Source organism: Delftia sp. UME58, from assembly GCF_014170385.1.
Classification (GTDB): domain Bacteria; phylum Pseudomonadota; class Gammaproteobacteria; order Burkholderiales; family Burkholderiaceae_C; genus Comamonas; species Comamonas acidovorans.
The window spans coordinates 1-49,903 of record NZ_LZZV01000075.1; the positions used below are offsets into that span (position 1 = coordinate 1).

Below are 49,903 nucleotides of genomic sequence, written 5' to 3' on the forward strand. Positions count from 1 at the left end.
GGGGGAGGTGTGGGGGAGGAGGTAGGTGAATCCATGGCTCATGGGCGTCTGCTTTGGATGGGGTCTGCCGAGCCTGCATTTGTATGCGATACGGAGCAGGTCGGTGCAGGTCCGGAATTCCGGTGTTTGCCTGTTTTTTAGTCAATCGCAGGGCTTGTATTTCAAATCAATGACTTAACCGCGAAATCAGGCCGTTGCAGCCGCTTGTCCACATGCTTGTCCAGTACGGATGGGGGTAAATGCGTACATGCGGGCTGCGCGGTGGATAAGCGGGACGCGGCCCGAAAATCCGGGGTCTTCTGCCTGTTTTTTAAGCGGGTCGCATGTTTTTCTTTTGAATCAATGACTTGTGTGGCTTATCCCGACCGCTGTGGAAGTTGTTCACAAGATTGTTCAGGGTGAGACGGGATAAGTCGGGCAGACGACTTGTGGATTTGGTTAAAAAATAGGCAAAAGAAAAAAATCCATTCAAAACAACCGCTTGGGCCACCAGTCCCGGGCCAGCACATGGTTGTCCACAGGCTTGTCACGAAATGATGGGGACAAGGCCGGCAGGCCTGCCGCAGTCGCTTGGGCAACCGGAATGAAGGCGGCGTCCGTCTACATTGCTGGGTGACCGGCGCCTTGCCATCCGGCGGGCGGAGCCGGCATCCAATGCAACAAAGGGAGCATCTCCATGGCGATTGAGTTTGAAGGCCGCGTGGCCATCGTGACGGGGGCCGGCGGCGGCCTGGGGCGCCTGCATGCGCTGGCGCTGGCGGCGCGCGGCGCCAAGGTGCTGGTCAATGACCTGGGCGGCGCGGTCGATGGCAGCGGTGGCTCGGCCACGGCGGCCCAGGCCGTGGTGGACGAGATCCGCGCGGCGGGCGGCCAGGCGCTGGCCAATGGCGCGTCGGTCACCGATTTCGCGGCCGTGCAGGCCATGGTGCAGCAGGCCGTCGATGCCTGGGGCCGCGTGGACATCCTGGTCAACAACGCCGGCATCCTGCGCGACAAGAGCTTCGCCAAGATGGACATGGATGATTTCCGCCTGGTGGTGGAAGTGCACCTGATGGGCGCCGCCCATTGCTGCAAGGCCGTGTGGCCGCACATGCAGGCGCAGAACTACGGGCGCATCGTGATGACCACCTCGTCCACGGGCCTGTACGGCAACTTCGGCCAGGCCAACTACGGCGCGGCCAAGCTGGCCCAGGTCGGCCTCATGCAGACGCTGGCCATCGAAGGCGCCAAGCACGGCATCCACGTGAATGCACTGGCCCCCACGGCGGCCACGCGCATGACCGAAGGCCTGATGCCCGAGGCCGTGCTGGCCGCCCTCAGGCCCGAGGCCGTGGTGCCCGCCATGCTGGTGCTGGCCCACGAAAGTGCGCCCACACGTACCACGCTGTGCGCAGGCGCGGGCGGCTTCGAGGCCGCCTTCATCACGCTGACCGAAGGCGTTTACCTGGGCCAGGGTGACCAGGTGCCGGAACAGCTGGCCGCGCAACTGGCCCAGGTGCTGGACCGCAGCGGTGAGCAGGTGCCCGCCAGCGGCGCCGCCCAGGGCACGCTGGAAGTGGGCAAGGCCATGGCAGCTGCCCGTTGATGAAGCGGGGCGGTCGCGCAGCGTCCGGCGGCGGCCCCGCCGCTTGCCGGCCTGCCCTTGCCCGGCGTCAAGACGGGGCCGGGCAGGAGGGCGAAACTCTGACATATTCCTTTCGCTCGCGGCGATGCCATGCGGGGCAACAGGCCAAAACGCGTGGTTAAGCGGACAGGCACCATCGCGTTTCCTGCCGTTTCTCTATCATTCGGCGTCCGGGTCGGGTCCGCCGGGAATCCTGGTGGTTTCCGTGTGGGCCGGTGCCCATCAACGAATCGGTAAACAAGAATGAAAACATCGCAGGCATCCATGGCGGTTCCCGATCCCCAGCGGCTCAAGGGCATACGCCGTGGCATAGAAAAGGAGGGCCTGCGCGTGCTGCCTTCCGGCAGCCTGGCGCTGACGCCGCATCCCCTGGCACTGGGCTCGGCGCTCACGCATCCGCACATCACCACCGACTACAGCGAATCGCAGATCGAGCTGATCACGGGCGCGCGCCTGGGCGTGCAGGAATGCCTGGACGAGCTGGTGCAGATCCACCAGTTCGTGCTGCGCAGCCTGCGCGATGCGGGCGGCGAGATGCTGTGGTCGTCCAGCATGCCCTGCCAGCTGCCCACGGACGAGACGATTCCGCTGGCGCGCTATGGCTCCTCGCATTCGGGTCGATCCAAGAGCGTGTACCGCATGGGCCTGGGCCATCGCTATGGCCGGCGCATGCAGACCATCTCGGGCATCCACTACAACTGGTCGCTGCCCGGCGTGGCCAGCGAGCAGTACTTCTCGCTGATCCGCAATTTCCGGCGCCACGCCTTCGTGCTGCTGTATCTGTACGGCGCATCGCCCGCGCTGTGTGCCTGTTTCGTCGAGGGGCGCGAGCATGGCCTGCAGCCGCTGGGCGATACGGGCCAGGCGCTGTACCTGCCCCATGCCACCTCGCTGCGCATGGGCCGCCTGGGCTACCAGAGCGATGCGCAGGCCAGCATCAACGTCAGCTACAACGGCCTGGAAGGCTATGCGAATTCGCTGCACGAGGCGCTGACCCGTCCCTATCCCGCCTACGAGATGCTGGGCGTGCGCAATCCGGGCGGCGACTACAACCAGCTGGGCACGGGCCTGCTGCAGATCGAGAACGAGTTCTACGGCACCATCCGTCCCAAGCGCACCGTCAGCCGTGGCGAGCGCCCGCTGCATGCCCTGCGCGAGCGCGGCGTGGAGTATGTGGAAGTGCGCCTGATGGACCTCGATCCCTTCGAGGACGTGGGCATTGCCGCCCCCACCATGCGCATGCTGGACGTGTTCCTGTTGCACTGCCTGAATGCCGACAGCCCGCCCGATACGCCGGCCGAGATCGCCGAACTCAAGCACAACCAGCACCTGACCGCCGAGCGCGGCCGCGAGCCCGGCCTGCAGCTGGTGCGCGCGGGCCGCGAGGTGCCGCTGCGCGATTGGGCCCATGAAGTGCTGGACCAGTGCCGCCCCTATGCCCAGGCGCTGGACAGCACGCACGGCACGCAGGATTACAGCGCCGCGCTGGCCCAGGCGCTGGAGCGCCTGGAGCATCCGGAGCGCACGCCGTCGGCCCATGTGCTGGGCGAGCTGACGGGCGAGTACGGCAACAGCTTCTCGCGCTTCACGCTGGCCCGGTCCGAGCAGGCCCGCGATTCGCTGCTGGCCCTGCCCTGGAGCGAGGCGCAGCAGCAGCGCTTCGAGCAATGGTCGGCGCAGTCCGTGCAGGACCAGCGCGACATCGAGGCCGCAGACACGCTGTCCTTCGAGGAATGGCGCCTGCGCTACATGGCGCCCGAGAACCTGCGCTGACCGTGCCTCAGCCAGGTCCGCCGCTCAGGGCCTGGCCTGCATCCTCGCACCAGAACAGCACGGCGTCGTAGAAGCCTTCCCAGACGCAGCCGTTGCAGCCGCGGCCGCAGCAGCTGGTGGGCTGGGGTGGCGCCGGGCGCAGTGCAATGCCCGCAGCCCGGGCACGCTGCTGCCACTGCCCGATCTGCGACAGCGCCTGCTCCAGCGGGCCCTGCACCATGCTCAGCGCCGCGCCTTGCTGCGGCGCACCGCAAACAGCACGATGAAGGCCGTGCCCAGCAGCAGGGCGAACCAGCCGACCAGGTACGACTGGGCCATCATCTGCACGATGCCCCCGGGTGCCATGAACTGCGGCGCCAGCAGGATCACCAGCCCGATCACGGCGCAGGTCACTCCCTTGATCAACAGTTCGATGTCGGCCTTGCGCGAGGCGGAGCGGGAAGTGGGGGTATCGGGCAAGGACATAGGCAGTGAGGCGGGGCGTAAAAGCGGGGGACAATTGCGGCTTGCGCAAGAAAGAATGAAGCCTGCGGTTTGCGCTGGTGCGCAGCGCGATGCTCCATCCTGTCTGCGCAAGCCATGAATTATCCTTGCGCCCCTGCCAGTTCCCCCGTTTCCCAGAAAGTAATCCCATGGCCATACAGTGGTTCCCCGGTCACATGAATCTCACGCGCAAGGTGATCACCGAGCGCGTCAAGGAAATCGATGTGGTCATCGAAGTGCTGGATGCGCGCCTGCCGGGGTCGAGCAGCAACCCGCTGCTGCAGGAGCTGACGGGCCACAAGCCGCGCCTGCAGGTGCTCAACAAGCAGGACCTGGCCGATGCCGCGCGCACGCCGCTTTGGCTGGACTGGTACAACGCCCAGAGCGACACGCGCGCCATTGCGCTGGACGCCTCCGAGCCCGCGCCCACGCGCCGGTTGATCGAGGCCTGCAAGCTGCTGGCCCCGAACCGTGGCGGCATGGCCAAGCCCATGCGCGTGCTGATCTGCGGTATTCCCAACGTGGGCAAGTCCACGTTGATCAACTCCATGAGTGGCAAGCGGCAGGCCAAGACGGGGGACGAGGCCGGCATCACCAAGCTGGAGCAGCGCATCGTGCTGGCCGACGACTTCTACCTCTGGGACACGCCCGGCATGCTGTGGCCGCGCATCATCGTCGAGCAAAGCGGCTACAACCTGGCCGCCAGCGGCGCCGTGGGCCGCAACGCCTATGACGAGGAACTGGTGGCGCTGGAGCTGCTGGGCTATCTGCAGAAGACGTACGCGGACCTGCTGGAGGCGCGTTACAAGCTGGGCCTGGACAACGAACGCATTGCCGCCCTGCATGACGACGAACTGCTGGACGCCATCGGCCGGCGCCGCGGCGCCATGATGAGCGGCGGACGTGTCAATCTGCAAAAAGCTGCCGAGCTGGTGCTCACGGATTTCCGCGCAGCGATCCTGGGCCGCATCACGCTGGAGACACCCGACGAATACGCGCAGTGGCTGGCCGTGGGCCAGGCACGCGATGCCGAGCGCCAGGCCCGCAAGGACGCCAACAAGGCGCGCAAGCGCCCCCCGCGCGAGCGCAAAAGCGCGCCTTGAACCACCGCCGGCCAGCGCCGGCATCCCCCGTTTGGTGCAAGAGGACGTCCGACCGGGGCGGTGGCACAAGCACCACAGCCGTTGGCGCCACTGGCCGCTAGCATGTTGATTGTTCTTTCTCAGTCGGGGCTTTTTCATGCGGCGTCATCGAGTCGAGGCGGAAATCCATTTGTCCCTGCGCCGGGTCGTTCTGGTCGGCAGCCTATGGATCACCAGCCTCACCGTGCTCCTGGCCATGGCGCTTCTGACGCAGGACCCCATTCCCTGGCCCAGCGTGCGGCTGAACCTGGTGGCCGCCGGCGTGAGCTTCGGCGCCGTGCTGCTGGGCTGGCGCCGGCACTGGAGGCTGGCCTCCAATCTTCTGGTCTGGGGCACCTGGGTGGCAGCCGTGACCGTGGTGGCCGCCACGGGCGGCGTGCAAAGCAGCTCGGTGCTGGCCTTTCCGGCCTTGCTCGTCATGTGCGCCTGGGTGCTGGGCGTGCGCACCACGCTGGCCATGCTGGTGCTGTCCGTACTGGCCATGGCCGCGTTCTGGGTGGCGGGCCGCGAGGGGGTCGACTGGATAGGCCAGCGCGAGACCTCGCCCGTGTTCTCCATGCTGTACTTCGTGGGCATGCTGGGGCTGACGGGCACGGTCACGCTGATGGCAAGGCGCAGCCTGATCCGCCGTGCCCAGGAACTGCAGGACACGCTGGGCTCGCTGGAGCAGCACCAGGACGATCTGCGCAAGTTCTACCGCGCCGTGGAGCAGAACCCCGAAAGCATCGTCATCACCGACGTGCACCAGAACATCGTCTACGTGAACGAGGCCTTTTTGCAGCGCACCGGCTTTGCGCGCAACGAGGTTCTGGGCCAGCCCACGCACCGCTACTCCACCATGGGCCTGGACGCGCCTGCATGGGAAGAGGCCTTGCACCAACTGGGCCGGGGCGCGCTGTGGCGCGGGCAGATGACCAACCGCACGCGCCAGGGCGAGGACCTGCCCGAGGCCGTGCTGGTGGCGCCCATACGCGCCTCGGATGGCAGCATCGTCAACTATGTGGAACTCAAGCAGGACCTGTCCGAGCGCATGCGCGCGGAACGCCAGATCCATGCCCTGGCGCATTTCGATGCGCTCACCGGCCTGCCCAACCGCCTGTCGCTGACCCAGCGCCTGCGCGCGCTGGCGCGTGAGTTCCGCGACGGCGGCAAGGGTGGGGAGCCGCGCCACGGCCTGCTGCTGCTGGACATGGACCGATTCACCGCCTTCAACGATGTGCGCGGCACGGTGCGTGGCGATGCGCTGCTGGGCGCGCTGGCGCTGCGCCTGGCCGATGCCCTGCCCGACGGCGTGCTGCTGGCCCGCATGGGCGCCGACGAATTCGCCGTGCTGCTGGAGAAGGCCGGCCAGGAGGCGGCAGAGGTGGACCAGCACATGCGCGCCCTGGCCCAGGTGCTGCAGGACGCGCTGGAGCGGCCGCTGTGGCTGGAGGAAACCGGCGAGGAAGTGCAGGCCAGCTGCAGCATTGGCGCGGCCAGCTTCGCCGCCTCGCGTACCGACAGCGGTGGCCATGATGTGCTTCGCCGCGCGGGCGTGGCCCTGCACCAGGCCAAGCAGGCCGGCCTGGGCCAGGTCGTCATCTTCCAGCCCGACATGGCCGAGGCCGTGGGCAAGCGCTTTCGCATCGAAAAGGACTTGCGCCGCGCCATTCCTGCCGGCGAGCTGCAGCCTTATCTGCAGTCCCAGGTGGACCATGCGGGACGCTGCGTGGGCGCCGAGGTGCTGGTGCGCTGGAACCATCCGCGCCTGGGCATGGTCGAGCCCGGTGATTTCATTCCCGTGGCCGAGGAATCGGACCTGATCGTGCAACTGGGCGACTGGATGCTGGAGCAGGCCTGCCGCATGCTGGTGCGGCCCGAGTTCGTGCAGCAGGGCTGGCGGCTGTCGGTCAACGTCAGCTGGCGGCAGTTCCGCCAGCCCGACGTGGTGGACAAGCTCAAGCGCATCCTGGCCGCAACCGGGGCCGACCCGCGCCGCCTCACGCTGGAGGTCACCGAAAGCGTGGTCATGCGCGATGTGGACGAGGCGCGCGAGCGCATGGCCGAGCTGCAGCTGCTGGGCGTGGAGATGGGGCTGGACGACTTCGGCACCGGCTATTCATCGCTGGCCTATCTGCAGCGGCTGCCGTTCCGTGAACTGAAGATCGACAAGTCCTTTGTGCAGGACTGCCATACCTCGCCGGGCAATGCCGCCATGGTCGAGGCGATCCTGCTGCTGGCCAGACGCCTGCGCCTGCGCGTGGTGGCCGAAGGAGTGGAGACCGAAGAGCAGGCCGGCACGCTGCGGGCCTGGAACCAGGACGTGCTGTTCCAGGGCTATCACTACGGCCGGCCGCTGCCAGCCGTCGAATGGGTGGACCTGCAGCTGGGCGCTCCGGCCGGCGTGTGAGAGCGGGCGCAAGGGCCTGCGTGTGACGGCGTTCAGGCCCCGGACTGTTCCAGCCAGCGGCGCGCCAGCAGGTCCCAGAAGCGCGCGCCGCGCCCCAGGTTGTCGTCATTGAAGTCGTAGCCGGGGTTGTGCAGGCCCACGCCGGGCTCGCCCGTGGCGGGGCCGTTGCCTATCCAGCCATAGGCGCCGGGCACGGCCTCCAGCATGAAGCCGAAGTCCTCGGCCGTCATGGCCGGCAGGATGTCGGCGTGGGTGCGGTCCTCGCCCACCGCCTCGCGCATCACGTCGGCCATGAAGCGGGCCTCGTGCGCGTGGTTGGTGGTGTTGGGGTAGCCGGGCTTGAGGATGAATTCCGCGCGGCACAGATGGGCCGCTGCCACATGCTCGCTGATGCGCTGCATGCCTTCGATGAACATCTGCTGCGTCTCGGCCCTGAGGGCGCGCACCGTGCCGAAGATGCTGGCCTCGTCGGGAATGATGTTCTCCACCGTGCCGCTGGTGATCTTGCCCACGGTGAGCACGGCGCTGTCCAGCGGATCGGTGCTGCGCGACACCAGGCTCTGCAGCTGGCCGACGATGGCGCAGGCCACGGGAATCGGGTCCAGCGTGGTGTGGGGCATGGCCGCGTGGCCGCCCTTGCCGTGCACGCGGATCTCGAAGCGCAGCGTGGAGGCCATGATGGGCCCCACGCGCACCGCCATCTCGCCGGCAGGCAAGGCAGGCCAGTTGTGCAGCGCGAACACGGCCTCGCAGGGGAAGCGGTCGAACAGGCCGTCCTCCATCATGGCCTTGGCGCCTGCGCCGCCTTCCTCGGCGGGCTGGAAGATCAGGTGCACCGATCCATCGAAATCCGGCTGCTGCGCCAGCAGCGTGGCCGCGCCCAGCAGCATGGTCGTGTGGCCGTCATGGCCGCAGGCATGCATGCAGCCCGGGTTCTGGCTGGCGTGGCCGAAGGCGTTGAGCTCCGTCACCGGCAGCGCATCCATGTCGGCCCGTATGCCGATGCTGCGGCCCGGGTTGGCGGCGCTGCGCCCCCGGCCGTGGATGCTTGCCACCACGCCGGTCCTGCCCAGCCCGCGGTGCACCTGCAGTCCCAGCGCCATCAGGTAGGCCGCCACCTTGTCGCCGGTGCGGTGCTCCTCGTAGCGCAACTCGGGGTTGGCATGCAGGTCGTGGCGGAACTTCAGCAGGGAGCCGAGATGGGGGGTGATGTCGGGTGTGGATCGCATACAGGGGCCGCGGCGGCCTGCACGCCCGGCGGGTCCGCAGGCGGTCGCAGCAATTCAATGACAAGGCGGACATGATAGGTCCTGGGATTTGCCTGCGGCGCCTGCTGCGTTGATAGGCCTTGTACTGCCCAGGCTTTGCGCTACGTTCCTTGCGAGCAGCCCGCACAGTGCCCGGCTGCCCAAGGGGGCCCGGGCGCTGGAGCAAGTGCAGGGGAATGGCGCCAGGCCCGACAATCGCCCCCATCATGAAAAACACCATCCTGCCCCTGCAATTGTTCGTGCGCCCCGAGCATGACGATCCCCAGCCCCTGATCCTCTACCATGGCCGCCGCTGCCCCGACGGCTACGGCGCGGCGCTGGCGGCCTGGCTGTTCTACGGCGGGCAGGCCGAATTCCGGGGCCTGGACCATGGCGAGATCCAGAAGGCCGACGATCTGGGCGAGCTGGCTGGCCGCGCCGTCTACGTGCTGGACTTTGCCTTCGAGCCCGAGCTCATGGCCGAGATCGAATCGCGCGTGGCCAAGCTCGTGGTGCTGGACCACCACAAGAGCGCCGCCGAAAAGCTGAGCGGCTACCAGTGCCGCTGCGGCGTCGTGCACTTCGACATGAACAAGTCCGGCGCGCGCCTGGCCTGGGAGTTCTTCCAGGCCGACAAGCCCGTGCCCGGCCTGATCCGCTTCATCGAGGACCGCGACATCTGGAAGTGGGAATTCGCCGAGAGCGCGGGCTTTCTCGCGGCGCTGGACATGGAGCCGCGCAGCTTCGAGCGCTGGGCCGAGATCGCGGCCTTCACGCCAGAGCAGGAAGCCGCCTTCATGGCGCGCGGCGGCGCCATGGACGAAAAATTCCAGAAGCTGTGCGCCGACATTTCCGAGGCGGCCCAGCCCCTGGTCTTCAACGGCATGCAAGGGCTGATGGTCAACTGCCCGGGCATGTTCCACAGCCAGGTCGGCGACCTGCTGGCGCGCCAGAGCGGCAGCTTCGCGCTGATGTGGCATGCCAGCACCAAGGGCGTGAAGATCGGCCTGCGCTCGCGCTCGGAGTTCAACTGCATTCCGCTGGCCGAGAGCTTCGGCGGCGGTGGCCATGCCCAGGCCTGCGGCTTCAAGATGGGCAACGAGCGCCTGGTGGAGCTGCTGTCTGGCGTGCTCAAGGCCGATGCCTCGGCCGACTACGCCTATGTGGCAGCGCCGCTGATGGAGCAGCCCGACGCGGGCGCGCCTGCCGGATCTGTCTGATCCAGCGGCCCCGGCCGGGCTGTTGCCGGCAGGCCCGCACAGGCCTGCCAGCCGGGCAGGGCGCACAGCGCGCGCCAGTGCTGCACATCGGTCACATGGCCCAGTTGCTGCCAGTCGGCCTCGAAGCGCAGCGGCTCGCCCGTCATCGGGTGCGCCAGCTCCAGCGCATGGGCGTGCAGCCACAGCCGCTGCAGGCCCAGCCGCTCGGCCCACCAGCGGTTCAGCGGCCCCTTGCCATGCGTGGCGTCGCCAATGATGGGATGGGCCACATGCTTGAGATGGCGGCGTATCTGGTGGCGCCGGCCCGTGGCGGGCAGGGCCTGGACCAGTGAAATCCGTGTGGCCGCGTGGCGCGGGTCAAAGGCCTCGGGCCATTCCAGGCGCGCCAGGCAGCGCAGCGAAGTCTGTGCGGGCTGGGCTGGCGCGTCCTCGGGCGCATCGTCGGGCCTGAGCGCGTGGTCCACCTCCACCGCATCCGGCAGCCAGCCCCGCACCAGCGCCAAGTAACGCTTGTGCACTTGCTGCCCGGCAAAGGCCTGGCCCAGCCGCTGGGCGGCCTGTGAATGCAAGGCCATGACCAGCACGCCGCAGGTGCCCTTGTCCAGGCGGTGCGCGGGGTATACATGGCAGCCCAGCTGGTCGCGCAGGGTCTGCAGCACAAAGCGCGTCTCGTGCGCGTCCAGTCCCGTGCGGTGCACCAGCCATCCTGCGGGCTTGTACACCGCCACCAGGTGCTCGTCGCGCCAGAGGATGCGCAGCGGTGCATCGTCGGGCGCGGAGACATCGGATGGGGAGAGGGAGGGCGGGAGCGGGAACATGAGGGCGTGAGTGTAGGCGCTCTGCCGCGCAAGAGCATCCAGCCGGGCACTACCTGCGCGCAGGGCAACGCAGTGCTGCCTCCCGTTGTATGACTGGCGGCTTCGGGGCGATGCAAGATCGCGCCAGGTTCTGCGCCGCCGCGTGAACCGGAGTTTCTGAACCCCTCTCAAACGCACCACACCGCATGGACCATCGCAGCACCGCTCCCATCCGCATCGCCATCGTCGGCCACGGCAATCTGGGCCATGGCGTGGAGGCGGCCATTGCCCGCAACCCCGACATGGCGCTGGCCGGCATCTACACCCGCCGTGATCCGGCTCGGCTGTGTCCGCTGCAGCCCGGCACGCCCGTGCACGGCATGGACAGCCTGCTGGCTCATCGCGCCGGCATCGACGTGCTGGTGCTGTGCGGCGGCTCCAAGGACGACCTGCCGCAGCAGTCGCCCGCGCTGGCCGCGCATTTCAGCCTGGTGGACAGCTTCGACACCCATGCGCGCATTCCCGGGCATTTCGACCGGGTGGATGCGGCCGCCCGCGCGGCCGGCACCACGGCGCTGATCTCGGCGGGATGGGACCCGGGCATGTTCTCCCTGCAGCGCCTCATGGGCGAGGCCCTGCTGCCCGATGGCGCCACCTACACCTTCTGGGGCAAGGGCCTGAGCCAGGGGCACTCGGACGCCATTCGGCGCATTCCCGGCGTGGCCGGGGGCGTGCAGTACACCATTCCCGTGGACGAGGCCGTGCAACGCGTGCGCAGCGGCGTGCGGCCCGAACTGTCCGCGCGCGAGCGCCACCGGCGCGAGTGCTTTGTGGTGCTGGAGCAGGGGGCCGATGCCGATGGCTTGCGCCAGGCCATCGTCGGCATGCCGCATTACTTTGACGAATACGACACCACGGTGCATTTCATCAGCGCCGAGGAACTGGCCCGTGACCATGCGGCCATGCCGCATGGCGGATTCGTCATCCGCAGCGGCCGCAGCTCGCAGGGGCTGCACCACTCCATCGAATACCGCCTGCAGCTGGACAGCAATCCGGAATTCACGGCCAGCGTGCTCGTGGCCTGTGCACGCGCCGTGCACAGGCTGCAGCAGTCGGGGCAGACGGGCTGCAAGACCGTGTTTGACGTGGCGCCCGGCCTGCTGTCTCCCAGGAGCGCGGCCGAGTTGCGCGCCGAACTTCTCTAGCCTAGCCCTGGCCCACGCGTGCAGCGTCTTCCAGCCGGTCCACGTCGCGCAGCGGCTTGAACAAGGTCATCCAGCTGCCGACCACGCCCAGCGTGCACAGGCTGCCCACCACGGCAGCCGGCACGGCGCCCAGCCAGGCGGCACTGGTGCCGGCGCGGAATTCGCCCAGTTCGTTGGACGAGCCGATGAACAGCATGTTCACCGCGTTCACGCGCCCGCGCATGGAGTCGGGCGTGGAAAACTGCACCAGGGCCGAGCGGATGTAGACACTCACCATGTCGGCTGCGCCGGCCAGCATCAGGGCGGCCATGGACAGCCAGAACCAGTGCGACAGCGCAAACACCAGGTTGGCCACGCCGAAGATGGCCACGGCGGCGAACATCACGCGGCCCACATGGCGCTGGATGGGACGGGCCGACAGCCACAGGCCCATGGCCACCTCGCCCACGGCCATGGACGAGCGCAGCAGGCCCAGACCTTCCGGGCCTACCTTGAGCACCTCGTGCGCATACACGGGCAGCAGGGCCACCACGCCGCCCAGCAGCACGGCGAAAAGGTCCAGCGAAATCGTGCCCAGGATGATGGGGCGCGTGCGGATGAAATGGATGCCTTCGCCAAAGCGCTGCCACAGCGAGCCGCCCGCCGGCGCCATGGCCCCGGCAAAGCGCACGGGCACCGTGCCCAGCAGCAGCACGGCCAGCACCAGGGACACGCTGCAGACCGCATAGGTCAGCACGGCGCCGCCCCAGGCGTAGAGCAGGCCGCCCAGCACGGGCGCGGCAATGGCGGCCGTGCGCATCAGCATGCTGTTGGTGGCCAGCGCCTGGGCCAGTTGCTCGCGCGGCACGATCTGCGGCAGCAGGCTTTGAAGGGCCGGCCCCGTGAAGGCGCGGCTGCAGCCGAACAGCACCAGCACGGCATAGATCCAGTGCACATCGTGCACGGCCGCGCCCTCGTGCCAGGACAGCCACAGCAGCAGCAGGGAGCACAGGGCCGCCACGGACCAGCTGCCCGACAGCAGGCGCTTGCGGCTCATGCGGTCGCTGAGGTCGCCGGCCGGAATCAGCAGCGCCAGCATGGGCAGGAACTGGGCCAGTCCCACGTAGGCCAGGGACATGGGGTCGCGCGTCAGGTCATACACCTGCCAGGCCACGACCACCGCCTGCATCTGCTGGGCGAACATGGACAGCATGCGCGCCATGACGAAGGGGACGAAGGCGCTGCTGCGCAGGCCGGCAGCGAGTCTGTCGGCCGATGAGGGGGGAAGCGGGGAGGAGGGCAAGATCGGATATCCGTGGAGGAGCACGCGCAGTATCTGCGAAATGCCGGCGCCTTGCTGGCCATGCCGCCTGCTCCGCGCTGCCGACGAAGGCATGCGGCCTGCTCCCACAAACACCTGCGGCGCGGCGCGAGAATATGCCATCACGGGTCAGGCCAGAACCCCGCATCAGAGGAGCAACACACCATGTCCATGTTGTCCATGCAATACGCCGGCACCTTGATCGGGCGCGAAGCGGTCATCGACTTCCCCGACAGCAAGGCTGATGTGCGGTACACGCCGCAAGGCCAGATGGTCTGGCATGTGGTCGATTCCCTGGGCCATGTATCCGATGGCTGCGAACGGCTCAGCTACCTGCAGGTCAGCGACAGCCTGCACTTCCTCAACTGGATCGAGAAAACGGGCTTCACCGTCAGCCAGGTCATCGACACGGCCCAGGGCACGGTGCAGGCCTTCTGGTCGTTTGCCGACCCGGCCAGCGAGGGCGGCCACCGCTCCTCCATGTTCGTCGAAGGCCGTTTCCGCTTCCGCTGAGGCGCAGGCCTGCGCGGCGCAGCCCGGCCGCGTGAAACATTGCGGCATCTGCGCAATCTGCCTGTTTTTTCAGCGCCTGCGGCAAACCCATGGCTGGCGCGGCAATGCAGGGTTGTCCCGAAGCTTGTCCACAGGCAGGCCCACAGTCGCTGGGCATAACCGTCACGCCACGGTCATCTTCTTCATGCAGCGGGAAAAATCCATGAATGTGGGTGTGCACTATCGTTGTATTCGAGTATCGGCGAATGCATCGGATTCCGGCTCATTGTCTGGGGCGAGGCCGGCCGCGCGCAGATCCCGGTTTGCCGCCGTGAAACATCCCTCCCGCGCAACCCGGGCTGCAAGGCCCCCGGCTATGCTGGTTGCATGACCTTGCTGTTTCTTGCATTGCATCTGTTGCTCATTGCAGGCTTTGGCCTGCGCATCCTGCTGCGCGACGATGTGCGGCCCGACGTGCGCATGGGCTGGCTCACCGTCATCGTGCTGCTCCCCTATGCGAGCTGCGCGCTGTACTACCTGTTTGGCGAGGTGACGCTGCGCCGCCGAGGCCGGGCCCGGTACCGCAAGGTGCAGGACTTTGCGCCCGGCGCCCCGGTCACGGGCAGCGGCGTGCCGGTGGCGGGCATCGCGCCGCAATGGCAGGCGGCCTTCGGCTACGCGGCGTCCATCAACCGCTTTGCCGTGCAGCCGGGCCACGCGGCGCAGCTCATGGCCGATGGTGCCCAGGCCCGCGCCCGCATGCTGGCCGACATGGAGGCCGCCCGGCAAGAAATCAACGTGCTCTACTACATCTGGCTGGCCGATGACACGGGAACGGCCGTGGGCCAGGCGCTGGTGCGCGCGGCGCGGCGTGGCGTGGTCTGCCGCGCCATGGTGGACGGGCTGGGCTCGCGCGCGCTGCTGCGCTCCGACCTCTGGCAGCAGATGGCGCAGGCCGGCGTGCAACTGGCCGTGGCCCTGCCGGCCAGCCATCCGTTCAGGGTGATGTTCACCAGCCGGCTGGACCTGCGCAACCACCGCAAGATCACCGTGATCGATGGCGTCATCACCTATTGCGGCAGCCAGAACTGCGCGGACGAGGCCTTCGCCGTGAAGGCCCGCTACGCGCCCTGGGTCGATATCATGCTGCGCCTGCAAGGCCCGGTGGTGGCGCAGATGCAGCAGGTCTTTGCCAGCGACTGGGCGCAGGCGCGCAGCGCGGACCATGGACTGTCCATGCCCCTGGCCGCCGAACCCGAAACAGGGCCGGCCGACATGCCCGCCGAAGGCTTTGCCGCCGTCGTCATTGCCGAAGGCCCGGCCGAGCGGCCGCGCTCCACCTCGCAGCTGGTGTCCACCCTGCTGGCCAGCGCGCGGCACGAAGTGGTGATCTCCACGCCCTATTTCATCCCCGACGCCACGGTGCTGGAGGCCCTGTGCGCCGCCGCCTGGCGCGGCGTTCAGGTCACGCTCATCCTGCCGGCACGCAACGATTCCTGGATCGTGGGCGCGGCCAGCCGCAGCACCTACCGCTACCTGCTGCGGGCCGGCGTCATCGTCCATGAATTCCGCCCCGGCCTGCTGCATGCCAAGACCCTGTGCGTGGACGGGCAGGTGGCCCTTGTGGGCTCCACCAACCTGGACCTGCGCAGCTTCGACCTCAACTTCGAGAACAACGTGCTGCTGCAGGACGAGGCCGTGACCCGCGCCATCCGCCAGCGCCAGGGCGACTACATCCGCCAGTCCGACCGCATCACCGCCGCCCAGGTCCACGCCTGGCCCTGGGGGCGCCGCATCTGGAACAACCTGCTGGCGATGCTGAGCCCGGTGCTGTGAGCCTGCAAGGAAAAAGGCCTGCGCAATGCAGGCCTTGATCTGGACTTGCCGAGACGCTGCAGCGGGTCAGCGGCCCACGCGCTCGCTCTCGACCACCATGTCCAGCACATACGCGTAGGCCGAGGCATCGGCGGGCACGTTCTGGCGCTTGTGGCGCTGGATGCGCAGCACGTTGCGGATGCCGGGCTCGTGCTTGTAGCCCTCGATCTCGCTGTAGAAGTTCTCCCACTCGCCGGTGGAGGTCTTCACGCCGTTGTCGCCGTAGCGGATCTCGCGCACGCGCAGGCACTGGAAGTCCTTGATCAGCGGGTGATTGCAGGCCGTGCGCTGGGGGGCCACCTCCAGGAAGATGCGCTCGCCGGCGCTGCCGTACTGGGTCTGGGCCGTGGGCGAGCCGTCGAACTGCCAGCGCGTGCCGTCGATGAAGGTGAGCGTCAGGCGCGCAGGCTGCTTGCCTTCGCCCAGTTGCACGGACCATTGCTTGGCCGTGGGCAGGATGCGGGCCACCTTTTGCTCCAGCGCCATCAGTTGGTCGTCATCGCAGGCCATCAGCGTGCTGGCGGCGCGTTGCGTGGCGATGCGGTTGCCTTCGGTGCGGTAACCCGTGGTCACCACGTTGCACAGATTCTTGACGGCCAGGCGCTGGTCGGCAAATTCCAGTTGCAGGGGCCGCTTGCGCGAGGAGGCGGTCAGGAACCAGCTCTGGTCTTCGGTGCCCTGGGGCGTGAAGGCCTGGCGAAGATTCCAGTGGTAGGCGGTCAGCGATCGGGCATCACCGGGCGGGCCGGCAGGGGCCGACGCCTGGGTCTTGGCACCTTCTTCGGCATTGCCGCCCTTGTCGATATGGCTGCAGGCGCCGAGCCCCATGGTAACGATCACGGGCAGGCACCAGGTCCAGCTTGGCTTCATGTTTGTATTCCTTGGTTGATTGGGTCAGACGCTGACACAGGCGCGGCGGGCTTTGACGGCCTGTTGGCGCGGCGCAGGCCCGCACCGGCCTTGGGCGAATCCGGGCACGATAACGCAGATGTGCCGCGCCGCCTGTCAGAACGGGGCGCTATTCACATTCGTTTGCATCAATTTGATGCAGGAAGAAAACCGATTGCAGCAAAGTTGGCGGCCGATGCATGGCGCTCGGGTGAGAATAGGCGGCCAGCCGCCATGCCATCCGCAGGCTGCGGCGCCGGAGCAAGGAGCAGGTTCGTGTATCGACGTTGGAGTGCAGCAAACAGGGTGCGTGGCATGCGCTACGCGGGAGCTTTGGCCATCATTGCAATGCTTGCGGGCTGCGGCTCGACCATTCCCCAGCATGTGCCCGTGCAGGAGAGCTTCGGCTCCACCGAGACCTTCTCGCGAATGTTCGATGCCTCGCCGGCCCAGACCTGCGAGGCCGCGCGCCGCGCACTGCTGAGCCAGGGCTACATCGCCATGGCGCGCACGGCCGAACTCATTGAAGGCAGCAAGAGCTTCCAGCCCGACCCCGAACTGAACCTGCAGATGAACATCCGCGTGGTCTGCGTGCCGGAGACCGCCGACGGCCAGGTCAGCATCGGCTTTGTCACGGCGCTGCAGGACCGCTATACCTTGAAGAAGAGCGCCAACTCGGCCAGCCTGGGCGTGGGTGCGCTGGGGTCGGTGTCGCTGCCGTTCTCCTCGGGCAGCGACTCCATGGTCAAGGTGGGCAGCGAGACGATTGCCAAGAGCGGCTTCTACGACAGCTTCTTCGAACTGGTGTCGCGCTACCTGGCGCAGGACCGCGAATCCGTCGCCGTGCCCACGCCCGTGGCGCCGCACAACACCATTCCCTCGGCCGACCACTGAAGCCGGCGGGCGCCGGCCCCGTTCAGGCCACCAGGAACAGCGCCGGGTCCACCATGGTGCGGTTGAGCATCACGCCCCAGTGCAGGTGCGGGCCGGTGACACGGCCCGTGGCGCCGACCTTGCAGAAGGCGTCTCCCGTGTCCAGCTGATCGCCCAGCTTGCACTGCACGCTGCTCAGATGGCAGTACATGCTCAGCAGGCCGCCGCCGTGGTCCAGCCACACGGTGCCGCCGTTGAAGAAATAGTCGCCCACATCCACCACCTTGCCCGGCAGCGGCGCGACGACGTTGGTGCCCGTGGCTGCCGCGATGTCCATGCCGCTGTGCGGATTGCGCGGCTGGCCGTTGAACACGCGGCGCAGGCCGAAGCTGCTGCTGCGGCGGCCCGGTACGGGCTGGCGCATGCGCAGGTCGCCAGGGCGTGCAGGCGGCTCGGTGAACAGCGCCATGATGGTCTGCTGGTGGGCGCGTTCACGCTGGTAGCGGGCATCGTCCTCGGGTGACAGGTCCACGGTCTTGGGCGAGACCTTCAGGCGCTGCTCGGTGTATTTCTTGTCGCGCACTTCGTAGGGCAGGGTGCGCGGTGCGCCTTCGCCCTTCACCGTCACGCCATGCGTGCCGGGCGCCACCGACAGCGCAATGCCGACCACGGCCGTCCATTCGATCATGTCGCCCACCACCAGCACGGGCACGTCGCCGGCCAGCACCTGGGGCCGCTGGGCCGATGGTCCCAGCGACAGGCGGGCCACGCCACCGGGCACGCGGCTGTCATGGGGCCAGGGGGATTCGATGGATGGGGCTGCGGCCTTGGCGGCCCAGGCGGGAACGATCAGGCCCGCGCCCGAGGCGCACAGGGATTGCACAAACAGTCGGCGGGAGCGGGAATTCGTCGTCGGTATCTGCATGAGGGAAGCGGGGAGCTGTGGTCGAGCGCCCCATTGTCCGCCATGCCAGCGCGCCAGCTTGCCATCGCCTCAACGCCATGACGCCATGGCATTCAAATGCGCTCGCGGGCCGCTCAACGGTCCCGGCGCTCGTCGCGCCCGCCGCGCCGCTCCTGTGGGCGGGCCGCGTTGGCCATGCGCTGCTGCTGCTGGCGTTGCTCCTGCTGCGCGCGGGCCTGCTGCTGCTGGGCACGCGCCTGTGCCTGGGCCTGCTGTGCTTGCTGGGCCTGCATGCGTTGCTGCTGGGCAGCCTCGAACTGCTGCTGTCTTTGCTGCTGCGCCTGCCGCTCCTGCATCTGGGCCTGTCTTTGCGCCTGCTGCTGGGCCTGCATCCTGGCCTGCATCTGCTCCTGTGCGCGTGCCTGCTGCTGTTGTTGCTGCTGCTGCTGCTGCATTTGCTGCTGGCGCGCCTGGTCCTGGGAGCGCTGCTGCAAGGCCTGGCGATCGCGCTCGGCCTGCTGGCGTGCCTGCGCTTGCGCCTGAACCTGGGCCTGGGCCTGGTCACGCGCCTGATCCCGCATCTGCGCATGGGCCTGCATCTGGGCCTGGCGCTGCTGTTGCTGGCGCGCCTGTTCCTCGCCGCGAAGGCGGGCGGCCTGCGTCTCCATTTGCTGCTGTTGCTGCTGGCGCTGGCGCGTTGCATCGGCCATGGAGCGGTCACGGTCCTGCCTGTCCTGGCCGATCTGCCGGTCCTGTGGCCTCATGCCCTGCTGCGTGGCTGCGGAAGACCAGGAAGGCACGCGGGAGTCGCGGCCCCTGTCACCCTGCATGGCTGCCGCAGGCAGTGCTGGGGCGGGTCGCTGCACGGCACCCGATGCGGATGAGGGGGTCGATTGCGCAGACTGAGGGGACTGTGGCCACTTGCCGAACTGGCCCGGCTGCGAGGCCGGCACCGGGTTCATCCGGGGCTGCAATGAGGCCTGGGGCCGGTCATCAGGCCTGAGGCCCGGGCGTCCGCGATCGGCGCCATCGTGCCGGGCAAATCCCTGGGTGCCGCCGGGCGGCACCATGCCTTGGGCGGACGGGGGCGGGCCGCCCTGCGGCGGCCTCAGGCCCAGGCGTTGGGGCATGCCGGAGTGCGCTGCTGCGGCGGCGCCGGCCATGCCTGCGGCACCGGCCAGGGCCGCGGCTGCCATGCCGCCTGAACGTGGGTCACCAGAGCGTGGGTCGCCAGAGCGCGGGTCGCCCGAGCGAGGATCACCGCCTTGCTGCGGGAAGTCAGGGCGGCGCGGCTCGAAGTGCGGGTTGTTCGCGATGTGGGTGACGTTGCCAACGTTGTTGATGTGCGTGTTGTGGATGTTCTGCACCACCGTGGTCGAGCGCGAGACGTAGGTGTTGTTGTTGTAGATCACGGCCGGGCGGCGCGAGGGCGGTGGCGGCGGTTCGTTGCGGTGCCAGCGGTAGCCGGGCTCGCCCCAGCGCATGCCCCAGGAGTTCCAGCCCCAGGGGCGGCGGTCCACGGACTCGGCCAGGATCACGCCTGCGCCGAAGCCGATCAGCCCCGCCACCACGGGCGCGGCCGAACTGCCCACGTATACGGGTTGCGGCGCCACGATGGGGCGGTATCCGCCGTACATGGGCACGGGCTCGCCATAGACCACACCCGGGTCGTACTGCGGCACATAGACGGTGTCAGGCTGGGCAGGTGCGATCTCGATGAATTGCGGCGGCGTGTCGATCACCGGCACGGGCAGCATGGATGACAGCGGCTCGCCCACGGCCTGCGGTGCGGGCTGGGGCACGGGGGGCGGGGCATCGGCCGTGGCCACGGCCACCTTGAGCCGGCTGGAGTCCTTGAGCGTGCCGGCCTTGTAGGCGCGCTGGCGCATCACCTGGATGGCGTTCATCACATCGGCCGGATCGTTGTAGTAGGCCTTGCCCAGGGCCGTGGTCCAGGGAATGTTGGATGACAGCTGCGCCAGCACATTGGGAAACTGCGCCAGCGACTTGACCGAAGGGTCCCAGTCCTGGCTGTTGACGGCGTTTTGCAGTTCCTCGGGCTTGAGGCCGGGGTTCTGCCCCATCCACACCTCGGCGGCGCCGACCTGGTCGGGATAGGTGGAGGCGGCCAGCACCTGGGCCACGAGCTTGTCGGGGTACAGCGCAATGGGCGCCACCATCTGATAGAGCGTCTCGGCCGAAGGCGGCACATAGGCCACGGGCGTGGCGACGGGCTGGGCGCTTTCGGTGGCAGGCGGCAGCGGCGCGCTGGCGGCCTGCGGGGGCTTGTCCTGGGATTCGTTGCAGGCGCTGAGCGCCAGGGCGGCGGCCAGGCCCAGCACGCTCAGGCGCAGGGCGCCAGCGTGGGAAGTTGAGCGGGCCGTGGTGCGTGCTGTGGGCACGGCGGATTGCAGCATTGCGTTCTCCTGGGCAGGAACGCCTTGCGCGCCGCAGCGGCAAGGCACATGTCATTTGAACGCCAAAGTGCGCGCTGCGTTGACACCGGCGTGTCAGCCGATGCCCCCAGTCCGCGCAACTTCTGTGACGCGGTGTTTACCCAGGCTGAATCAGGCCGCGCTCCAGCCGCGCTCAGGCCACGATCAAGCCGCGATCAGGCGGGCCTGGTAGCTCTCGGCACCCCTGGACCAGGCCAGCAGGCGGTCGATGTTGGGGTGCTTGCCGGGGAAGGCGATGGCGTCCTGCGTGTGCTCGGCATACCACTCCAGGCCCAGCTCGGCGGCGGCCGGCGTGATGCTGCCGCCGTACAGCGCGGCCAGCGCGTGGTACACGGCCAGCGAGCCGGTCTGGCCGGGCTTGTTCTCGATGGTGGCCACGACCTGGCCTTGGGCGTCGGCCAACTGCAGCGCGGCGAGGTGGGTGACGGTGGGCAGTTGCTGAAGGCGTGCGGAGAAGTTCATGCTGAAAGGCAAATCAAAGGGAAAAGAGTGAAAGGGACGGGTCAACCGGCGCCGGGCGTTCTGGTGTTTCAGCGGCTGAGTGGTTCCGTGGTCAGGCCTTGAAGGCAATCCAGGCGCACCAGAACAGGCTGGAGAAAAAGCGCTTGGGCTGCACGAAACCGGCCTGGGCCAGCATCTGCTCCACCACCTCCTCCGAGGCCGGTGGACCCGCGCCCTGCAGGATCTTGCCGAGTTTCGCATGGACGGCGGCCTCGTCCACGCCCGCCATGCGCCAGCGCATGGCCCAGGCTTCAAGGAACAGCGGCTCGCTGTCATAGCGGTGGCGGTTGCAGGCCAGGATGAAGGGCGCCCCCGGCGCCAGCCGCGCCGACAGGGCCTGCAGCAGCCGCAGCTTGTCCGCATCGTCAGGAATGTGGTGCAGCACGCCGATCAGCGTGGCCGCGTCGAACACCGTGCCGGCGGGCAGATCCTCCGCCGCACAGGGTGCTGCCCGCACCCGGTCCGCCAGGCCGGCGGCCGCGATGCGGTCCATGGTCTGGTCCAGCATGGGGGCCGAGGGGTCGGCAGCCGTGAACGTCCACTGCGGCCTGAGCCGCGCCGTGGTCAGGATCTCCTGGCCCGTGCCGCCGGCGCCGCCAATCAGCACCGACTTCGGGCCGGCATCCAGGCTGGCGGCCAGCAGGCAGGCGGCCAGCTCGTGGCAGGCGTCGTAGCCGGCCAGGGCGATGCGGCTTTGCGTCTCGTACTCGGCCGCGCGCGAGGTGTCGAACTTGGCGGCGGAAGCCGCCTGTGGCAAGACTTGGTTCATGGCCTGGCATTGTGCTGAGGCCATGGTCCCTGCAAAAGCGCCGATGTGCGATGGCCCACCCCTGCAAAGCAGGATGGTGGGCCATCTTCCGGGAGGAGCGGTGCAGGTGCCCGTCAGCGGGCCATGCGCCTACTTGCCCCAGGAGTCCTTGAGACCCGTTGCGCGGTTGAACACGGGCTTGCCCGGTGCATGGTCCTTGCGGTCTGCCACGAAGTAGCCGAAGCGTTCGAACTGGAACTTGTCGTCAGGCTGCGCGTTGGCCAGAGAAGGCTCCACATAGGCAGTCACCACCTTGAGGCTGTCCGGGTTGAGCAGCGCCAGGAAGTCCTTGCCGCCCGCATCGGGCTGCGGGTCGGTGAACAGGCGGTCGTACAGGCGCACCTCGGCCTGCACGCCGTCGGCCACGCCCACCCAGGTGATGGCGGCCTTGACCTTGACGCTGTCCGCACCCGGCGTGCCGCTCTTGGTGTCGGGCACCACGGTGGCCAGCACCTTGGTGACGTTGCCCTCGGCATCCTTCTCGCAGCCCGTGCACTCGATCACGTAGCCGCCCTTCAGGCGCACCTTGTTGCCCGGGAACAGGCGCTTGTAGCCCTTGGGAGGCACTTCGGCGAAGTCCTCGCGCTCGATCCACACCTCGCGGCCCAGCGTGAAGCGGCGCACCGGCACCTGCTGGCCTTCGGCGGCGTGGGGCAGGGCGGGCAGCTCGCAGGCTTCCAGGTGCTCGGCACTGCCGAAGACCTCGGCCCAGTTGGTCAGCTCCAGCTTGAGCGGGTCCAGGGCCACCATGCCGCGATGGGCCTGGTTCTCCAGGTCCTCGCGCAGGCAGCCTTCCAGCGTGGAGTAGTCGATCCAGGCGTAGTCCTTGGTCACGCCGATGCGCTCGCAAAAGGCCTGGATGCTCTGGGGCGTGTAGCCGCGGCGGCGCAGGCCGACGATGGTGGGCATGCGCGGATCGTCCCAGCCGCTGACGATGCCGTTGTCCACCAGGTGCTTGAGCTTGCGCTTGCTGGTGATCACATAGGTCAGGTGCAGGCGCGAGAACTCGTACTGGCGCGGCTGCGGCGCGGCGATCAGGCCGCCTTCGCGCAGATGGTCCAGCAGCCAGTCGTAGAACGGGCGCTGGTCCTCGAACTCCAGCGTGCAGATGCTGTGGGTGATGTGCTCCAGCGCGTCCTCGATGGGATGGGCGAAGGTGTACATCGGGTAGATGCACCACTGGTTGCCGGTGTTGTGGTGCTCGGCATGGCGCACGCGGTAGATGGCCGGGTCGCGCAGGTTGATGTTGGGCGATGCCATGTCGATCTTTGCGCGCAGCACGGCAGCGCCATCGGGCAGCTTGCCGTCGCGCATTTCGCGAAAGCGCGCCAGGTTCTCGGCCACCGTGCGGCTGCGGAACGGGCTGTCCACGCCGGGGCGCGAGAAATCGCCACGGTTGGCCTTCATGTCGTCGGCGCTTTGCTCGTCCACATAGGCCAGACCCTGCTCGATCAGGTACTCGGCTGCGCGGTACATGAAGTCGAAGTAGTTGCTGGCGAAGTACAGGTTCTCGTGACCGTCGGCTTCCTTCCAGCCGAAGCCCAGCCAATGGACGGCATCGATGATGCCGTCCACGTACTCCTGGTCTTCCTTCTCGGGGTTGGTGTCGTCGAAACGCAGGTGGCAGGCACCCTCGTAGTCGCGCGCCAGGCCGAAGTTCAGGCAGATGGCCTTGGCGTGCCCCACATGCAGGTAGCCGTTGGGCTCGGGCGGGAAGCGTGTGCGGATCTTCGCCACGTCCACCTGGCCCTGGTTGTGGTGGTCGCCATCACCGGGGCTTCCACCCCAGCGGCGCTGGGCGTGGGTACCGTTGGCCAGGTCGGCCTCGATGATTTGGCGCAGAAAGTTACTCGGTTTGACCGGATCTTTGGAGATGGGGGAGGCGTCAGCAGAGCTCATCGCAGCATTGTAGGCGCCCGCCTGCCGACCCGCTCCGGACGGCTTTCGGACAGCCGCGCCAGACAAGGCTTGAGGCATTTGGAAACAAACTTGTAGGAAAGCCTGCCATCCGTTGACCCCTCTCGCGCGTTGAGAATGCAGGGCGTATGCCGTCCCCCTGTGCCAAAGTGCGGGAAGGCGGCACCAGCGGCAATGCCTGCCACGCCTGTCCAACTTCGAGGAGAGACACCATGACAACGACAGCTTCCCCGTGGGTTGCAAAAGCAGCAGCAGCCGGCCTGGCCCTGGCCGCCCTCATGGCTTCGGGCGCCGCCCAGGCCCGGGGCGATGTGCAATGGTCCATCAGCCTGAATTCGCCGGGCATGTATGGCCCGCCCGTCTATGTCGCGCCTGCCCCCGTCTATGTGGCACCGCCCCAGCCCATCTACTACGCGCCCCCGCCGCCGGTCTACTACGCGCCGCGCGCCGTCTACCGCGCGCCGCCCGTCGTGGTCGTGCCCGGCTATGGATACGGATACGGCTATCGCGGCGGCTACCGTGGCGAATACCGCCATGGTCATGGTCATGGCCACGGGCATGGTCACTGGCGCCGTTGAACTGAACTGAGCTGAATCGACTCGTGCCGCCCTTAGGGGCGGCTTTTTACGTGGTGCCTGCGCTGTGGCCGGGCCGGGGATGGCCCGCATAATCCAGCCCGTTGGAAACCTGGAGTGTCCCCGCCGTGAAAACCGTCTATGTCCTCAATGGCCCGAACCTGAACCTGCTGGGCCTGCGTGAACCCGCCATCTATGGATCCCAGACCCTGGCCGATGTGCGTGCGCTGTGCGAAGCCGCCTGCGCGCGCTACGGGCTGGGGCTGGAGTTCCGCCAGAGCAACCACGAAGGCGAACTGGTGGACTGGATACACGAAGCCGGCCGCATGCACGCCGAAGGCCGCCTGGCCGGCCTGATCTTCAACGCCGCCGCCTACACCCACACCAGCGTGGCCCTGCTGGATGCCGTCAAGGGCACGGGCGTGCCGCTGGTGGAGCTGCACATCAGCAATGTGCATGCGCGCGAGAGCTTCCGCCACCACTCCTACCTGTCGGCCGCCGCGCGCGCCGTGATGTGCGGCTTTGGCGTGGCCGGCTATGGCCTGGCCATTGACGCTGTCGCCCAGTGGTGAACACGCCTGCCGCCATAGAGCGCCTGCGCGCCCGGGCGCGGCGCCTGACCACGCCGCTTTCCGCGGCGCAGCCCGAAGACGGCCGCATGGTCTGGCATGTCTGGGGCGAGCCCCGTACGGGCGCGCTGCCCATCGTCATGCTGCACGGCGGCAGCGGCAGCTGGACCCACTGGCTGCGCTGCATGGACGCGCTGCTGGCCCAGGGGCGCCAGCTGTGGATACCTGACCTGCCAGGCTTTGGCGATTCCGATGGGGTGCCGGGCGGCCAGGATGCCGACACCCTGGTCGAGCCGCTGCGCCAGGGCCTGCGGCAGCTGCTGGCCGATGGCCGCGCGACCGCCGCCCCGCTGTGTGATCTGGTCGGATTCTCTTTTGGCGGCATGACGGCCGGCATGCTGGCCGCCGCCGATGGCACGCTGGCCCGGCGCCTGGTGCTGGCCGGGGCGCCCGGCATGGGCGTGGGCAAGGGCCTGGCCGTGCGGCTCAAGGGCTGGCGCCACCTGGCCACGCCCGAGGCGCAGGCCGTGGCCCACCGCTACAACCTGCAGGCGCTGATGCTGCATGACGCCGGCCTCATCGACGAAGACACCCTGGCCCTGCATGTGCTGAACGTGGAGCGTGACCGCCTTGCGCGCCGCCGCCTCTCGCACACCGACGTGCTGGCGCGTGCCCTGCAGGCCGTGGACGGCCCCGTATGGGCCATCTATGGCGAGCACGACGCGCTCTACCCGGGCCCGATGATGCAGGAGCTGGCGCAGGCTTTTGCACGCCATGCGCGCGACTTCCGGGGCCTGGCCCTGGTGGCTGGCGCGGGCCACTGGGTCATGCATGAGCGGCCCGATGCCTTTGTGGCGGCATTGACCGCCGCGCTGGATGCCTGAGCGCATGCGGCCCATCGAGCTGCACGAGGTGCAGTGGACCGCCATGCGCGCTCAGGGCGCGGGCGGCCAGAACGTGAACAAGGTCTCCAGCGCCGTGCACCTGCGCTTTGACGTGCGTGCCTCGCGCCTGCCCGAGGCCGTGCAGCAGCGCCTGCTGGCCCTGCGCGACGGCCGCATCACCAACGAGGGCGTAGTCGTCATCAAGGCACAGCAACACCGCACGCAGGAGCAGAACCTGCGCGCCGCGCTGCAGCGGCTCAACGTGCTGGTGGCCGCGGCCTATCCCGAGCCCATCCTGCGCCGTGCCACCCGGCCCACGCTGGGATCACAGCGGCGCCGCCTGGAAAGCAAGAGCCGGCACGGCGCCACCAAGGCCCTGCGCGGGCGCCCGCGCGACGATTGATCCGGATTGACCCGGCCAGCGCAACAATGTGTGCTGCCGCTGGCGGCTTGGCGCGGCGCCCGGGCGTCCCTACATTAGGGGAATGCAAGACTCCCACGCTCCCCACTCTTCCCGGGTTTCCTCCGCTGCCGATGCCCGGCTGCCCGTGCTCTATGTCTCCCACGGCTCGCCCATGTTCGCGCTGGAGCCGGGTGAAACCGGCCCCGTGCTCGCGCAATGGGGCAGGGCGCTGCGCCAGGCCCACGGCCCGCTGCGCGGCGTGGTCGTCATGTCGCCGCACTGGATGTCGCGCGGCGTGGAAGTCATGACCGGGGCCAGGCCCTCCACCTGGCACGACTTTGGCGGCTTTCCGCCCGCGCTCTACGAACTGCAGTACCCGGCCACCGGCGCCCCGCAACTGGCACGGGAAGTCATGGAGCGCCTGCAGGCCGCAGGCATTGCCGCCAGTGCCAACGCGCAGCGGCCCTTCGACCATGGCGCCTGGGTGCCGCTGATGCACTTGCTGCCCGATGCCGACCTGCCCGTGGTCCAGCTGTCCCTTCCCGCCTCGGCCGGGCCGGCCGAAACCCATGCGCTGGGCGCGGCCCTGGCGGGGCTGCGCGATGAGGGCGTGCTCATCGTCGGCTCCGGCAGCATGACGCACAATCTGGGCGAATTCCGGGGCGGCACGGGCGAGGCCACGGTGCGGGTGGACGACGCCGTGCAGGCCCTGCGCAGCCAGGATGGCCTGCAGGACGACCATGCCGTCGGCGGCTCCAGCGCCTCTTCGCCCTACGTGCAGGACTTCAGCCGCTGGATCGAATCGCGCCTGCAGGCGCAGGACCTGCCCGCGCTGCTGGACTATCGCTCACGCGCTCCCTCGGCCCGGCGCGCCCACCCCAGCGAAGAGCACTTCATGCCGCTGTACTTCGCCCTGGGTGCGGCTGGCGCCACGGCGCGGCCCCGGTATCTGAGCCGCGAAGTCATGTACTCCATCCTGGCCATGGATGCGATGGCCTTCGAGGACGCGCAGGCGGCATAACCTCCTGCCGCCACGGACTTGGCGAGGCGCCACAATGGCGCGTTGCCCGGGACCACCCCGGTCCCGGAAATCGCTTAAAAAGCCAAGGAGTCCGTGATGATCGACCTGCCCCTGGTGGCGCTGGAGCGCCCCGCACAACCCGCACCCGGGCAACAGCCCTGGCTGCTGGTGCTCATGCATGGCGTTGGCAGCAATGAGCAGGACCTGTTCGGCCTCGCATCGTTCGTGCCGCCGCAGTTCCACGTGCTCAGCCTGCGCGCTCCGTTTTCCATGGGGCCCGGCGCCCATGCCTGGTTCCAGTTCACGGTGGATGCCAACGGCACGCGCCACATCCACGCATCGCAGGAAGAGCATAGCCGCGCCCTGGTGGCCCAGACCGTGCAGCAGGCTGGCGCGCGGCTGGACATCCCTGCCCAGCGAACCGTGGCGGGCGGCTTCAGCCAGGGCGGCATCATGGCGCTCAGCCTGCTGCTGACCCAGCCCGCGCTGCTGCGCGCCGCCATGTGCTGGCACAGCCGCCTGCTGCCAGAGGCCTTGCCGCACCAGGCCCCTGACGCGGCCTTTGACGGCAAATCGCTCTGGGTCAGCCATGGCACCTACGACAACGTCATTCCGCTGACCAGCGCCCACGCCATTCGCAGCCACGTGCAGCGCCTGCCGCTGCAACTGAGCTATCACGAATACCCGAGCATGCATGAGATCCGCCCCGACGAGCTGCAGGCCGCCATGGCCTGGCTCCAGGATCTGGGCACGCAGGGCTGAGCCGGCTGCACTACCCCCTTCTTGTGCGCAGGCTGGCCGCGTAAGCCGGGTAACGCCTTGTTGCCTGGTGGGCTCGATGGCCTGTGCAGGCAGCCGGGCGGCTTATAAACGCAAGACAGGGGCCGGTGTCAGGAAAGCCGGGGAACCCTGGTTGCGCTTTCCTGTCGCACGTCCTGCGGCAGCTGTGCTGCCAGCCCCCTGCCCAAGCCAAAGGACCCATCCATGCCAGAACGCGACCTCCAAGACTTCCGCCCCCGCGCCAGATCCTCCGGCCCATCGGCTTTCGGCATCGCCGCAGCGGTGCTGGCGGCTGCCGCCCTGGGGGGCGCGGCCTGGTGGTACTGGTGGCGTCCCGCCGCCGTGCCCGAGGCGCCGTCGGAAGTGGCGCAGGCGCCCGCCCAGTCCACCCAGCCCTCCGAACCTGAACCCGTCCCCGCGCCCGAGCTGACCGAGCCCCAGAACCCTGTCGATACGCTGGAGCCCCCCGCGCCTGGCCTGCCTGCGCTGCAGGACTCCGACGCCCATGTCACCCAGGCCCTGAATGGCCTGCTGGGCCGTGACAAGGCAGGCAGCTTTCTGCAGATGGACGGCTTTGTGCGCCGCGCCGTGGCCACCGTGGACAACCTGACCCGCTCACAGGCCCCTGCACGGCTTTGGCCCGTGCACCCGGCGCCTCAGCGTTTCACGGTGGAGGGCGCGGCAGAGGCGGGTGAGGCGCAGGCCATCGTCCCCGCCAACGCCGCACGCTACAAGGCGTTCGTGACCTTTGCCGAGTCCATTCCCATGGACGGGGCCGTCAAGCTCTATGCCCGGCTGTACCCCCTGTTCCAGACCGCCTATGAAGACCTGGGCTATCCCAGCCGCTATTTCAACGATCGCCTCATTGCCGTCATAGACCACCTGCGCGCCGCGCCCGAGCCCGCGGGCCCGGTGCAGGTACGGCTGACCAAGGTGGAGGGCGAGGTGCCCTCCGTCCAGCCCTGGGTGCGCTACGAATACGCCGACCCCGAGCTGCAGGCCCTGTCCAGCGGCCAGAAGATGCTGGTGCGCATGGGCCTGGACAACGAGCGCCGCCTCAAGGCCGTGCTGGGCGAGCTGCGCCGCCGCATCGCCACCGGCGAGATGGCCAGGCCTGCGGGCTGAGGCGGGCCCGGAATCATCCCGCCGCAGGCAGTGGCAGGGCGGTCTTGTAGCGCACCTGCTTGAGCGTGAAGCTGGAGCGGATCTTCTCTATGCCGGGAATGGGCGTGAGCTGCTCCACGATGAAGCGCTCCAGTGCGCCTATGTCGGCCAGCGCCACGCGGATGAGGTAGTCTGCGTCGCCGCTCATCAGGTAGCACTCCATGACTTCGTCGTGTTCGGCAATGCGGCGCTCGAAGTCGGCCAGCGATTCCTTGGCCTGCGACCTGAGGCTGATGTTGATGAACACGTTCAGCCCCAGCCCCAGCGCCGACGCATTGGCCAGCGCCACATAGCGCGCGATCACGCCGGCCTTCTCCAGCGCCTTGACGCGCGCCAGGCAGGGCGAGGGCGACAGGTGCACGCGCCGCGCCAGCTCCACGTTGGACAGCGAGCCGTCCGTTTGTAGCTCGGCCAGAATGCGCAAGTCGATGGTGTCCAGTTTCATGTGCCGGATTTTATGTAGATACCGGCATGAAATGCTGGAATATGGCGTTTTCCTTATCCATGAACGGCTGCTCATGCCGGCCTGCCAGTCCTAAAGTGGCGGTCATGAACGCACCCACGCCGCTGGCCGCGCTGGCCGATATCGATACCGATCCCCAGGAAACCACCGAATGGCGGGAGGCCTTCGCGGCCCTGGTCGCCGCCGAAGGCCCGCAGCGCGCGCGCTTCGTGCTCGAAGAGCTGGCGCGCATGGCGCGCGAGCAGCGCCTGGGCTGGCAGCCCGACCTGAACACGCCCTATGTGAACAGCGTGGCGGCGCAGCAGCAGCCGGTGTTTCCGGGCGACCTGGCCATCGAGGAGCGGCTGGCGTCCATCATGCGCTGGAACGCGCTGGCCATGGTGGTGCGCGCCAACCAGGCCTATGGCGAGCTGGGCGGCCATATCGCCAGCTATGCCAGCGCGGCCGACCTGTTCGAGACCGGGTTCAACCATTTCTTCCATGCGCGGGAGGGACTTGCGCCGGGCCAGCACCGGGGCGACCTGGTGTTTTTCCAGCCGCACAGCGCGCCCGGCGTGTATGCGCGAGCCTTTCTGGAAGGGCGGCTGACCGAGCAGGACCTGCAGCACTACCGCCAGGAGATCAGCGCGCCGGCTGCAGGCGCGCAGGGCCTGTCCAGCTATCCCCATCCCTGGCTGATGCCCGATTTCTGGCAGTTCCCGACGGGCTCCATGGGCATTGGCCCCATCAGCAGCATCTACCACGCGCGCTTCATGCGCTATCTCACGCACCGCCGCCTGCTGGACTGCCAGCAGCGCAAGGTCTGGGGCGTGTTCGGCGACGGCGAGATGGACGAGCCCGAAAGCATGAGCGCCCTCACGCTGGCCGCGCGCGAGGGGCTGGACAACCTGGTCTGGGTGGTCAACTGCAATCTGCAGCGGCTGGACGGCCCGGTGCGCGGCAACGGCCGCATCGTCGATGAACTGGAGCGGCTGTTCGCGGGCGCGGGCTGGAACGTGGTCAAGCTGCTGTGGGGCAGCGACTGGGACGGGTTGTTCGCGCGTGACCTCACCGGCACCCTGGCACGCACGCTGGGCGGCACGGTGGACGGGCAGATGCAGACCTTCGCTGCCAAGGACGGACGCTACAACCGCGAGCATTTCTTTGGACAGAACCCCGAGCTTGCCGCCCTGGCCCAGGGTCTGACGGACGAGCAGATCGACCGCTTGAAGCGCGGCGGCCATGACCTGGTGAAGATCCATGCGGCCTATGCAGCGGCTGCCGCCCATCGCGGCCAGCCCACGGTGATCCTTGCCCATACCAAGAAGGGCTACGGCATGGGATCGGCCGGGCAGGGCAAGATGACCACGCACAGCCAGAAGAAGCTGGACGAGTCCGACCTGATCGAGTTCCGCAACCGCTTCAACCTGCCGCTCAGTGACGAGCAGGCCAAGGGCCTGGCCTTCCATAAACCTGCCGATGACAGCGCCGAGATGCAGTACCTGCGCGATCGCCGCACGGCCCTGGGCGGCGCACTGCCGCGCCGTGAAACGGTGTGCGACCGCGTGCCCGTTCCAGCGCTGGACCAGTACGCGCAGTTCGCGCTGGCGCCTGCCGGCAAGGAGATGAGCACCACCATGGCCTTCGTGCGCATGCTGGGCGGCCTGCTCAAGGACGAGCAGCTGGGTCCGCGCATCGTGCCCATCGTGGCCGACGAGGCGCGCACCTTCGGCATGGCCAACCTGTTCAAGCAGGTGGGCATCTACAGCAGCCTGGGGCAGCGCTACGCGCCCGAGGACATCGGCTCGGTGCTGTCCTACCGCGAGGCGCTGGACGGCCAGATCCTGGAGGAGGGCATCAGCGAGGCCGGCGCCATCGCCAGCTGGACGGCCGCGGCCACCAGCTACAGCGTGCACGGCCTGGCCATGCTGCCGTTCTACATCTACTACTCCATGTTCGGCTTCCAGCGCGTGGGCGACGCCATCTGGGCGGCGGCCGACCAGCGGGCGCGCGGCTTTTTGCTGGGCGCCACCTCGGGCCGCACCACGCTGGGCGGAGAAGGCCTGCAGCACCAGGACGGCTCCAGCCATCTGGTGGCGGCCACCATTCCCAACTGCAAGGCCTGGGACCCCGCGCATGCGGGCGAACTGGCCGTGATCCTGGACGCCGGCATGCGCGAGATGCTGGTCGAGCAGCGCGACGTTTTCTACTACATCACCCTGATGAACGAGAACTACGCCCAGCCCGACCTGCCACCGGGCGCGGCCGAAGGCGTGCTGCGCGGCGGCTATGTGTTCGGCCGCTTTGGCGATGCGGGCCGTGCCACGCAGCATGTCACCTTGCTGGGATCGGGTGCCATCCTCACCGAAGTGCTCAAGGCCGCCGAGCAATTGGCCAGCGAGGGCATGGCCGCTACCGTGGTCAGCGTGACCAGCTGGAGCGAACTGGCGCGCGATGGCGTGGCCTGCGAGCAGCGCATGCTGGCGGGCGAGGCACCTGGCCAGCCCTGGATCGCCCAACTGCTGGACGGCACGCAGGGCCCGGTGATTGCCGCCACCGACTATGTGCGCGCCGTGCCCGAGACCGTGCGCGCCTTCCTGCCCGCAGGCAGGCGATTCCTCACCCTGGGCACGGACGGCTTTGGCCGAAGTGACACGCGTGCCGCGTTGCGCGGCCACTTTGGCGTGGATGCGCACAGCGTGGCGCAGGCGGCGCGCCGCTGCAGCCAGGCGGCCTGAGCCCGGCGGGCGAGCCGCCACCCGATACACTGACGGATACACCGACGGTGAAATCAGCGGCCCCTTGCGGGCCGCTTTTTCGTGCGCACCCGAGAAGGCTGCGCGCGCTTTTTCCCTGCATTGATTAAGCCCGCGTTAAATGCGCTATTGGCTTATCGTTTTCGTCGGCTTGCATGGAAAAAATAAGTGGATACCACTAGAATTCGTATATATAAGAAGATATTGCGCAAAGAGATGATCATTTGCTGCAATGGCTGCAGGCGTTGGGTTGAATATCTCGTCAATATCCGTTTTTGCCTCTTTCAATAATAATTCATTTCAGTGGATCGAAGACGATGAAACTCTCGCTCAAGCAAGGCCTGCTATGCGTGGCCGCGCTGTCGGCCGCCGCCTGGCAACTGGCCATTTCGGCGTCGGCGCCCGCAGTGGACCATGCGCAAATGCCGCAAATCATTGATGACCTGCCCGCCGATTACGCAGCGGACCTGACGGCGGAGCAAAGAACCCTGGTCGATCGTGGCCGATATATCGCACGCCTGGGTGATTGCGTTGCCTGCCACACCGGCAATAAATCCCAGCCCATGGGTGGTGGGCTGGCGCTGGAGACGCCATTCGGCAAGATCTATTCCACAAATATCTCGCCCGACGCCGATACGGGCATGGGCAAATACAGCTTCGAGCAGTTCGATCGCGCCATGCGCAAGGGCGTGGCAGCCGATGGCCGCAACCTGTATCCGGCCATGCCCTATCCCTCCTACGCCAAGATGACGGCCGAGGACATGCAGGCCCTGTACGCCTATCTGCTGCAGGGCGTGGCGCCCGTGAAGGCGGCCAACAAGGAGTCCGACCTGGGCTTTCCCTTCAACCAGCGCTGGGGCCTGGCGCTGTGGAACTGGGTGTTTCTGGATGACACGCCCTTCCAGCCCCAACCGCAGCAAACTGCCCAGTGGAACCGGGGTGCCTACCTGGTGCAGGGCCTGGGCCACTGCGGCGCCTGCCATACGCCGCGCGGCGTGGGCTTCCAGGAAAAGACCATGACCGGCGAGGGCAGCAAGGGCGAGTATTTCCTGGCCGGCGAGACCGTGGAGAACTGGCGCGCGCTGAGCCTGCGCAATCTGTGGACACCCGAGGAAACCGCCCAGTTGCTCAAGACCGGGCGCAACAGCCACGGCACGGTCTCCGGCAACATGGTCGACGTGGTGCAGCACAGCACGCAGTACATGAGCGATGCGGACCTGCTGGCCATTGGCGCCTATCTGAAGTCGCTGCCCGCAGGCAAGAACGATCTGCCCATGCAGGTGGCCCAGGGGCCGGGGCCGGTCATCGCCCCGCATCCGGCGCCGCAGGCCTCCGGGCATGCGCCGTCCGCCACGTCGGCAGTGTCTTCCGACGTGCCTGCCGACCTCTACGCCAGCCGGGGCGGCCTGGGCTATCTGCAGTTCTGCGCCGACTGCCACCGTGCCGATGGCGGTGGCGTGAAGGACGTGTTCCCGCCGCTTGCCGGCAATTTCTCGCTGCAGTCGCAGGACCCGTCCACGCTGATCCATCTGATGCTGGCGGGCTGGAAGTCGCCCGTCACGCAAAGCCATGCGCGGCCGCTGACCATGCCGGCCTTCGCCCAGCTCAAGGACGCGGAGATCGCCGACATCCTCAACTTCGCCCGCAAGAGCTGGGGCCGTGCCGATGCGCGCGAGATCCATGCCAAGGAGGTGCAATCCATGCGCAAGCAGCTCGATGCCAAGGGCGAAAGCGCACGCCCCTTCGAGACGCCGCGCCTGGCCGCCATGCTGGACGAATCCAATGCCAGGCAACTGGTCTACGGCGCCCGCCTGAACATTGAGACGCGTGACCTGTTGCCCAAGAATGTGGGCAATGCGCTGAACTGCGCCAGCTGCCACCTGAACGCGGGCACGGTGGCCGATGGTTCGCCCTACATCGGTGTCTCGGCCTTCTTCCCCGGCTATGCGCCGCGCGCGGGCCGCGTCATCACGCTGGAGGATCGCATCAATGGCTGCTTCCTGCGCTCCATGAACGGCAAGCCGCTGCCGCTGGAGTCCGACGAGATCAAGGCCATGGTGGCCTACTTCGACTGGATGCGCCGCGAAACCAAGCCCGAGGACAAGGTCGAAGGCCGGGGCGTGGGCAAGATCAGCCAGTCCATCGTGCCCAACGTGGACAACGGCAAGAAGGTCTATGCGGCCCAGTGCGCGGTCTGCCATGGCGGCGAGGGCGAGGGCGTGAAGAATGCCAAGGGACAGTGGGTCTATCCGCCGCTGTGGGGTGACGAGTCCTTCAACATCGGCGCAGGCATGGCGCGCACCTACACGGCAGCGGCCTTCGTCAAGCGCAACATGCCCATCGCCTTCCATGGCAACTTCCCGCTGGGCCAGGGCGGCCTCAGCGACCAGGAGGCCGTGGACGTGGCCGAGTACTTCAGCCATCAGCCGCGCCCGGATTTTGCCAACAAGCACAAGGACTGGCCCAAGGACAAGAAGCCGGCCGATGCGCGGTATTGAAGCGCAGCAGGCGTAGTCGCCAGAAAGAAATTCCCGCCATGCGGCGGGAATCCGGGGACGGGGCAGGGAGTAATTCCTGCCCCGTCCTTTTTTTGGGGGAGCGCTTGCTCAGTCGTCCACGCCAATCATCACGGACGAGGCCTTGATCACGCCATAGGCCTTGGCGCCTTCCTTCAGGCCCAGCGCATCGGCCGAATTGCTGGTGATGCTCGAGGTGATCTGGATGCCGGGGGCGATCTCCAGCGTCACTTCCGTGCTGACCGGACCCCGGACGATGGAAACGACCGTGCCCGAAAGCACATTGCGCGCGCTGATCTTCATGCTGGACTCCTGAGGTGTGGGAAGAACGGATGGTAGCGTGCGCCGCCCGGCCCCGTCAGCCATGCCGCAGGCAAAAGTGTGATGCCCTGTCGGGTTCGGGTGGAGCCAGCTCCCGCGCGACCGTGGCCGCAAAGCTCGCCAGGCTGGCGGTGCGCAATGCCATGAAGGGCACGCCGTGCCGCTCGCTGAGGCGCTTGAGGTTGACCACGGAATCATGGTCCACGCAGTCCACGGGAAAGACCACCAGATCGACACGGGGCAACTGCGCGGCCAGCAGGCCCTTGCGCGTCTCCAGTCCGCCATCGTGGTGCACGAACTCGCCGCCGTGGCGCTGTACATGGTCGCGTATGGCGGGCGTGGAGCTGGGGCGCCCGCCCACGTAGAGCAGCTTGCGGCCCTGCAGCGCCTGCTGCTGCGTGGCATCGGGGGCCTGGGGCTGGCTGGCCGCGCGCTGCAGTTCCTTCTCGGCGGCGGCCAGTTCCTCGGCCAGACACTGCACGCGCTGCTGCAATTGTTCGGCCATCTGCTGCAGGCGGCCGGCCTCGGCCCAGGCCTGTTCGGCAGCGCGTTCTGCACGCTCGCGCCGTTCGGTATGCATGCCGACCAGGGCGCCGGCATCGGTGGGGCGGGCCTCGCCTTCAGGGGCTGCCCCTGTCCTGAGCTGTGACAGGCGAGCCTCGAAGTCCAGGGATTGCTGGCGCAACTGGCCGGCCAGCGCATCACGTTCGAGCTGGGTTTGGTGGTGGCGCTGGCGTTCGCGTTCCAGCTTGTCCTGCAGTTGCAGGTTTTCCTTTTCCAGAGCCACGAAGCGCTTGAGTTCATGCCGGTTGGCCGATCCCATCAGGTGCGACAGCATGTGCACCTCACCGAAGGCCATCTGGCGCAGCGCAAAGCTCGCGCACTTGTGCGTGAGCAGTGCCCAGTAGGCGCCCGGAATCTCGCCCTGCTGCCAGGCCTGCTTCCAGGCCGCTTCGAGCGCGGCCTCGTCCTGGGCGGCGGCAAAGCCCTTGATCACGGCGGCATGGCGCTGTTCCAGCGCCTTGTGGATGGCCTTGGACAGATCGCCGTTCTCATGCGCAAGGCCCACGGCCTGGTGGTGCAGTTCCAGGTCGGTCCTGCCCTTGATATCCATGTGCCTGCCCATCAGCTTGCGCAGCTCGGCCGGGCTCAGGCAGGTGCCGATCACCGAACAGTGCAGATGCGTGTCCAGCTGGTACAGCCGCGTGCGCGTCTGGGCGGGCGCCGCGCCTGCAGCGTCGTCCTTGCCATGGTCATGCCCGCAGCAGGTGCCGTCCCCGGCCTGCAAGGCGCCGGCCGACACGGCGGCGCCCAGGGCGGCCATGCCGCCTGCGCTGAGTTTGAAGGGGGGCGTCAACATCGGAAGGCCTCTCATGGGTGGGCTGGTGCAGTTCGCAATATATGATGAAACATAGCGTGGCGCGCACAGGGGCTGCAAAGTCGACCGGCTGCGCTTGGTCTTCAAGGCGCCCCGGGCTGCATGTCAGCGTTCGCAGTGCCCACCGTTCAGGACTTTTCCCTTTCATGCACATCTACATCTTCGACATAGACGGAACCCTCACGGACAGCGTTGCCGCGCACCAGAGCTGCTTCAGCGCAGCCTTTCGCACCATCGGCATGCTGGAGGTGGACGAGAACTGGGGCGGCTACCGCCACCACACGGATTCAGGCATCTTCCGCGAAGCGTTTGCGCGCGCCCACGGCCGGGATGCAACCAGCGGGGATGAGGCCCGCTTTGTCGGCGCCCTGATGCAGGAATGGAGGCGGATTCCGGGCCAGGTGCAGGAGATTGCGGGCGCCGCAGACTTCATGGCCAGGCTGTCCGAGGCTGGTCAGATACGGTTTGCGTTTGCCACGGGCTCCTACCGGCATCTGGCGCGGGCCAAGCTGGCGGCGGCGGGTATTGCCTGCTCCGAGCGGCTGCTGGTGACGGCCAGCGAATTCAGCACGCGCGAGGAGATCGTCAGCGCAGCCATCGCGGCCGCCAGCGACGGCTGTGATGCAGCGCAGATCACATCGGTCGTGTCCTTCGGCGACGGGCTGTGGGACCTGCGCACCGCGACAAACCTGCGACTGCAGTTTGTGGGCGTTGCCGCAGGCACCAAGGCCGAGCAGTTGAAGAGCGCAGGCGCCGAGACGGTCGTCGCGGACTTTCGGCAACTGGGCCATTTGCTTTCCGTGCCGGAAACGGTCAGGGCGCCGGTGGTCTGAGGGGATGCGCGCTTAGCCCGCGCGCTGCAGCAGCACCGGCACCGAGGAGGCCATCAGCGCCACGCCCGACAGGCACAGCAGGCCGAGCACGACCTGCCGGAACCGTGCCTCGCTGATGCCGATATACAGCCTGGAGCCCAGCAGCGATGGAATGAGCATGGCCGGCGCCACGATGGCGAACAGCGGCAGCATGCTGCGCGTGACCATGCCGGTGCCCAGGTAGGTGGCCATGGTCACGGCCAGCATGGACAGGTTGAAGTTCTGGATGACGGAGCGCTGCTCATCCTTGGGGTAGCCGCGCAGCGTGCACCACAGCGTGGGCAGCGTGCCCGTGAAGCCGCCCAGTCCGCCCATCACGCCGCCCGCCAGGCCCACGGCGCCGTCTGCCAGCCGCCCGCCGCGCGCCAACCGGGGCAGGCGGGCCGACAGCAGCATCACCGGGCACCACAGCACGAGCATGCCACCCAGCAGGGCCTTGAACCATGCCATGTCCAGGTGCGGCAGCAGCAGGACGCCCAGCGGAATGCCGGCAAGACCGCCCAGGATGAACGGCAGCAGCTGTGCCAGCGCAAAGCCGCGCCGCACGGTGATGGCCGACAGCACCTGGCCCAGCAGGGAGCCGAAGACGGTGAGCACGGCCGCATCGCGCGGCTCCAGCACCCAGGCCCAGAACGACATGGCCACCATGCCGAAGGCAAAGCCCGACAGGCCCTGCACGAATCCTGCCGCCGCCGCGCCCAGCGCGATGATGAAGAACATGCCATCCATGGTCTGCCTTGCCCTTTCCTTTTTGGTGTGGAAGACGCAGGAATTCTGGCGTGGATACATAAGCAGAAATTCATTTGTTTTTATTGTTCAATATGGTTTTTCTTATGACGCACCGTGCCCGACGCCATGCCCGAAGCCCAGCCCGAAACCGTGATCGCATCGACCGCAGCCCAGCTGTCGCACCGCATGGCCACGCGCCTGAAGATGAAGCATCTGCTGCTGCTGCGCGCCATCAGCGAGCAGGGCACGCTGACCCGCGTGGCCGAGCGCATGGCCACCAGCCAGCCCGCCGTGACCCAGGCGTTGGCCGAACTGGAATCGTTGTTCGGCGCGCCGCTGTTCGTGCGCTCGGGACGCGGCATGGAACCTACGGAACTGGGCACGCTGGTGCTGGCGCGGGCCCGGGGCATGCTGGCGGATCTGGACCATTGGGCAAAGGACATCGAGGCCGTGGGCCAGCAGCGTGCGGCGCATCTGCAGGTCGGTGTGATCCCCTTCCTGCCCGCACGCATGCTGGCCGATGCCATTGGCAGGACGCGGCCGCAGGGCCGGCGCATCACGGTCACGCTGCACGAGGACACCAGCGACCGCCTGCTGCACAAGCTGCGCGTGCATGAGCTGGATTGCGTGATTGGCCGCGCCTCGGCCGTGCTGGACATGACCGGCATACGCCACAGCGTGCTTTATGAGCAGGAGCCGCGCCTGATCGCCCACCGCAGTCTGGCCACGCGGCTGGGGCGCCGGCCTTTGCAATGGGCCGAACTCACGGGGCTTGACTGGGTACTGGGTCAGCGCCGTACACCCATGCGCGAGCAGATCACCGACTTTTTCCTGCGCGCGGGCGTGGAGCCGCCGCCGCCGTTTGTGGAAACGCTCTCGGCCAAGGTGATCGGCGAGCTGGTGGCGGCCAATGAGCGGGCCGTGTCCATCGTGCCGGCCGACATTGCCGAGGAACTGGTGCGCATCGCAGGCGTGGGCATCGTGCGCCACCGCTTTGGCTGGACCTTGCCGCCCATCACCCTGTTCGAGCGCAAGGCGGGCGGGCAGTACGAGGAGCAGCGCCTGTTCGCCCAGGCGCTGAAGGAAGTCTGTGCCGGCTAGCGCTGGCTGGAGGCCGGCTTGAACAACGCTGCCAGCAGCGGCTCCAGCGTGGGAAATTCCTGGGCAAAGCGTGCGCGGTCCACGAAGAAGGCCTCGCAGGCCACGGCGAAGAATTCGGCGGGTGCCGTGGCGCCATAGCCATCCAGCCAGGGCCATTCGCCGCCAAAGCGTTCGGCAATGGTCACCTGCTCGCGGAATGCGTCATAGGCCGGAGCCCAGGCGGCCTGCCATATCTCGCGCGTCTGGCGCGCGGAGCTGCTGCCCATGAAGCCCGGCGGCAGGGGCGGGCAACCGTCGGCACCGCCGTTGCGCATGTCGATCTTGTGGGCGAATTCATGGATCACCACATTGGCGGGCTGGCCGCCGTGGCCGTGGTGGCTGGCGTGGGAGCCGCGCCCTGCGCCAATGGCCTGCCAGCTCAGCATGACGGGGCCGCCATGCATGGCCTCGCCCATGATCACTTCGTCGTAGTCGTGGATGACACCGGCCTCGTCCAAGCTCTGGCGCCGCGCCACGGCATCGCCCGGGTGCACCACGATGCCGACAAAGTCGTCATACCAGGACAGCGCGCCCTGCGGCTCGCCCCAGTGCAGCAGGGGCAGGCAGGCCTGGGCGGCAATTTCAAGCGCCATGGCATCGCTGACTTCCAGGCCGTGCGCGCCGTGGAAGCGCTTGCGCTGCAGGAAGACGGCGGCCAGTGCGCGCAGCTTGGATTGCTCCTCCAGCGTCAGCGAGGAAAGAAAGGGGTAGGCGGCCAGCGTGGACAGCCACAGCGGCGCGGGAATCTCGGGCACCGGCGAGATGGCGGAGCGTGCGCGGCGGCCCAGCCGCCGGACCCAGTGGCCCAGTTGTCGCCAGAGGCTCATCGCCGGGGCGCCTGTTCAAGTACTTCGGACAGCGGCAGGCGCCGCAGGCCCTGGCCGTGCTCCCAGCGCAGCACTTCGGCGCGCGGCACGGGGGCTGCCAAATCCCAGTCGCTGAGCACCACACGCCGCATGCCATCGCCCAGTTCATGTTCGGCCGGGCGGTGCGTGTGGCCGTGGACCAGGGTGGCGGCGCGTGCGGCCCGCAGCCAGCTGCGCGTGGCCTCGGCATCGAGATCGGCATAGGTGGGCATGGCGGCGGTGTGGCTGGCGGATGGGGCCGCTCCATCCGGTCCGGCCGATTCACGTTTGCGCGATTCGCTTTCTTGCCGGATGCCGCGTGCCTGCTCGCGGCGCAGCGGCAGCGGCTGGGCCAGAAAGGCCGCCTGCCACGCGGCGGAGCGCGCCATGACGCGAAAGCGCTGGTAGTCCGCATCGTCCAGGCACAGTGCGTCGCCATGGCTGAGCAGGATGCGCTGGTTGCCGCACTCGAGCACCGTGGGGTCGGCCAGCGTGGTCGTGCCGCACAGCGCATCGAACTGCGCTCCGGTCAGGAAGTCGCGGTTGCCCTGCATGAAGAACAGCGGCCTGCGCGCGGCTGCCTCGCGCAGGGTGGCGGCGCATTCGGCCTCGAAACTGCCGGGCTCCAGCAAGGCGTCGTCGCCCACCCAGACTTCGAACAGGTCGCCGAGCAGAAAGACGGCATCGGCCTGCGTGGCGTGCAGGTAATGGCGAAAGGCCTGCACGGTGGCGGGCTCGCAGGCCTGCAGGTGCAGGTCGGAGATGAAGTCCAGCGTGCGCCAGGCCGCGGGCAGTGTCCATTCGGCCGCGATGGGCGGCACGCAAGGAGAGCGAGGTGCGGCGGTCTGGGCCATGGGAGGGTGCGCCCGTCAAGGGCGCTGCATGAAGGCTGTGGAAGGCTCTGAAGGGACTGTTGTCCATGGACACGGCCGGGTACGGCCGGGGCCATGTGCATGGACAACAGGGCGGCTGCACGCCAAGGGGGCAGCCGCCTTGTTGGAAGGGCTGGAAGGGCGCCTGATTACAGGGCCACGGCCTTTTCGATGATCACGTCATCCTTGGGCACGTCCTGGTGGCCGCCGTTGCGGCCGGTCTTCACGCCACGCAGCTTGTCCACGATCTCGGTGCCCTTGACCACCTTGCCGAACACGGCATAGCCCCAGCCCTGGGCGCTGGGCGAGGTGTGGTTCAGGAAGCCGTTGTCGGCCACGTTGATGAAGAACTGGGCGGTGGCCGAGTGCGGGTCGCCGGTACGGGCCATGGCCAGGGTGTACTTGTCGTTCTTCAGGCCGTTCTTGGCCTCGTTCTCGATGGGAGCGTCCGTCTCCTTTTGCTTCATGCCGGGCTCGAAGCCGCCGCCCTGGATCATGAAGCCATCGATGATGCGATGGAAGATGGTGTTGTTGTAGTGGCCCTTGTTCACATAGGCCAGGAAGTTCTCCGCGCTCTTGGGGGCCTTGGCGGCGTCGAGTTCGATGGTGATGACGCCGTGGTCGGCGATGTGGAGTTCGACTTGGGGATTGCTCATGGCGGTTCCTTGTTGGGTGAAGGGGAAGGGCGTGCCACGCTGGGCGCGGCGCGCGGTTTACTTGACCTCGGTGGCCGAGAGGATGGTCACCGGCTTGGTGGGTACATTCTGGTGCATGCCCTGGTTGCCCGTGGCCACCGTGCGGATTTTGTCCACCACCTCCATGCCCTGGACCACGCGGCCGAAGACGGCGTAGCCGTGTCCGTCAGGCTTGGGCGCATTGAGCATGTCGTTGTTCACCACGTTGATGAAGAACTGCGAGGTGGCCGAGTTGGGGTTGCCCGTGCGCGCCATGGCGATGGTTCCCCGGTCATTCTTGAGGCCGTTGTCCGCTTCCAGCGGAATGGGCGCGCGCGTGGGCTTTTCCTTGAGGCTGGCATCCATGCCGCCGCCCTGGATCATGAAGCCGTCCATCACGCGGTGGAACACCGTGCCGTCATAGTGCTTGTCGCGCACGTACTGCATGAAGTTGGCCACGGTCTTGGGGGCCTTGGCTTCGTTCAGCTCCAGCACGATGTCGCCCATGCTGGTCTTGATCTGCACCTTGGGCGTGGCGTTCTGCGCCATGGCGGGCAGGGCGGTGAAAAGGGAGGCGGCCAGGGCCATGCTGGCCAGGGAAAGCGACGCGATGCGGCGTGTGGTCATGCGAATCTCCTGTGAAAGCCAAAGGGCTGGGGGATGGAGTGGGGAAAACCGGGCAGGTTCCTGCGGGTGCGCGCCAGGCATGGCGAGACCCGATCGACCGTCGCACGCGCGTTGGCGCAAGGGCTGCGCGCGTGGGACGGGATGCCTACTTGGCGGCGGTGACGGGCGCCAGCAGGTCGCGCAGCAGCTTGAGCTTGGGGCGTACGCTGGCCGCGCGGCCATCCAGGCCTTGCGCCTTGGAGTAGGCCTCGTAGGCCAGGCGGGCATGGATGTCGCCCAGGTTCTCGTAGGCGACGCCGTAGTTGGGGTTGTTGCGCACGGCGGATTCGAGCGCGGAACGTGCCTTGTCGAGCTGGTTCTGGCCGGCATAGATGACCGCCAGATTGTTGTAGGGCTCGGGCAGCTCGGGGTAGTCCTCGATGAGCTGGTTCAGCGCGGCGATGGCCTCGTCTGTCTTGCCGCTGTCGGTCAGTGCAACCGCCTTGAGAAAGCGCATCTGCGGGTCGCGTGCGTTCTTGGCCAGATAGGCATCGGCGCGTGCCAGCGCCTGGGTGCTCTTGCCGTTGCGCAGCAACTGATTCACTTCCGTATAGTCGTCGGCGTGGGCGTGGCCTGTTGCGAGCAGGGCCGCCAGTGCCGCGAGGCGCAGGGCGGAGCGAAACGAGTTGCGTAGAGGCATGTAGGTGCTTTCGGGGCCTCGGGGGAATGCCCCGCGGCGCGGGCTTATACTGCGGTCAATTGTAGCTGAGGGGTGTGCTGGGTCACACGGGCTCTGCGCCTGCCGCTCCTGCTCCCTGCTGAGCATGCCTGCGTCGGCGCCAAGGGTCCGGCGGCGCGTGGGACGCGCCCCCTGCAGCGACCCTTTCTCCCCTGATAAACATCCATGAGTTTGCGTATCTACAACACGCTGTCGCGTGCATTGGAAGCGTTTTCGCCAATCGAACCGGGCCATGTGCGCATGTATGTGTGCGGCATGACCGTGTACGACCTGTGTCACCTGGGACACGCACGCTCCATGGTCGCTTTCGATGTGGTGCAGCGCTGGCTGCGTGCCAGTGGCAATCGCGTGACCTATGTGCGCAACATCACCGACATCGATGACAAGATCATCCGGCGCGCCGTGGAGAACGGCGAGACCATCCGCTCGCTGACCGACCGCATGATCGACGCCCTGCACCAGGACGCCGACGCCCTGGGCATCGAGCGCCCCACGCACGAGCCGCGTGCCACCGAATACGTGCCGCAGATGCTTTCCATGATCGGCCGCCTGCAGGACAAGGGCCTGGCCTATCAGGGCACGGATGGCGACGTGAACTTTGCCGTGCGCAAGTTCCCCGGCTACGGCAAGCTGTCGGGCAAGTCGCTGGACGAATTGCAGGCCGGCGAGCGCGTGGCCGTGCAGGATGGCAAGCAGGACCCGCTGGACTTCGTGCTGTGGAAGAGCGCCAAGCCCGCCGAGCCGGAAGAGGTCAAATGGGCCAGCCCCTGGGGCGTGGGCCGTCCCGGCTGGCACATCGAGTGCTCGGCCATGGGCTGCGAGATGCTGGGCGAGAGTTTCGACATCCACGGCGGTGGTGCCGACCTGCAGTTCCCGCACCACGAAAACGAGATTGCCCAGAGCGAAGGCGCGACCGGCAAGCCGTTCTCGCAGGTCTGGATGCACAACGGCTTCATCAACGTGGACAACGAGAAGATGTCCAAGTCGCTGGGCAACTTCTTCACCATCCGCGACGTGCTCAAGGAGTACGACGCCGAGACCGTGCGCTTCTTCGTCGTGCGCAGCCACTACCGCAGCCCGCTGAACTACAGCGACGTGCATCTGAACGATGCGCGCGGCGCGCTCAAGCGCCTGTACACGGCGCTGAGCCTGGTGGCCCCTGCCGAGGTCGCCATCGACTGGAATCATCCCGCTGCCGCACGCTTCAAGGCCGCCATGGACGAGGACTTCGGCACGCCCGAGGCCGTGGCCGTGCTGTTCGAGCTGGCTGCAGAAGTCAATCGCAGCAAGAGCGCCGAGACGGCGGGCCTGCTCAAGGCCCTGGCCGGCTGCCTGGGGTTGCTGCAGGGCGACCCCCAGGCCTTCCTGCAGGCAGGAGCGGCAGACGTGGATGCCGCCGCCATCGAGGCGCAGATTGCCGCACGCGCAGCTGCCAAGGCGGCCAAGGACTGGGCCGAGGCCGACCGCATCCGCAAGGCCCTGCTGGAGCAGGGCATCGTGCTCAAGGACTCCCCCGCAGGCACGACCTGGGAGGCAGCCGCAAAGGGCTGATCCGTATGCCTTGCCAGATGAGCCGCGCCAGGTGCGGGGAGGTGCTTTGATGGCCTCCGCCAAACCCCTGGACACCATGGATTTCGAGCAGTTGCCGCTGGTGGCCGATCTGCCCGTGCCCGAACAGCAACCGGCCCCGCTGCCGGTGGTGACGCTGGGCGCGCGCGCTGGTTCTGCGGCTGCCGCTGCCCCCGCTCCCAAGGCCAAGATATCCCTGCCTGCGCCGCCCGAGGGCGCGCCGGCCTATTGGGCCGAGGCCTGCCGCCAGTTGGTGCGGCGCGATCGCGTGATGAAGCGCCTCATCCCTCGCTTTGCCCACCTGGCCCTGCAGCCCGGTGGCGATGCCTTTGCCACGCTGGCGCGCTCCATCGTGGGCCAGCAGATCTCGATGAAGGCCGCGCAGACGCTGTGGAACAAGTTCGCGCGCCTGCCCGCCCGGATGGCGCCCGACCTGGTGCTCAAGCTCAAGGTGGATGACATGCGTGCCGTGGGCCTGTCTGCCCGCAAGGTGGACTATCTTGTGGACCTGGCCATGCATTTCACCGAACACCGGCTGCACCAGGACGACTGGCAGGGCATGAGCGACGAGGCCATCGTGGCCGAGCTCATGTCCATTCGCGGCGTGGGCCGGTGGACGGCCGAGATGTTCCTCATCTTCTACCTGCAGCGGCCCAATGTGCTGCCGCTGGACGATGCAGGCCTGATCTCGGGCATCAGCCAGAACTATTTTTCGGGCGACCCCGTCAGCCGCAGCGAGGCGCGTGAGGTTGCCGAGGCCTGGAAGCCGTGGTGCACCGTGGCGACTTGGTATATTTGGCGCTCGCTCGAGACGCAGCCTGCAGCCTGAAGACAAACCGATCACACCCGATCAACCCCCGTTTTCCGGCCGGAACGCATGCACCGTGCCTGGCTGGGACAAGGAGAAACAAGTTGGCGAAAAAGAACTTTCTGGATTTTGAGCAGCCCATCGCCGAGCTCGAATCCAAAATCGAGGAACTGCGCTACGTGCAGACCGAAAGCGCAGTCGATATCTCGGAAGAGATCGAGCAGCTCAGCAAAAAGAGCCTGCAGCTGACCAAGGACATCTACAGCGACCTCTCGCCCTGGCAGATCACCAAGATCGCGCGCCATATCGAGCGTCCCTACACGCTGGACTATGTGCGCGACTGCTTCACCGACTTCATCGAGATGCACGGCGACCGGCACTTCGCCGACGACCAGTCCATCGTGGGCGGGCTGGCGCGCTTCAATGGCATTTCCTGCATGGTCATCGGCCACCAGAAGGGCCGTGACACCAAGGAGCGCACGCTGCGCAACTTCGGCATGACGCGCCCCGAGGGCTACCGCAAGGCCCTGCGCCTCATGAAGACAGCCGAGAAGTTCGGCCTGCCGGTCTTCACCTTCGTGGACACGCCCGGTGCCTTCCCCGGCATCGAAGCCGAAGAGCGCGGCCAGTCCGAAGCCATCGGCCGCAACATCTACGAAATGGCCCAGCTGCAGACCCCCATCATCACCACCGTCATCGGTGAAGGTGGATCGGGTGGTGCCCTGGCCATTGCCGTCGCCGACCAGGTGTTGATGCTGCAGTACGCCGTCTACTCCGTGATCAGCCCGGAAGGCTGCGCCTCCATTCTCTGGAAGACCGGCGAAAAGGCCCAGGACGCGGCCGATGCCATGGGCATCACCGCGCATCGCCTCAAGGCCCTGGGCCTGGTGGACAAGATCGTCAACGAGCCCGTGGGCGGCGCCCACCGCGACCCCAAGCAAATGGCCGCCTTCCTCAAGCGCGCGCTGGGCGATGCCTATCGCCAGCTGGCAGACCTCAAGCCCAAGGAATTGCAGGACCGGCGTTACGAGCGCCTGCAAAGCTACGGCCGCTTCGCCGATACCAAGGCCGACAACCGCTGAAGGCCTGCGCCACGCTCTGGCACACTGGACGGCTCCCCCTGGGAGCCGTTTGCTTTTGCGCCAGGCCCTGGCCCGCGTCCTGATACCTCTGATCCAAGCCTGTGGAAATTCCGATCCCCGACCCGCCGCGCAATGTGCCGGCAGCCGCGCCAGATGGTGCACCAGGTGCTGCACCGGGTGCCGCTTTGGACGCCGCCATCCATCGCTTTGCGCCGCAACTGCCGCTGGCCGTGGCCTTCAGCGGCGGTGCGGACTCCACGGCGCTGCTGCTGGCCTGCGCCGAGCGCTGGCCGGGCCAGGTCGTGGCCATCCATGTGCACCACGGTCTGCAGTCGGCGGCCGACGCCTTCGTCGGCCAGTGCGAGAAAGTCTGCGCGCAGCATGCCGTTCCCTTGAAGATTCGCCGCGTGGACGCGCGCCACGCGCCGGGCCAGAGTCCTGAGGACGCCGCACGCCAGCTGCGCTACGCAACGCTGATAGAGGCCGCCCGCGAACCCTGGCCTGGGCAGGGCGCCGGCGGAGGGCCCTTGCCGCCCGTTCGCAGCATGGCGCTGGCGCAACATGCGGACGACCAGGTCGAGACGCTGCTGCTGGCCCTGTCTCGCGGCGCCGGTGTGGCCGGGTTGGCCGCCATGCCGGCGCAGTGGAGCAGGGCGGATCTCGAATGGCATCGTCCACTGCTTGATGTGCCCGGCCAGGTCCTGCGTGACTGGCTTGCAGCGCGTGGCCAGGCGTGGGTGGAAGACCCGACCAATGCCGACGCGCGCTACACGCGCAATCGCATCCGCGCCCAGTTGCTGCCCGCGCTGCAGCAGGCCTTTCCCCAGTTTCGCGCCACGTTCGCGCGCAGCAGCCGGCATTGCGCCGAGGCGGCGGAACTCCTGCAGGAGATGGCGCAGGCCGACCTGGCGGCCATCGGCAACCCGCCCGGCATCACCGCCTTGCAGGCGCTGAGCCCTGCGCGCCAGGCCAATGTGCTGCGCCACTGGCTGCGCAGCGTGCATGCCACCACGCCCAGTGCCGCGCAGCTCGATCAGCTGCTCGCGCAGATCGGCGTTTGCCGTACGCGAGGCCACCGCATCCATCTCAAGATGGGACGGGGTTTTGTGCGGCGCCTGGGGTCGGTGCTCGATTGGTACAATTGACGAGTTTTGGTCCAACTTTGCACGAAAACCGGCGGCGCGCCAAAACCAAACGGCTTGCGCAAGACGGGTCTGGGCGGACATTTCGCTTCATGCGCGATCCTCTCGAACATCCTGGCTTGCACAAGCATCCCTCTGTCGTACAGCGCCGTGGCAAGCAGTTTCGTCACCCTGATATCCAATGGCACTGATCGTTCATAAATACGGCGGCACCTCGATGGGCTCGACAGAGCGCATCCGCAACGTTGCCAAGCGCGTGGCCAAGTGGGCTCGTGCCGGTCACCAGATGGTGGTCGTCCCCAGCGCCATGAGTGGCGAAACCAACCGTCTGCTGGGTCTGGCCAGCGAGCTGGCTCCCGGCTCGGCCAAAACGGCGTACTACCGTGAGCTCGACATGCTGGCCTCCACGGGCGAGCAGGCGTCGTCGGCACTGCTGGCCATTGCGCTGCAGGCCGAAGGCGTGGAAGCCATCAGCTTCTCGGGCTGGCAAGTTCCCGTGCGCACCGACAGCAGCTTCACCAAGGCACGCATCGAGTCCATCGACGACAAGCGCGTTCGCGCCGAACTCGACGCTGGCCGCGTGGTCATCATCACGGGCTTCCAGGGCATCGATCCCAACGGACATGTCACCACGCTGGGCCGTGGCGGCTCCGACACCTCGGCCGTGGCCGTGGCTGCGGCGCTGAAGGCGGCCGAGTGCCTTATCTATACCGACGTGGACGGCGTCTACACCACCGACCCGCGCGTGGTGCAGGCCGCCAAGCGCCTGAACACCGTGAGCTTCGAGGAAATGCTGGAAATGGCCAGCCTCGGCTCCAAGGTGCTGCAGATCCGCTCGGTGGAATTTGCCGGCAAGTACAAGGTGCCCATGCGCGTGCTCTCCAGCTTCACGCCCTGGGACATCGACCTGGAGGAAGAATCCACCTCCGGCACGCTGATTACTTTTGAGGAAGACGAAAAAATGGAAAAGGCCGTCGTATCCGGCATCGCATTCAACCGCGGCGAAGCCAAGATCTCCGTTCTCGGCGTGCCCGACACCCCCGGCATCGCCTACGGCATCCTGGGCCCGGTGGCCGACGCCAACATCGAAGTCGATGTGATCATCCAGAACATCAGCAAGGAAGGTAAAACCGACTTCAGCTTCACCGTCAGCCAGGGCGACTACCAGCGCGCCATGGAACTGCTGCGTGACAAGGTCGTGCCCGCCCTGGGTGCCTCCGAAGTCGTCGGCAACCCCAACATCGCCAAGGTCAGCATTGTCGGCATCGGCATGCGCAGCCATGTGGGCGTGGCATCCACCATGTTCCGTGCGCTGAGCCAGGAAGGCGTGAACATCCAGATGATCTCCACCTCCGAGATCAAGACCTCCGTCGTCATCGACGAGAAGTACCTGGAGCTGGCCGTGCGCGCCCTGCACACCGCCTTCGGTCTCGACAAGCCGGAATAAAATCATCGTTTTGCCGAAACCGGCAAAAAAGCACGTTACAATAACGTCATTCCGGAAACGTGACCGAGTGGCCGAAGGTGCTCCCCTGCTAAGGGAGTATGGGGTGTAGAGCCTCATCGAGGGTTCGAATCCCTCCGTTTCCGCCAGGATAGAAAAAAGCCACCCGCAAGGGTGGCTTTTTTTATGAGAGGGTTGCTTCGGCGGCCTGATCCGGTGGTTGGAGCTGATGCTCTGGTTGCTGCGGTAGGGTTCTTGTTGTTGGCGGGTTGAAAAAACGTGCTACAATGCAAGGCTCTACTGAAGAGAAGCGATGCAGATCGCTGGTGTTGAAGAGATCGAAGAAATTTGATTGCAACGACGCTGAAAACTGTGCTAGAATTCAAGGCTTCGCTGATCGCAGCGAGTCGGAGGCAAAGAAGAAATTCTCTGCTTCGATCCTTAAAAATATACAGCCGATAAGCGTGGGCGTTTGAGGCGAACAGCCAAGTTCTTTGGAACTCGGCTCTTTGAAGCCAAAAACGCTCATGAGAATAGAAGTGAAGTTCACTTCAATTCCGTTTTTATGAGTTAGTCGAAAGACTTTAAATTTCAAGATCGAACTGTAGAGTTTGATCCTGGCTCAGATTGAACGCTGGCGGCATGCCTTACACATGCAAGTCGAACGGTAACAGGTCT

The 49,903-nt window shown here is 67.3% G+C and carries 45 protein-coding genes, 1 tRNA gene and 1 rRNA gene; 27 read left to right on the top strand and 20 right to left on the bottom strand.

The window, feature by feature from the left end:
- Positions 1-676: 676 nt before the first annotated feature.
- Together A9976_RS19195 and gshA are read left to right on the top strand one after the other, a co-directional pair.
- Positions 677-1,585: an SDR family NAD(P)-dependent oxidoreductase gene (locus A9976_RS19195; protein WP_099752083.1), complete on the top strand. Its 909-nt coding sequence runs from the start codon at positions 677-679 to the stop codon at positions 1,583-1,585.
- Positions 1,586-1,867: 282 nt separating this feature from the next.
- On the top strand, positions 1,868-3,397 hold the full coding sequence (gene gshA, locus A9976_RS19200) for a glutamate--cysteine ligase (RefSeq protein WP_183020326.1): 1,530 nt from the start codon (positions 1,868-1,870) through the stop codon (positions 3,395-3,397).
- Between the two features lie 7 nt (positions 3,398-3,404).
- Here the strand turns inward: gshA and A9976_RS19205 are convergent, their stop codons facing one another.
- Positions 3,405-3,617 (bottom strand): oxidoreductase-like domain-containing protein, encoded by a 213-nt coding sequence (locus A9976_RS19205; RefSeq protein WP_183020327.1) that lies wholly within the window; start codon positions 3,615-3,617, stop codon positions 3,405-3,407.
- Positions 3,618-3,619: 2 nt separating this feature from the next.
- On the bottom strand, positions 3,620-3,862 hold the full coding sequence (locus tag A9976_RS19210; RefSeq protein WP_183020328.1) for a hypothetical protein: 243 nt from the start codon (positions 3,860-3,862) through the stop codon (positions 3,620-3,622).
- Positions 3,863-4,029: 167 nt separating this feature from the next.
- On the opposite strand from A9976_RS19210, the gene ylqF reads away from it, so the two are divergent.
- Both ylqF and A9976_RS19220 read left to right on the top strand, forming a co-directional pair.
- On the top strand, positions 4,030-4,983 hold the full coding sequence (ylqF, locus tag A9976_RS19215; RefSeq protein WP_183020329.1) for a ribosome biogenesis GTPase YlqF: 954 nt from the start codon (positions 4,030-4,032) through the stop codon (positions 4,981-4,983).
- A 136-nt stretch (positions 4,984-5,119) separates the two neighbouring features.
- Positions 5,120-7,411, top strand: a complete 2,292-nt coding sequence (locus A9976_RS19220; protein ID WP_183020330.1) for a bifunctional diguanylate cyclase/phosphodiesterase — start codon at positions 5,120-5,122, stop codon at positions 7,409-7,411.
- 32 nt (positions 7,412-7,443) lie between these two features.
- Here A9976_RS19220 and A9976_RS19225 read toward each other — a convergent pair whose 3' ends face one another.
- Positions 7,444-8,640, bottom strand: coding sequence for a M20 aminoacylase family protein (locus A9976_RS19225; protein WP_183020331.1), 1,197 nt, complete (start codon positions 8,638-8,640; stop codon positions 7,444-7,446).
- 245 nt (positions 8,641-8,885) lie between these two features.
- On the opposite strand from A9976_RS19225, the gene A9976_RS19230 reads away from it, so the two are divergent.
- Positions 8,886-9,878: a DHH family phosphoesterase gene (locus tag A9976_RS19230; RefSeq protein WP_183020332.1), complete on the top strand. Its 993-nt coding sequence runs from the start codon at positions 8,886-8,888 to the stop codon at positions 9,876-9,878.
- Here A9976_RS19230 and A9976_RS19235 read toward each other — a convergent pair.
- On the bottom strand, positions 9,818-10,696 hold the full coding sequence (locus A9976_RS19235; RefSeq protein ID WP_183020333.1) for a pseudouridine synthase: 879 nt from the start codon (positions 10,694-10,696) through the stop codon (positions 9,818-9,820). The two genes, A9976_RS19230 and A9976_RS19235, sit on opposite strands and share 61 nt — an antisense overlap.
- Positions 10,697-10,881: 185 nt before the next feature.
- On the opposite strand from A9976_RS19235, the gene A9976_RS19240 reads away from it, so the two are divergent.
- Complete coding sequence (locus tag A9976_RS19240) at positions 10,882-11,880, top strand: diaminopimelate dehydrogenase (RefSeq protein WP_183020334.1); 999 nt, start codon at positions 10,882-10,884, stop codon at positions 11,878-11,880.
- A 1-nt stretch (position 11,881) separates the two neighbouring features.
- Here the strand turns inward: A9976_RS19240 and A9976_RS19245 are convergent, their stop codons facing one another.
- Positions 11,882-13,255 (bottom strand): MFS transporter, encoded by a 1,374-nt coding sequence (locus A9976_RS19245; protein ID WP_183020335.1) that lies wholly within the window; start codon positions 13,253-13,255, stop codon positions 11,882-11,884.
- 90 nt (positions 13,256-13,345) lie between these two features.
- Between A9976_RS19245 and A9976_RS19250 the strand changes: the two genes are divergently transcribed.
- Both A9976_RS19250 and cls read left to right on the top strand, forming a co-directional pair.
- A complete protein-coding gene (locus A9976_RS19250; protein WP_012204400.1) occupies positions 13,346-13,693 on the top strand; it encodes a MoaF-related domain-containing protein in 348 nt (115 codons plus the stop codon).
- Between the two features lie 366 nt (positions 13,694-14,059).
- Positions 14,060-15,508, top strand: a complete 1,449-nt coding sequence (gene cls / locus A9976_RS19255) for a cardiolipin synthase (RefSeq protein WP_183020336.1) — start codon at positions 14,060-14,062, stop codon at positions 15,506-15,508.
- Between the two features lie 66 nt (positions 15,509-15,574).
- Here the strand turns inward: cls and A9976_RS19260 are convergent, their stop codons facing one another.
- The gene (locus A9976_RS19260) at positions 15,575-16,417 is read right to left on the bottom strand and encodes an META and DUF4377 domain-containing protein (protein ID WP_183020337.1); all 843 of its coding nucleotides are present in this window, start codon (positions 16,415-16,417) and stop codon (positions 15,575-15,577) included.
- A 333-nt stretch (positions 16,418-16,750) separates the two neighbouring features.
- Here A9976_RS19260 and A9976_RS19265 point away from each other — a divergent pair, with 333 nt between their 5' ends.
- On the top strand, positions 16,751-17,329 hold the full coding sequence (locus A9976_RS19265; protein WP_183020338.1) for a DUF2242 domain-containing protein: 579 nt from the start codon (positions 16,751-16,753) through the stop codon (positions 17,327-17,329).
- 22 nt (positions 17,330-17,351) lie between these two features.
- Here the strand turns inward: A9976_RS19265 and A9976_RS19270 are convergent, their stop codons facing one another.
- The 5 genes from A9976_RS19270 to A9976_RS19290 all read right to left on the bottom strand — a co-directional run bounded on the left by A9976_RS19270 (position 17,352) and on the right by A9976_RS19290 (position 23,876).
- Positions 17,352-18,233, bottom strand: a complete 882-nt coding sequence (locus A9976_RS19270; protein ID WP_183020339.1) for a peptidoglycan DD-metalloendopeptidase family protein — start codon at positions 18,231-18,233, stop codon at positions 17,352-17,354.
- 113 nt (positions 18,234-18,346) lie between these two features.
- Positions 18,347-20,629: a DUF3300 domain-containing protein gene (locus A9976_RS19275; RefSeq protein WP_183020340.1), complete on the bottom strand. Its 2,283-nt coding sequence runs from the start codon at positions 20,627-20,629 to the stop codon at positions 18,347-18,349.
- 183 nt (positions 20,630-20,812) lie between these two features.
- Positions 20,813-21,130 carry a DUF2322 family protein gene (locus A9976_RS19280; protein ID WP_183020341.1) on the bottom strand — a complete coding sequence of 106 codons (318 nt, stop codon included), beginning with the start codon at positions 21,128-21,130 and terminating at the stop codon, positions 20,813-20,815.
- Positions 21,131-21,221: 91 nt separating this feature from the next.
- Positions 21,222-21,938: a class I SAM-dependent methyltransferase gene (locus tag A9976_RS19285; RefSeq protein WP_183020342.1), complete on the bottom strand. Its 717-nt coding sequence runs from the start codon at positions 21,936-21,938 to the stop codon at positions 21,222-21,224.
- A gap of 129 nt (positions 21,939-22,067) precedes the next feature.
- Positions 22,068-23,876, bottom strand: coding sequence for a glutamine--tRNA ligase/YqeY domain fusion protein (locus A9976_RS19290; RefSeq protein ID WP_183020343.1), 1,809 nt, complete (start codon positions 23,874-23,876; stop codon positions 22,068-22,070).
- Between the two features lie 230 nt (positions 23,877-24,106).
- Here A9976_RS19290 and A9976_RS19295 point away from each other — a divergent pair, with 230 nt between their 5' ends.
- The 7 genes from A9976_RS19295 (at position 24,107) to A9976_RS19325 (ending at position 29,251) form a co-directional block, all read left to right on the top strand.
- The gene (locus A9976_RS19295; RefSeq protein ID WP_183020344.1) at positions 24,107-24,472 is read left to right on the top strand and encodes a hypothetical protein; all 366 of its coding nucleotides are present in this window, start codon (positions 24,107-24,109) and stop codon (positions 24,470-24,472) included.
- Between the two features lie 125 nt (positions 24,473-24,597).
- The gene (aroQ, locus tag A9976_RS19300; protein WP_183020345.1) at positions 24,598-25,041 is read left to right on the top strand and encodes a type II 3-dehydroquinate dehydratase; all 444 of its coding nucleotides are present in this window, start codon (positions 24,598-24,600) and stop codon (positions 25,039-25,041) included.
- Positions 25,038-25,922, top strand: coding sequence for an alpha/beta fold hydrolase (locus A9976_RS19305; protein ID WP_183020363.1), 885 nt, complete (start codon positions 25,038-25,040; stop codon positions 25,920-25,922). The genes aroQ and A9976_RS19305 overlap by 4 nt, the downstream gene beginning before the upstream one ends.
- A complete protein-coding gene (gene arfB, locus A9976_RS19310; protein ID WP_017405644.1) occupies positions 25,915-26,325 on the top strand; it encodes an alternative ribosome rescue aminoacyl-tRNA hydrolase ArfB in 411 nt (136 codons plus the stop codon). Before A9976_RS19305 ends, arfB begins: the two co-directional genes overlap by 8 nt.
- A gap of 82 nt (positions 26,326-26,407) precedes the next feature.
- Positions 26,408-27,346 (top strand): class III extradiol ring-cleavage dioxygenase, encoded by a 939-nt coding sequence (locus A9976_RS19315; RefSeq protein WP_183020346.1) that lies wholly within the window; start codon positions 26,408-26,410, stop codon positions 27,344-27,346.
- 96 nt (positions 27,347-27,442) lie between these two features.
- The gene (locus A9976_RS19320; RefSeq protein WP_183020347.1) at positions 27,443-28,108 is read left to right on the top strand and encodes an alpha/beta hydrolase; all 666 of its coding nucleotides are present in this window, start codon (positions 27,443-27,445) and stop codon (positions 28,106-28,108) included.
- A gap of 222 nt (positions 28,109-28,330) precedes the next feature.
- The gene (locus A9976_RS19325; RefSeq protein WP_183020348.1) at positions 28,331-29,251 is read left to right on the top strand and encodes a DUF3014 domain-containing protein; all 921 of its coding nucleotides are present in this window, start codon (positions 28,331-28,333) and stop codon (positions 29,249-29,251) included.
- A gap of 13 nt (positions 29,252-29,264) precedes the next feature.
- Here the strand turns inward: A9976_RS19325 and A9976_RS19330 are convergent, their stop codons facing one another.
- Positions 29,265-29,735, bottom strand: a complete 471-nt coding sequence (locus tag A9976_RS19330; protein WP_183020349.1) for an Lrp/AsnC family transcriptional regulator — start codon at positions 29,733-29,735, stop codon at positions 29,265-29,267.
- A gap of 104 nt (positions 29,736-29,839) precedes the next feature.
- On the opposite strand from A9976_RS19330, the gene mdeB reads away from it, so the two are divergent.
- Entirely contained in the window at positions 29,840-32,470 is a 2,631-nt protein-coding gene (mdeB, locus tag A9976_RS19335; RefSeq protein ID WP_183020350.1) for an alpha-ketoglutarate dehydrogenase, read from the top strand.
- A gap of 335 nt (positions 32,471-32,805) precedes the next feature.
- Positions 32,806-34,986 (top strand): c-type cytochrome, encoded by a 2,181-nt coding sequence (locus tag A9976_RS19340; RefSeq protein ID WP_183020351.1) that lies wholly within the window; start codon positions 32,806-32,808, stop codon positions 34,984-34,986.
- A gap of 108 nt (positions 34,987-35,094) precedes the next feature.
- On the opposite strand, the gene A9976_RS19345 is transcribed toward A9976_RS19340, so the two are convergent.
- Both A9976_RS19345 and A9976_RS19350 read right to left on the bottom strand, forming a co-directional pair.
- The gene (locus A9976_RS19345; protein WP_043823788.1) at positions 35,095-35,307 is read right to left on the bottom strand and encodes a molybdopterin-binding protein; all 213 of its coding nucleotides are present in this window, start codon (positions 35,305-35,307) and stop codon (positions 35,095-35,097) included.
- A gap of 55 nt (positions 35,308-35,362) precedes the next feature.
- Positions 35,363-36,685, bottom strand: a complete 1,323-nt coding sequence (locus A9976_RS19350; RefSeq protein WP_183020352.1) for a DUF2325 domain-containing protein — start codon at positions 36,683-36,685, stop codon at positions 35,363-35,365.
- 164 nt (positions 36,686-36,849) lie between these two features.
- On the opposite strand from A9976_RS19350, the gene A9976_RS19355 reads away from it, so the two are divergent.
- Entirely contained in the window at positions 36,850-37,536 is a 687-nt protein-coding gene (locus A9976_RS19355) for an HAD family hydrolase (protein ID WP_183020353.1), read from the top strand.
- A 12-nt stretch (positions 37,537-37,548) separates the two neighbouring features.
- Here A9976_RS19355 and A9976_RS19360 read toward each other — a convergent pair whose 3' ends face one another.
- On the bottom strand, positions 37,549-38,304 hold the full coding sequence (locus A9976_RS19360; protein ID WP_259649249.1) for a sulfite exporter TauE/SafE family protein: 756 nt from the start codon (positions 38,302-38,304) through the stop codon (positions 37,549-37,551).
- Between the two features lie 126 nt (positions 38,305-38,430).
- Here A9976_RS19360 and A9976_RS19365 point away from each other — a divergent pair, with 126 nt between their 5' ends.
- Positions 38,431-39,405: a LysR substrate-binding domain-containing protein gene (locus A9976_RS19365; RefSeq protein WP_183020355.1), complete on the top strand. Its 975-nt coding sequence runs from the start codon at positions 38,431-38,433 to the stop codon at positions 39,403-39,405.
- On the opposite strand, the gene A9976_RS19370 is transcribed toward A9976_RS19365, so the two are convergent.
- The 5 genes from A9976_RS19370 to A9976_RS19390 form a co-directional block, all read right to left on the bottom strand.
- Positions 39,402-40,271, bottom strand: a complete 870-nt coding sequence (locus A9976_RS19370) for a zinc-dependent peptidase (RefSeq protein ID WP_183020356.1) — start codon at positions 40,269-40,271, stop codon at positions 39,402-39,404. The two genes, A9976_RS19365 and A9976_RS19370, sit on opposite strands and share 4 nt — an antisense overlap.
- Entirely contained in the window at positions 40,268-41,143 is an 876-nt protein-coding gene (locus tag A9976_RS19375; protein ID WP_183020357.1) for a UDP-2,3-diacylglucosamine diphosphatase, read from the bottom strand. Before A9976_RS19375 ends, A9976_RS19370 begins: the two co-directional genes overlap by 4 nt.
- A 167-nt stretch (positions 41,144-41,310) precedes the next feature.
- The gene (locus A9976_RS19380) at positions 41,311-41,817 is read right to left on the bottom strand and encodes a peptidylprolyl isomerase (RefSeq protein WP_013803376.1); all 507 of its coding nucleotides are present in this window, start codon (positions 41,815-41,817) and stop codon (positions 41,311-41,313) included.
- A gap of 57 nt (positions 41,818-41,874) precedes the next feature.
- Positions 41,875-42,462, bottom strand: coding sequence for a peptidylprolyl isomerase (locus tag A9976_RS19385; RefSeq protein ID WP_183020358.1), 588 nt, complete (start codon positions 42,460-42,462; stop codon positions 41,875-41,877).
- Positions 42,463-42,607: 145 nt separating this feature from the next.
- Positions 42,608-43,141 (bottom strand): tetratricopeptide repeat protein, encoded by a 534-nt coding sequence (locus A9976_RS19390; protein ID WP_013803374.1) that lies wholly within the window; start codon positions 43,139-43,141, stop codon positions 42,608-42,610.
- Positions 43,142-43,345: 204 nt separating this feature from the next.
- Between A9976_RS19390 and cysS the strand changes: the two genes are divergently transcribed.
- The 7 genes from cysS to A9976_RS19425 form a co-directional block, all read left to right on the top strand.
- Positions 43,346-44,731: a cysteine--tRNA ligase gene (gene cysS / locus A9976_RS19395; protein ID WP_183020359.1), complete on the top strand. Its 1,386-nt coding sequence runs from the start codon at positions 43,346-43,348 to the stop codon at positions 44,729-44,731.
- Positions 44,732-44,780: 49 nt separating this feature from the next.
- On the top strand, positions 44,781-45,578 hold the full coding sequence (locus tag A9976_RS19400) for a DNA-3-methyladenine glycosylase (protein ID WP_183020360.1): 798 nt from the start codon (positions 44,781-44,783) through the stop codon (positions 45,576-45,578).
- 83 nt (positions 45,579-45,661) lie between these two features.
- Positions 45,662-46,639: an acetyl-CoA carboxylase carboxyltransferase subunit alpha gene (locus tag A9976_RS19405; RefSeq protein WP_183020361.1), complete on the top strand. Its 978-nt coding sequence runs from the start codon at positions 45,662-45,664 to the stop codon at positions 46,637-46,639.
- Between the two features lie 185 nt (positions 46,640-46,824).
- Positions 46,825-47,784, top strand: a complete 960-nt coding sequence (tilS, locus tag A9976_RS19410) for a tRNA lysidine(34) synthetase TilS (protein WP_220808756.1) — start codon at positions 46,825-46,827, stop codon at positions 47,782-47,784.
- Positions 47,785-47,962: 178 nt separating this feature from the next.
- Positions 47,963-49,228 carry an aspartate kinase gene (locus A9976_RS19415; protein WP_183020362.1) on the top strand — a complete coding sequence of 422 codons (1,266 nt, stop codon included), beginning with the start codon at positions 47,963-47,965 and terminating at the stop codon, positions 49,226-49,228.
- Between the two features lie 53 nt (positions 49,229-49,281).
- Positions 49,282-49,374, top strand: a tRNA-Ser gene (locus A9976_RS19420).
- 450 nt (positions 49,375-49,824) lie between these two features.
- Positions 49,825-49,903: ribosomal RNA gene (locus tag A9976_RS19425) — 16S ribosomal RNA — on the top strand; the annotation flags it as partial.

Bases quoted from the DNA above. Each gene is read 5' to 3' on its own strand.
- A9976_RS19390 (WP_013803374.1), bottom strand. From the start codon at position 43,141: ATGCCTCTACGCAACTCGTTTCGCTCCGCCCTGCGCCTCGCGGCACTG.
- A9976_RS19370 (WP_183020356.1), bottom strand. From the start codon at position 40,271: ATGAGCCTCTGGCGACAACTGGGCCACTGGGTCCGGCGGCTGGGCCGC.
- A9976_RS19340 (WP_183020351.1), top strand. From the start codon at position 32,806: ATGAAACTCTCGCTCAAGCAAGGCCTGCTATGCGTGGCCGCGCTGTCG.
- A9976_RS19280 (WP_183020341.1), bottom strand. From the start codon at position 21,130: ATGAACTTCTCCGCACGCCTTCAGCAACTGCCCACCGTCACCCACCTC.
- ylqF (WP_183020329.1), top strand. From the start codon at position 4,030: ATGGCCATACAGTGGTTCCCCGGTCACATGAATCTCACGCGCAAGGTG.
- A9976_RS19240 (WP_183020334.1), top strand. From the start codon at position 10,882: ATGGACCATCGCAGCACCGCTCCCATCCGCATCGCCATCGTCGGCCAC.
- A9976_RS19290 (WP_183020343.1), bottom strand. From the start codon at position 23,876: ATGAGCTCTGCTGACGCCTCCCCCATCTCCAAAGATCCGGTCAAACCG.
- mdeB (WP_183020350.1), top strand. From the start codon at position 29,840: ATGAACGCACCCACGCCGCTGGCCGCGCTGGCCGATATCGATACCGAT.
- A9976_RS19295 (WP_183020344.1), top strand. From the start codon at position 24,107: ATGACAACGACAGCTTCCCCGTGGGTTGCAAAAGCAGCAGCAGCCGGC.
- A9976_RS19360 (WP_259649249.1), bottom strand. From the start codon at position 38,304: ATGGATGGCATGTTCTTCATCATCGCGCTGGGCGCGGCGGCGGCAGGA.
- A9976_RS19220 (WP_183020330.1), top strand. From the start codon at position 5,120: ATGCGGCGTCATCGAGTCGAGGCGGAAATCCATTTGTCCCTGCGCCGG.
- A9976_RS19270 (WP_183020339.1), bottom strand. From the start codon at position 18,233: ATGCAGATACCGACGACGAATTCCCGCTCCCGCCGACTGTTTGTGCAA.
- A9976_RS19380 (WP_013803376.1), bottom strand. From the start codon at position 41,817: ATGAGCAATCCCCAAGTCGAACTCCACATCGCCGACCACGGCGTCATC.
- A9976_RS19355 (WP_183020353.1), top strand. From the start codon at position 36,850: ATGCACATCTACATCTTCGACATAGACGGAACCCTCACGGACAGCGTT.
- A9976_RS19320 (WP_183020347.1), top strand. From the start codon at position 27,443: ATGATCGACCTGCCCCTGGTGGCGCTGGAGCGCCCCGCACAACCCGCA.
- A9976_RS19285 (WP_183020342.1), bottom strand. From the start codon at position 21,938: ATGAACCAAGTCTTGCCACAGGCGGCTTCCGCCGCCAAGTTCGACACC.
- A9976_RS19245 (WP_183020335.1), bottom strand. From the start codon at position 13,255: ATGCCTTCGTCGGCAGCGCGGAGCAGGCGGCATGGCCAGCAAGGCGCC.
- A9976_RS19325 (WP_183020348.1), top strand. From the start codon at position 28,331: ATGCCAGAACGCGACCTCCAAGACTTCCGCCCCCGCGCCAGATCCTCC.
- A9976_RS19260 (WP_183020337.1), bottom strand. From the start codon at position 16,417: ATGAAGCCAAGCTGGACCTGGTGCCTGCCCGTGATCGTTACCATGGGG.
- A9976_RS19385 (WP_183020358.1), bottom strand. From the start codon at position 42,462: ATGACCACACGCCGCATCGCGTCGCTTTCCCTGGCCAGCATGGCCCTG.
- A9976_RS19265 (WP_183020338.1), top strand. From the start codon at position 16,751: ATGCGCTACGCGGGAGCTTTGGCCATCATTGCAATGCTTGCGGGCTGC.
- A9976_RS19210 (WP_183020328.1), bottom strand. From the start codon at position 3,862: ATGTCCTTGCCCGATACCCCCACTTCCCGCTCCGCCTCGCGCAAGGCC.
- A9976_RS19225 (WP_183020331.1), bottom strand. From the start codon at position 8,640: ATGCGATCCACACCCGACATCACCCCCCATCTCGGCTCCCTGCTGAAG.
- A9976_RS19415 (WP_183020362.1), top strand. From the start codon at position 47,963: ATGGCACTGATCGTTCATAAATACGGCGGCACCTCGATGGGCTCGACA.
- A9976_RS19195 (WP_099752083.1), top strand. From the start codon at position 677: ATGGCGATTGAGTTTGAAGGCCGCGTGGCCATCGTGACGGGGGCCGGC.
- A9976_RS19230 (WP_183020332.1), top strand. From the start codon at position 8,886: ATGAAAAACACCATCCTGCCCCTGCAATTGTTCGTGCGCCCCGAGCAT.
- A9976_RS19365 (WP_183020355.1), top strand. From the start codon at position 38,431: ATGCCCGAAGCCCAGCCCGAAACCGTGATCGCATCGACCGCAGCCCAG.
- A9976_RS19205 (WP_183020327.1), bottom strand. From the start codon at position 3,617: ATGGTGCAGGGCCCGCTGGAGCAGGCGCTGTCGCAGATCGGGCAGTGG.
- cysS (WP_183020359.1), top strand. From the start codon at position 43,346: ATGAGTTTGCGTATCTACAACACGCTGTCGCGTGCATTGGAAGCGTTT.
- A9976_RS19345 (WP_043823788.1), bottom strand. From the start codon at position 35,307: ATGAAGATCAGCGCGCGCAATGTGCTTTCGGGCACGGTCGTTTCCATC.
- A9976_RS19250 (WP_012204400.1), top strand. From the start codon at position 13,346: ATGTCCATGTTGTCCATGCAATACGCCGGCACCTTGATCGGGCGCGAA.
- A9976_RS19275 (WP_183020340.1), bottom strand. From the start codon at position 20,629: ATGCTGCAATCCGCCGTGCCCACAGCACGCACCACGGCCCGCTCAACT.
- cls (WP_183020336.1), top strand. From the start codon at position 14,060: ATGACCTTGCTGTTTCTTGCATTGCATCTGTTGCTCATTGCAGGCTTT.
- arfB (WP_017405644.1), top strand. From the start codon at position 25,915: ATGCCTGAGCGCATGCGGCCCATCGAGCTGCACGAGGTGCAGTGGACC.
- A9976_RS19375 (WP_183020357.1), bottom strand. From the start codon at position 41,143: ATGGCCCAGACCGCCGCACCTCGCTCTCCTTGCGTGCCGCCCATCGCG.
- gshA (WP_183020326.1), top strand. From the start codon at position 1,868: ATGAAAACATCGCAGGCATCCATGGCGGTTCCCGATCCCCAGCGGCTC.
- A9976_RS19400 (WP_183020360.1), top strand. From the start codon at position 44,781: ATGGCCTCCGCCAAACCCCTGGACACCATGGATTTCGAGCAGTTGCCG.
- A9976_RS19350 (WP_183020352.1), bottom strand. From the start codon at position 36,685: ATGTTGACGCCCCCCTTCAAACTCAGCGCAGGCGGCATGGCCGCCCTG.
- A9976_RS19315 (WP_183020346.1), top strand. From the start codon at position 26,408: ATGCAAGACTCCCACGCTCCCCACTCTTCCCGGGTTTCCTCCGCTGCC.
- A9976_RS19235 (WP_183020333.1), bottom strand. From the start codon at position 10,696: ATGTTCCCGCTCCCGCCCTCCCTCTCCCCATCCGATGTCTCCGCGCCC.
- A9976_RS19330 (WP_183020349.1), bottom strand. From the start codon at position 29,735: ATGAAACTGGACACCATCGACTTGCGCATTCTGGCCGAGCTACAAACG.